Source organism: Roseibium sp. MB-4 (genome assembly GCF_053005265.1).
Genome location: NZ_JBRKQB010000004.1, coordinates 228,247 through 283,574 on the forward strand (window position 1 = coordinate 228,247; position 55,328 = coordinate 283,574).

General features: G+C 57.1%; 55 protein-coding genes and 1 tRNA gene (2 of these 56 only partly in view). 33 read left to right on the plus strand and 23 right to left on the minus strand.

The features are described 5' to 3' along the window. On the minus strand, positions 1–1,052 hold the 5' portion of the coding sequence (locus ACVDG4_RS20540) for a hypothetical protein (RefSeq protein WP_447236489.1). Its footprint begins 139 nt before the window's first position; 1,052 of the gene's 1,191 nt are visible here — the first part of the coding sequence; its start codon is at positions 1,050–1,052; its stop codon lies off the left edge, out of view. 172 nt (positions 1,053–1,224) lie between these two features. On the opposite strand from ACVDG4_RS20540, the gene ACVDG4_RS20545 reads away from it, so the two are divergent. The 8 genes from ACVDG4_RS20545 to ACVDG4_RS20580 all read left to right on the plus strand — a co-directional run bounded on the left by ACVDG4_RS20545 (position 1,225) and on the right by ACVDG4_RS20580 (position 8,860). Then, entirely contained in the window at positions 1,225–2,835 is a 1,611-nt protein-coding gene (locus tag ACVDG4_RS20545; RefSeq protein WP_447236490.1) for a GMC family oxidoreductase, read from the plus strand. Between the two features lie 66 nt (positions 2,836–2,901). Further along, positions 2,902–3,663, plus strand: coding sequence for a molybdate ABC transporter substrate-binding protein (gene modA / locus ACVDG4_RS20550; RefSeq protein ID WP_447236491.1), 762 nt, complete (start codon positions 2,902–2,904; stop codon positions 3,661–3,663). A gap of 43 nt (positions 3,664–3,706) precedes the next feature. Beyond that, a complete protein-coding gene (modB, locus tag ACVDG4_RS20555; RefSeq protein ID WP_409686581.1) occupies positions 3,707–4,414 on the plus strand; it encodes a molybdate ABC transporter permease subunit in 708 nt (235 codons plus the stop codon). After that, positions 4,407–5,498, plus strand: a complete 1,092-nt coding sequence (gene modC / locus ACVDG4_RS20560) for a molybdenum ABC transporter ATP-binding protein (RefSeq protein ID WP_447236492.1) — start codon at positions 4,407–4,409, stop codon at positions 5,496–5,498. Before modB ends, modC begins: the two co-directional genes overlap by 8 nt. 123 nt (positions 5,499–5,621) lie before the next feature. Further along, positions 5,622–6,056: a carboxymuconolactone decarboxylase family protein gene (locus ACVDG4_RS20565; RefSeq protein ID WP_055671903.1), complete on the plus strand. Its 435-nt coding sequence runs from the start codon at positions 5,622–5,624 to the stop codon at positions 6,054–6,056. A 1-nt stretch (position 6,057) separates the two neighbouring features. Continuing rightward, complete coding sequence (gene sigJ, locus ACVDG4_RS20570; protein WP_447236493.1) at positions 6,058–6,981, plus strand: RNA polymerase sigma factor SigJ; 924 nt, start codon at positions 6,058–6,060, stop codon at positions 6,979–6,981. A gap of 121 nt (positions 6,982–7,102) precedes the next feature. After that, the gene (locus tag ACVDG4_RS20575; RefSeq protein ID WP_447236494.1) at positions 7,103–8,110 is read left to right on the plus strand and encodes a DctP family TRAP transporter solute-binding subunit; all 1,008 of its coding nucleotides are present in this window, start codon (positions 7,103–7,105) and stop codon (positions 8,108–8,110) included. Positions 8,111–8,212: 102 nt separating this feature from the next. Beyond that, positions 8,213–8,860 (plus strand): MSMEG_1061 family FMN-dependent PPOX-type flavoprotein, encoded by a 648-nt coding sequence (locus ACVDG4_RS20580; protein ID WP_447236495.1) that lies wholly within the window; start codon positions 8,213–8,215, stop codon positions 8,858–8,860. Positions 8,861–8,960: 100 nt separating this feature from the next. On the opposite strand, the gene ACVDG4_RS20585 is transcribed toward ACVDG4_RS20580, so the two are convergent. Both ACVDG4_RS20585 and ACVDG4_RS20590 read right to left on the minus strand, forming a co-directional pair. Then, positions 8,961–9,242, minus strand: a complete 282-nt coding sequence (locus ACVDG4_RS20585) for an SCP2 sterol-binding domain-containing protein (protein WP_133952617.1) — start codon at positions 9,240–9,242, stop codon at positions 8,961–8,963. A 225-nt stretch (positions 9,243–9,467) separates the two neighbouring features. Continuing rightward, the gene (locus tag ACVDG4_RS20590) at positions 9,468–10,271 is read right to left on the minus strand and encodes a MipA/OmpV family protein (protein ID WP_166672834.1); all 804 of its coding nucleotides are present in this window, start codon (positions 10,269–10,271) and stop codon (positions 9,468–9,470) included. A gap of 227 nt (positions 10,272–10,498) precedes the next feature. Here ACVDG4_RS20590 and ACVDG4_RS20595 point away from each other — a divergent pair, with 227 nt between their 5' ends. After that, positions 10,499–10,795, plus strand: coding sequence for a YggT family protein (locus ACVDG4_RS20595; protein WP_133952616.1), 297 nt, complete (start codon positions 10,499–10,501; stop codon positions 10,793–10,795). A gap of 43 nt (positions 10,796–10,838) precedes the next feature. Here the strand turns inward: ACVDG4_RS20595 and ACVDG4_RS20600 are convergent, their stop codons facing one another. From ACVDG4_RS20600 to ACVDG4_RS20615, 4 genes are all read right to left on the minus strand, one after another. Beyond that, a complete protein-coding gene (locus tag ACVDG4_RS20600; protein ID WP_209176362.1) occupies positions 10,839–11,030 on the minus strand; it encodes a Trm112 family protein in 192 nt (63 codons plus the stop codon). Positions 11,031–11,054: 24 nt separating this feature from the next. Then, positions 11,055–11,732 (minus strand): LON peptidase substrate-binding domain-containing protein, encoded by a 678-nt coding sequence (locus ACVDG4_RS20605; RefSeq protein WP_133952614.1) that lies wholly within the window; start codon positions 11,730–11,732, stop codon positions 11,055–11,057. A gap of 88 nt (positions 11,733–11,820) precedes the next feature. After that, entirely contained in the window at positions 11,821–12,765 is a 945-nt protein-coding gene (gene trxA / locus ACVDG4_RS20610) for a thioredoxin (RefSeq protein ID WP_447236743.1), read from the minus strand. A gap of 161 nt (positions 12,766–12,926) precedes the next feature. Then, on the minus strand, positions 12,927–13,454 hold the full coding sequence (locus ACVDG4_RS20615) for a prolyl-tRNA synthetase associated domain-containing protein (RefSeq protein WP_409686594.1): 528 nt from the start codon (positions 13,452–13,454) through the stop codon (positions 12,927–12,929). 241 nt (positions 13,455–13,695) lie between these two features. Here ACVDG4_RS20615 and ACVDG4_RS20620 point away from each other — a divergent pair. The 4 genes from ACVDG4_RS20620 to ACVDG4_RS20635 all read left to right on the plus strand — a co-directional run bounded on the left by ACVDG4_RS20620 (position 13,696) and on the right by ACVDG4_RS20635 (position 15,689). Next, positions 13,696–13,770: transfer RNA gene (locus tag ACVDG4_RS20620), tRNA-Gly, on the plus strand. Between the two features lie 349 nt (positions 13,771–14,119). Continuing rightward, entirely contained in the window at positions 14,120–14,491 is a 372-nt protein-coding gene (locus ACVDG4_RS20625) for a hypothetical protein (RefSeq protein ID WP_409686596.1), read from the plus strand. After that, positions 14,488–15,048: a TetR/AcrR family transcriptional regulator gene (locus tag ACVDG4_RS20630; RefSeq protein ID WP_447236496.1), complete on the plus strand. Its 561-nt coding sequence runs from the start codon at positions 14,488–14,490 to the stop codon at positions 15,046–15,048. Before ACVDG4_RS20625 ends, ACVDG4_RS20630 begins: the two co-directional genes overlap by 4 nt. A 131-nt stretch (positions 15,049–15,179) precedes the next feature. Then, on the plus strand, positions 15,180–15,689 hold the full coding sequence (locus tag ACVDG4_RS20635; RefSeq protein ID WP_133952609.1) for a hypothetical protein: 510 nt from the start codon (positions 15,180–15,182) through the stop codon (positions 15,687–15,689). Between the two features lie 69 nt (positions 15,690–15,758). On the opposite strand, the gene ggt (ACVDG4_RS20640) is transcribed toward ACVDG4_RS20635, so the two are convergent. After that, entirely contained in the window at positions 15,759–17,507 is a 1,749-nt protein-coding gene (ggt, locus tag ACVDG4_RS20640) for a gamma-glutamyltransferase (protein WP_447236497.1), read from the minus strand. A 184-nt stretch (positions 17,508–17,691) separates the two neighbouring features. Between ggt (ACVDG4_RS20640) and ACVDG4_RS20645 the strand changes: the two genes are divergently transcribed. Next, complete coding sequence (locus ACVDG4_RS20645; RefSeq protein WP_447236498.1) at positions 17,692–18,039, plus strand: c-type cytochrome; 348 nt, start codon at positions 17,692–17,694, stop codon at positions 18,037–18,039. Between the two features lie 9 nt (positions 18,040–18,048). On the opposite strand, the gene ACVDG4_RS20650 is transcribed toward ACVDG4_RS20645, so the two are convergent. Then, positions 18,049–19,023, minus strand: coding sequence for an endonuclease/exonuclease/phosphatase family protein (locus ACVDG4_RS20650; RefSeq protein ID WP_447236499.1), 975 nt, complete (start codon positions 19,021–19,023; stop codon positions 18,049–18,051). A gap of 105 nt (positions 19,024–19,128) precedes the next feature. On the opposite strand from ACVDG4_RS20650, the gene ACVDG4_RS20655 reads away from it, so the two are divergent. Further along, positions 19,129–19,521: a YchJ family protein gene (locus ACVDG4_RS20655; protein WP_447236500.1), complete on the plus strand. Its 393-nt coding sequence runs from the start codon at positions 19,129–19,131 to the stop codon at positions 19,519–19,521. 47 nt (positions 19,522–19,568) lie between these two features. Here ACVDG4_RS20655 and ACVDG4_RS20660 read toward each other — a convergent pair whose 3' ends face one another. Next, entirely contained in the window at positions 19,569–20,336 is a 768-nt protein-coding gene (locus ACVDG4_RS20660; RefSeq protein WP_447236501.1) for an SDR family NAD(P)-dependent oxidoreductase, read from the minus strand. Between the two features lie 115 nt (positions 20,337–20,451). Here ACVDG4_RS20660 and ACVDG4_RS20665 point away from each other — a divergent pair, with 115 nt between their 5' ends. From ACVDG4_RS20665 to ACVDG4_RS20675, 3 genes are all read left to right on the plus strand, one after another. Next, a complete protein-coding gene (locus ACVDG4_RS20665; RefSeq protein WP_447236502.1) occupies positions 20,452–21,015 on the plus strand; it encodes a TetR/AcrR family transcriptional regulator in 564 nt (187 codons plus the stop codon). A gap of 125 nt (positions 21,016–21,140) precedes the next feature. After that, complete coding sequence (locus ACVDG4_RS20670; protein ID WP_447236503.1) at positions 21,141–22,235, plus strand: efflux RND transporter periplasmic adaptor subunit; 1,095 nt, start codon at positions 21,141–21,143, stop codon at positions 22,233–22,235. 14 nt (positions 22,236–22,249) lie between these two features. Then, positions 22,250–25,393: an efflux RND transporter permease subunit gene (locus ACVDG4_RS20675; protein WP_447236504.1), complete on the plus strand. Its 3,144-nt coding sequence runs from the start codon at positions 22,250–22,252 to the stop codon at positions 25,391–25,393. A gap of 1 nt (position 25,394) precedes the next feature. Here the strand turns inward: ACVDG4_RS20675 and ACVDG4_RS20680 are convergent, their stop codons facing one another. Genes ACVDG4_RS20680 through ACVDG4_RS20690 form a run of 3 tightly spaced genes read right to left on the minus strand, consistent with a single transcriptional unit; the run spans position 25,395 to position 31,361 of the window. After that, entirely contained in the window at positions 25,395–28,787 is a 3,393-nt protein-coding gene (locus ACVDG4_RS20680) for an error-prone DNA polymerase (RefSeq protein WP_447236505.1), read from the minus strand. Continuing rightward, positions 28,784–30,490 (minus strand): Y-family DNA polymerase, encoded by a 1,707-nt coding sequence (locus ACVDG4_RS20685; protein ID WP_447236506.1) that lies wholly within the window; start codon positions 30,488–30,490, stop codon positions 28,784–28,786. The genes ACVDG4_RS20680 and ACVDG4_RS20685 overlap by 4 nt, the downstream gene beginning before the upstream one ends. Beyond that, positions 30,372–31,361, minus strand: coding sequence for an ImuA family protein (locus ACVDG4_RS20690; protein ID WP_447236507.1), 990 nt, complete (start codon positions 31,359–31,361; stop codon positions 30,372–30,374). Before ACVDG4_RS20690 ends, ACVDG4_RS20685 begins: the two co-directional genes overlap by 119 nt. Positions 31,362–31,886: 525 nt before the next feature. On the opposite strand from ACVDG4_RS20690, the gene rplS reads away from it, so the two are divergent. The 5 genes from rplS to rimM all read left to right on the plus strand — a co-directional run bounded on the left by rplS (position 31,887) and on the right by rimM (position 35,651). Further along, a complete protein-coding gene (gene rplS / locus ACVDG4_RS20695; protein WP_306149296.1) occupies positions 31,887–32,363 on the plus strand; it encodes a 50S ribosomal protein L19 in 477 nt (158 codons plus the stop codon). Positions 32,364–32,775: 412 nt separating this feature from the next. Next, entirely contained in the window at positions 32,776–34,320 is a 1,545-nt protein-coding gene (ffh, locus tag ACVDG4_RS20700; protein ID WP_409686621.1) for a signal recognition particle protein, read from the plus strand. Continuing rightward, positions 34,317–34,640, plus strand: coding sequence for a chorismate mutase (locus ACVDG4_RS20705; RefSeq protein ID WP_166672833.1), 324 nt, complete (start codon positions 34,317–34,319; stop codon positions 34,638–34,640). Before ffh ends, ACVDG4_RS20705 begins: the two co-directional genes overlap by 4 nt. Positions 34,641–34,659: 19 nt before the next feature. After that, complete coding sequence (gene rpsP / locus ACVDG4_RS20710; protein ID WP_133952597.1) at positions 34,660–35,046, plus strand: 30S ribosomal protein S16; 387 nt, start codon at positions 34,660–34,662, stop codon at positions 35,044–35,046. A gap of 44 nt (positions 35,047–35,090) precedes the next feature. Beyond that, the gene (rimM, locus tag ACVDG4_RS20715; protein ID WP_209176348.1) at positions 35,091–35,651 is read left to right on the plus strand and encodes a ribosome maturation factor RimM; all 561 of its coding nucleotides are present in this window, start codon (positions 35,091–35,093) and stop codon (positions 35,649–35,651) included. Here rimM and ACVDG4_RS20720 read toward each other — a convergent pair. Continuing rightward, complete coding sequence (locus ACVDG4_RS20720) at positions 35,594–36,118, minus strand: VanZ family protein (RefSeq protein WP_133952595.1); 525 nt, start codon at positions 36,116–36,118, stop codon at positions 35,594–35,596. The genes rimM and ACVDG4_RS20720 overlap by 58 nt on opposite strands. Positions 36,119–36,292: 174 nt before the next feature. Between ACVDG4_RS20720 and trmD the strand changes: the two genes are divergently transcribed. Next, positions 36,293–37,003: a tRNA (guanosine(37)-N1)-methyltransferase TrmD gene (trmD, locus tag ACVDG4_RS20725; protein ID WP_409686626.1), complete on the plus strand. Its 711-nt coding sequence runs from the start codon at positions 36,293–36,295 to the stop codon at positions 37,001–37,003. Positions 37,004–37,397: 394 nt separating this feature from the next. Continuing rightward, a complete protein-coding gene (acnA, locus tag ACVDG4_RS20730) occupies positions 37,398–40,100 on the plus strand; it encodes an aconitate hydratase AcnA (protein WP_447236508.1) in 2,703 nt (900 codons plus the stop codon). Positions 40,101–40,220: 120 nt separating this feature from the next. On the opposite strand, the gene ACVDG4_RS20735 is transcribed toward acnA, so the two are convergent. Next, entirely contained in the window at positions 40,221–41,048 is an 828-nt protein-coding gene (locus ACVDG4_RS20735) for a lytic murein transglycosylase (RefSeq protein ID WP_306149300.1), read from the minus strand. Positions 41,049–41,593: 545 nt separating this feature from the next. Continuing rightward, complete coding sequence (locus ACVDG4_RS20740) at positions 41,594–42,262, minus strand: DJ-1/PfpI family protein (RefSeq protein WP_447236509.1); 669 nt, start codon at positions 42,260–42,262, stop codon at positions 41,594–41,596. Positions 42,263–42,341: 79 nt separating this feature from the next. Here ACVDG4_RS20740 and ACVDG4_RS20745 point away from each other — a divergent pair, with 79 nt between their 5' ends. The 3 genes from ACVDG4_RS20745 (at position 42,342) to ACVDG4_RS20755 (ending at position 44,485) form a co-directional block, all read left to right on the plus strand. Further along, a complete protein-coding gene (locus ACVDG4_RS20745) occupies positions 42,342–43,298 on the plus strand; it encodes a GlxA family transcriptional regulator (RefSeq protein WP_447236510.1) in 957 nt (318 codons plus the stop codon). 314 nt (positions 43,299–43,612) lie between these two features. After that, on the plus strand, positions 43,613–43,945 hold the full coding sequence (locus ACVDG4_RS20750; protein ID WP_409686634.1) for a hypothetical protein: 333 nt from the start codon (positions 43,613–43,615) through the stop codon (positions 43,943–43,945). Between the two features lie 225 nt (positions 43,946–44,170). Further along, entirely contained in the window at positions 44,171–44,485 is a 315-nt protein-coding gene (locus ACVDG4_RS20755; protein ID WP_447236511.1) for a hypothetical protein, read from the plus strand. A 12-nt stretch (positions 44,486–44,497) separates the two neighbouring features. Here the strand turns inward: ACVDG4_RS20755 and ACVDG4_RS20760 are convergent, their stop codons facing one another. Continuing rightward, positions 44,498–45,883, minus strand: coding sequence for a multicopper oxidase family protein (locus ACVDG4_RS20760; RefSeq protein WP_447236512.1), 1,386 nt, complete (start codon positions 45,881–45,883; stop codon positions 44,498–44,500). A gap of 108 nt (positions 45,884–45,991) precedes the next feature. After that, positions 45,992–47,587 carry a gamma-glutamyltransferase gene (ggt, locus tag ACVDG4_RS20765; RefSeq protein WP_447236513.1) on the minus strand — a complete coding sequence of 532 codons (1,596 nt, stop codon included), beginning with the start codon at positions 47,585–47,587 and terminating at the stop codon, positions 45,992–45,994. Positions 47,588–47,723: 136 nt separating this feature from the next. On the opposite strand from ggt (ACVDG4_RS20765), the gene ACVDG4_RS20770 reads away from it, so the two are divergent. Beyond that, positions 47,724–48,155: a GlcG/HbpS family heme-binding protein gene (locus ACVDG4_RS20770; protein ID WP_306149306.1), complete on the plus strand. Its 432-nt coding sequence runs from the start codon at positions 47,724–47,726 to the stop codon at positions 48,153–48,155. 63 nt (positions 48,156–48,218) lie between these two features. Here the strand turns inward: ACVDG4_RS20770 and phaR are convergent, their stop codons facing one another. After that, entirely contained in the window at positions 48,219–48,803 is a 585-nt protein-coding gene (gene phaR / locus ACVDG4_RS20775) for a polyhydroxyalkanoate synthesis repressor PhaR (protein ID WP_447236514.1), read from the minus strand. Positions 48,804–49,117: 314 nt separating this feature from the next. On the opposite strand from phaR, the gene ACVDG4_RS20780 reads away from it, so the two are divergent. Both ACVDG4_RS20780 and phbB read left to right on the plus strand, forming a co-directional pair. Next, complete coding sequence (locus ACVDG4_RS20780; RefSeq protein ID WP_447236515.1) at positions 49,118–50,299, plus strand: acetyl-CoA C-acetyltransferase; 1,182 nt, start codon at positions 49,118–49,120, stop codon at positions 50,297–50,299. A 157-nt stretch (positions 50,300–50,456) separates the two neighbouring features. Then, the gene (gene phbB, locus ACVDG4_RS20785) at positions 50,457–51,179 is read left to right on the plus strand and encodes an acetoacetyl-CoA reductase (protein ID WP_055671741.1); all 723 of its coding nucleotides are present in this window, start codon (positions 50,457–50,459) and stop codon (positions 51,177–51,179) included. 57 nt (positions 51,180–51,236) lie between these two features. Here the strand turns inward: phbB and ACVDG4_RS20790 are convergent, their stop codons facing one another. After that, the gene (locus tag ACVDG4_RS20790) at positions 51,237–51,980 is read right to left on the minus strand and encodes a DUF3299 domain-containing protein (RefSeq protein ID WP_447236516.1); all 744 of its coding nucleotides are present in this window, start codon (positions 51,978–51,980) and stop codon (positions 51,237–51,239) included. 75 nt (positions 51,981–52,055) lie between these two features. On the opposite strand from ACVDG4_RS20790, the gene ACVDG4_RS20795 reads away from it, so the two are divergent. Beyond that, the gene (locus ACVDG4_RS20795; protein WP_447236517.1) at positions 52,056–52,880 is read left to right on the plus strand and encodes a methyltransferase domain-containing protein; all 825 of its coding nucleotides are present in this window, start codon (positions 52,056–52,058) and stop codon (positions 52,878–52,880) included. 106 nt (positions 52,881–52,986) lie between these two features. Then, positions 52,987–53,628, plus strand: a complete 642-nt coding sequence (locus ACVDG4_RS20800; RefSeq protein WP_209180323.1) for a septation protein A — start codon at positions 52,987–52,989, stop codon at positions 53,626–53,628. A 36-nt stretch (positions 53,629–53,664) separates the two neighbouring features. On the opposite strand, the gene ACVDG4_RS20805 is transcribed toward ACVDG4_RS20800, so the two are convergent. From ACVDG4_RS20805 to mtgA, 3 genes are all read right to left on the minus strand, one after another. Further along, entirely contained in the window at positions 53,665–54,087 is a 423-nt protein-coding gene (locus ACVDG4_RS20805) for a hypothetical protein (protein WP_447236518.1), read from the minus strand. 221 nt (positions 54,088–54,308) lie between these two features. Next, positions 54,309–54,494 (minus strand): 50S ribosomal protein L32, encoded by a 186-nt coding sequence (gene rpmF / locus ACVDG4_RS20810; RefSeq protein ID WP_008193743.1) that lies wholly within the window; start codon positions 54,492–54,494, stop codon positions 54,309–54,311. 181 nt (positions 54,495–54,675) lie between these two features. Then, positions 54,676–55,328: the 3' portion of a monofunctional biosynthetic peptidoglycan transglycosylase gene (gene mtgA / locus ACVDG4_RS20815; RefSeq protein ID WP_447236519.1), read on the minus strand. Its footprint extends 79 nt past the window's final position; the window shows 653 of its 732 coding nt (coding positions 80–732); the start codon falls outside the window, past its right edge; its stop codon occupies positions 54,676–54,678.

A 55,328-nucleotide genomic window follows, 5' to 3' on the forward strand; every position in this document is an offset into this window, starting at 1 on the left:
ATTGATACGAAAACCGCATAGAGCAACACACGGGTCCGTTCTGCCGTCTCTGTGACCCGAATGAGTTTTGCAAAAAACAGGACCTGCGCGATCAGGACCGCAAGCCAGGTCTCACCCATCAGCGACCGCACTGTCGCGCGAACGAGCATCTGGACATAAGCGGTTATTGAAAACGGCGGATCAAAGCCTTCGAGGGTTGGAACGAATTCAATGTGCGAAAACCACATATGCACCCACCAGCCCGGGTGGTTTGCACCTTTTGTCAGCCAGACATAAAGACTGAAGCACACTGCAAAACAGCCGGTCATCCACCATCGTCCCGGGCCGTAGATCGCTGCGAATACGAAAAAGACGCCAATGAAGGCCAAATGATCGGGGCGGACCAGAAAGGCACACAAAAGACTAACAGCTGCCAACCAATCGAGCTTCTCCAGATAGCTCATGGCTGCAAGGAGCAGGAAGACGGTGCAAAAAAGGTCCGGTGTCACCAATTGTGCCGCCTCGGTGAAACCGGAGAGGGTCAGCAGCACCGCGACCGGCAAACCATACGCCAGCGCCTGATTGCGGGCCATCCAGACAAGCAAAAGCCCCCCGATGGCAAGTATCGACGCCTTGGAAATGAGCCGCAGCGCCTGAACTGGATCCATGAAGCCGGTCAGCAGTCTTGCTGCTTCGATGTAAAGGATCTTCAGACGATAAAAGCCCAGCATGGTCATGAAGGCATGGGGGTTTTCTGCCTGATGGATCCGGTAATCCCGGTCTTGAGTCAGGATCAGATATTCGCCAGGCGAAACATTTTTTTCAACGAAATCATAGCTTTGACGATGCAAGACAGTTGTGTTGTCAATGGACGGTTCCAGAACACTGGCCGTGTAAGCGAACATGTCCCAGTTGGAACCTGGAAAAACGTGCACAACAGCCGTGGTCATGGCGATAAAGAGCACAAAAATTAAAGCACCAATCCACTGCCGCAACGGTCGATAGAGCGTATTGGCTGTTTTGAAACATACCAGGAAGCTTTGTTCCATCAGGCGTTGAGCAGGATTAGACACGAAGGGCCCCTTCAGCTGAAAGCAGCCTGCAGCTTAGGTGAGACTTGTGAGAAATACGTAAACACGTGACGTTCGGCCTCTGCGCACTTAGGCCGCTTATGCCCTCTGGCTGACTTGACCAGTTGGTCGGACCGTGTCTCCATCATGCTCAAATGAAGGTGCGGGAGGAACGATGCGCGACCTGGGTGATTGGGATTATGTAATTGTTGGCGCGGGAACAGCCGGGTGTGTCCTGGCCAACCGTTTGTCAGAGGATCCAAGCGTCAAGGTTCTGCTTCTGGAAGCGGGAAAGCGTGACAATTACATCTGGGTCCACATTCCCGTTGGCTATCTCTATTGCATCGGCAATCCGCGCGTTGACTGGGGTTTCAAGACCGCACCCGACAAGGGGTTGAACGGCCGGTCACTGGTCTATCCGCGCGGCAAGGTGCTCGGCGGCAGTTCGTCCATCAACGGCATGATTTACATGCGCGGCCAGGCTTGGGATTATGACCATTGGCGCCAGCTCGGACTTGCCGGTTGGGGCTGGGATGATGTTCTGCCCTATTTCCGGAAATCGGAAGATCATTATGCGTGGAACGACGAGCTCCATGCTCAGGGCGGCAACTTGCGTGTCGAAGAGCAGCGCATTTCCTGGGAATTGCTTGATGCCTTCCGGGATGCCTGTGAAGAAAACGGCATTCCCAAGATCCGGGACTTCAACAAGGGTGACAATTTCGGATCTGCCTATTTTCAGGTGACCCAGAAATCAGGCATGCGCTGGAACGGGGTGAAGGCGTTTTTGAAACCGGCCCAGAACCGGCCGAACCTCAACATCGTTACGGATGCTCATGTGGCCCAGATCCGTTTCGAGAACGGCCGGGCCTCCGGTCTGGATCTGGAGATTGCGGGCGAATCGGCAACGGTAGCGATTTCCGGAGAGTTGCTGGTGGCTGCCGGCGCAATTGGATCACCGCAGCTTCTGGAGCTCTCAGGCATCGGCAATCCGGAGGTCCTGTCGAACGCAGGGATCGAAACACGGCATGCGCTGCCGTCCATTGGCGAAAACCTGCAGGATCATTTGCAGCTTCGTCCCGTTTTCAAGGTGAAGAACGCAAAATCCCTGAACAAGATGGCAAAGACCTGGACCGGTAAGGCGAAGATTGGTCTGGAATATCTCCTCAAACGATCCGGGCCCATGTCGTCCGCGCCGAGCCAGCTTGGTGTTTTCGCCAAGACCGATCCATCGTTCGAGACGGCGAACGTTGAATATCACGTCCAGCCGCTGTCGTTGCCCAAGTTTGGCGAACCGTTGCATGATTTCCCGGCGATGACGGCGAGTGTCTGCAACCTCCGCCCTGAAAGCCGGGGCCATGTACACATTACGTCACCGGATAAAGGCGCGCAGCCGGAAATCCAGCCGAACTATCTGTCTGCAGAAGCCGATCGCCGGGTCGCAGCCGACAGTATCCGGCTCACGCGCAAACTCATGGCATCGCCGGCAATGGCACGGTTCGAGCCGGAGGAATATCTGCCGGGTCCCGATCTCAGCAGCGAAGACGAGTTGATTAAAGCCGCGGGAGATATCGGCACAACCATTTTCCACCCCGTCAGCACGTGCCGTATGGGTGTCGATGAGAAGTCTGTGGTTGATGACCGCCTGCGTTTGCGTGGCTTCGAAAACATCCGGGTGATTGATGCATCTGTGATGCCAACCATCACCTCCGGCAACACAAATGCTCCGACTGTCATGATCGCGGAAAAGGGCGCGGACATGATCAAGGCCGACCGGCGGGCAGGATGATCTGTTTCTTGATCTGACCGGTTGGCAACGTACATAGCAAAGGCTGTAAAGCGAAAGGACGTTGCTGTGCGCTTGAGCCTCATTGTGGCTGCCGTTTTTGTGCTCGCTCAGACTACTGTTGCTGCTGCGGAAAGACCACTCACCGTCTTTGCAGCCTCGAGCATGAGCGAGGCGATGGGGGCGATCGGTGAGGCATTTGAAGCTGAAAGCGGTGTGCCGGTGACATTCTCATTTGCCGGCACTGGTACGCTTGCGCGTCAGATTGAGGCAGGCGCGCCCGCTGATGTCTTCGTTTCTGCCGACACGCTCTGGATGGAGTACTTGACGGACCGGGGTGCCGTTGAGACGGAAAGCGAAACGGTTATCGCTTCGAACCGGATAGTCTTGGCTGGCGCGCTGGACAGCGAACCATTGGATCTGTCCGCTGACGCAGTTGCTGCGCGGCTGGGCGACGGACGGCTGGCAATTGCCGACCCGGATACTGTTCCTGCAGGGCGCTATGGCAAGGCCGTGCTGACAACAATTGGGTTATGGCCTTCGGTGGAAAGCCGATTGGCGCCGATGGAAAACGTTCGCGTTGCGCTGGCCGCGGCGGCGCGCGGTGACACGCCTCTAGCGCTCGTCTATGCAACGGATGCTGCAATTGAGCCGAATGTTCGAGTGCTCGCGGAACTACCGGCGGAAAGTCATCCAAAAATCGAATATCCAGCCGCGCTGACGACGGGCGCCAATCACCCGCAGGCGGCGGCGTTTCTTAGTTTTCTGCTTGGTCCCGAAGCTGTGAAGATCTTGCGTTCCTTTGGCTTTGTGACCCATAAGGAAGAATAGCCTTCCTGGAGGAAGGTCCAACGGCAAACCGATCTGAGCGCGCGTGGATTTTCTCACCCTTCAGCCCGCCGAATGGCAGGCGCTTCTTCTCACCTTAAGGGTTGCAGCAGCAGCCTTGCTTGTGGCGCTGCCGCTTGCAGTGATGGTTGCGTATGGCCTGGCCCGGTACAGGTTTCCGGGTCATGGCGTTCTCAACGCACTGGTGCATTTGCCGCTGGTCCTGCCACCTGTCGTCACCGGTTATGTTCTATTGCTCGCCTTTGGCCGGAATGGGCCGATTGGGTCCGTGCTGCAAGACACCTTTGGCATCACGTTCGCCTTCAATTGGACCGGGGCCGCGCTGGCCGCCGGGGTCATGGCGTTTCCCCTGATGGTCCGTCCGATCCGCCTGTCTTTTGAAGCCGTGGATCCCAAACTGGAGGACGCGGCCCGGTCCTTGGGTGCGCGGCGGCTGGTCAGTTTTTTGACAGTCACTTTGCCGCTAGCGCTCCCGGGCATTCTTGGAGGTGCCATTCTCGGGTTTGCCAAGGCCATGGGTGAGTTCGGCGCGACCATCACTTTCGTCTCCAACATTCCGGGGGAGACACGAACGCTCGCCTTGGCGCTCTACACAGCAACCCAAAGCCCAAGCGGTGACTTGGCGGCCTTTCGCCTGACCATCATCGCAACCATTGTCGCCTTCGGCGCCTTGATAGCCTCTGAACTGCTCGCCCGTCGCCTCCGGAAACGTCTTGGAGGCGCGGATGCTTGACGTTGATATCAAGGGCCAGGTCGGTGCGCTGCCGCTGACTGCACGGTTCAAGAGCGAAGGTGGTGTGACCTCCCTGTTTGGCCAGTCAGGTGCCGGGAAAACAAGCCTTACGAATATGATTGCCGGTCTTATCCGCCCGGTATCCGGCCGGATTACCGTCAACGGCACAACGCTTTTTGATGCAGACCAGAACATTAATCTTGCGGTTCAGGCCCGGCGGATCGGGCATGTTTTCCAGGATGCGCGCCTGTTTCCTCATATGAGTGTGCGCTCCAATCTGACTTATGCGCGCTGGGCCGGTCGCCGGAAAACGACACGCTCGATGGACGAGGTGGTGCAGCTATTGGGGTTGCAGCCGCTCTTGGCCCGCAAACCCGCAACGCTGTCCGGCGGTGAGCGTCAGAGGGTCGCAATCGGACGGGCGCTGCTGTCGGATCCGCGGCTTTTGATCATGGACGAGCCCTTGGCCAATCTGGATCAGGCCCGGCGCAATGATATTCTTCCTTATTTGGATCGCCTTTGCGCGGAAGCCGGGATCCCGATCCTTTACGTCAGCCACTCGATCGAAGAGGTGGCTCGCCTGTCCCAGACCTTGGTGATCTTATCCGATGGCCAAACACCGGCCTTTGGACCGGTTGCCGAGATGCTCGCCAGAACGGATCTTGGCAAGGCAACCGGCCGGCATGAGGCCGGGGCGCTCCTGGAAGGCACTGTGAGTCACACGGATAGCGAATGGGGGCTGACGCATATCGACATTGGCGGTGCGACCATTCAGATCCCTGATCTTGGAGCTGCGCCAGGCGAGCCAATCCGGTTGCGTATTCGGGCACGAGATGTCGCGCTGGCGACCGAATTTCCCAAAGGGCTTTCGATCCGAAACAGGCTGAAGGGAACGATCCGCAGCATTTCGGAAGAAAGCGGACCTTATGCAGAAATTCTCTGCGGCGTCGGCGAGCAGACGATCCGTGCCCGGATCACGCGGGCATCGGTTGCCGATCTTGGTCTGGTAGTTGGGAAAACGGTGACGGTCCTCATCAAGAGTGTCGCCATCGACAAACGCCAGCGCGCGCCGGTGCCGGGGTAAGAGGCTGAAATCTCTGCGGTTTCATGTGAGGCGATGAAAAAAATTTAGAGCATGTCACAAGCGGCAAAGCTGGGTCGTCATTTGAGTATGGAACCAATTCAGGTTCTGAATGAGGAACTTCAAATGACTGCGACTACTGCACCTGTAAACCACCACCAGCAGATCCCTGGAATTGCACAGACCCTCGGCGGCGTTTCGGCGTCCTTTGCCAAGGAAGGACTGGATCCAAAGCTTCAACATCTGGTCGATCTGCGTGTTTCACAGATCAATCAATGCGCCTTTTGCGTGAAGATGCATATCAAGGAAGCACTGGCAGCCGGCGAATACAGTGAACGGCTGGAACGTCTGATCGTCTGGCGGCATGTGGATGATTTCAGCGAGAAAGAAAAGGCCGCGTTGGCGTATGCCGAAGCGCTGACTTACATGAAGTCGGAGCAAAGCTATGGACCGCTGCGGGCGGAACTCAGAAAACACTTTACCGAAGCAGAGATCAGCTTGTTGACCGCGGCGATCGGCATGATCAACCTCTGGAATCGGGTTCAAATCTCGAATTACTGATATGAGCGAGCAATCGAAACTCGAAGTGTTTGAGCAGGCCAGACCCCGTCTTTTGGGGCTGGCCTACCGCCTGCTCGGCTCTTGGGCCGATGCTGAAGATGCTGTGCAGGATACGTTTCTGCGGTGGCAGGGCACCGACGGTGCCGCGATCCTGAATCCGGATGGATGGTTGACAACCGCGTGCACCAACCGGTGTCTTGATTTGTTAAAATCCGCACACAACAAGCGCGTCGATTATATCGGCCCCTGGATCCCTGAGCCGCTTCACATTGAAGCCGGTGAAACACCGGAAGGCGATATTGAGCGGGCTGAATCCCTCACGATTGCATTCCTGCACATGATGGAACGTCTGTCGCCAAAAGAACGGGCTGCGTTCTTGCTACATTCGGTGTTCGGCCAATCGCACAGACAGGTCGCAGGTGTTCTCGGAACGAGTGAATCCGCCTCCCGTCAGCTCGTCTCCCGGGCAAGCCGTCATGTTCAGGGGCCAAGCGCGCGTTTTGTTCCGCCAGCGGAGCATCAGGAAAAGATGCTGACAGCCTTTCTTGATGCCGTGATGTCCGGTTCGACGGAACAGTTGGCCGGACTGTTGTCTGAAGGTGTGCAATATCAGTCAGATGGTGGTGGTAAGGCGACGGCCCTCGGCAGGATCCTTTCGGGCAGCGGAGATGTCTCCAAATACGTTGCAAAGATCATGTCGCGGCTCTGGGTTGGCTCAGGCGGAACTCTGGAGCGCAGGATCATAAATGGAATTGAAGGTCTGGCCCTTTATGAAGGTGGGAAACTGGTCTCAGTCGTTAATTTTGGGTACAGCGCGGACGGCTTGATTGATCAGATTTTCATTATGCGGAACCCGGATAAGCTGCGCGGGATGGCGCTGTCGATCCGGCACGACACCGGAAACGGGGCTCTTCAGCCGAACTGATCGCAGTCTCAACAAAGGGTTTTCCTTCCTGAGTGTTTAATGTTCGGCAAGAGGCATTGGGTTAGGGTCGACGCCGTTCGACACACGCAATGCTGTTCATGAAAGCCTGGGAGGAGCACATATGAGAAAGATCGCCGGCCTCACCGCTGCGGTTTTGTCCTCCTTCTTATTCGGTGTATCGCATGCCTTTGCTGCCTGCGATGAGGACGAAATCGTCATCAAGTTTAGTCACGTCGTCGCAGCGGAAGGCCATCCCAAAGGGGAAATGGCAAGCGCGCTAGCGGACCGGATCAATGCCGAGATGAACGGCACTGCCTGTATGCAGGTGTTTCCATCATCGCAGCTCTTCGACGACAATCAGGTGATGGAAGCGCTTTTGTTGGGGGACGTTCAGCTGGCGGCCCCATCGCTTTCCAAATTCGAAGCTTACACCTTGAAATACAGGGTGTTCGATCTGCCGTTTGTTTTCTCCAACATGGACGCTGTGACAGCTTTCACTGAAGGCAAAAAGGGACAAGAGCTGCTCGGTGCGATGTCCGATTACGGCTTTGTTGGCTTGGGATACCTATTCAACGGCCTCAAGCAGTTTTCGGCGAACCGGCCGTTGATCGTGCCTGACGACGCCAAGGGCTTGAGGTTCCGTGTGCAGCCCTCCGATGTAGCGGTTGCCATGGTTGAAGCCATGGGGGGCACTGCGCAAAAACTGGCCTTTAAGGATGTCTTTGAGGCTCTCCAGATGGGTGTTGTGGATGGACAGGAAAACACCTGGTCCAACATTTACACCCAGCGGTTCTTTGAGGTTCAGGACGGCGCAACGGAGACCAATCACCAGCTTCTGGCCTATCTCGCGGTAACATCTCAGGAATGGTTGAACAGCCTGGATGAAGACGTCCGCAACCAGTTTATGACAATCTTCACCGAGGTCTCTGATGACTTCAACGCACGGTCAAACGCGATCAATGAAGACAACAAGCAGAGCATCATTGAAAACGGTGGAGTGGTGCGGGCGTTGACCCCGGATCAGCGCGATGAGTGGGTCACCACCATGAAGCCAGTCTGGGATAGGTTCCGCGATGATATCGGGGCCGATGTCATCGATGCCGCGATTGCATCCAACAAGGCTCGCTGATCCTGTTCCGCGCATTTGTCCCGGCAGGGTGCCAAAAACCGTCGCAATTACATGGAAATCGGCGGATAGTGCGGTTGTTTGGTCTGGTTTGGTGAGTTGCTGATGCCGTCTGTTTCTGATCCATTTGAAGCTCTTTCTGGGTTCATTACCTCTGCAGAGGAGCTTGAAACCGTTTGCGGACATCCATTGCCGCAGATTGCAGCAAAGGAGTTGCCGGCGCTTGATGAGATCTGCCGGGATTTCATTTCAAAAGCGCCCTTTTGCTTTGTCGCATCTGCGAATCCTGACGGTCATGTCGATGTGTCACCGAAGGGCGATCCGGCTGGATTTGTGAAGGTTTTGTCCCCAAGCCTTCTGGCGATCCCCGACCGGCCCGGTAACCGCCGTCTCGATACATTCCATAACCTTTTGAAAGACCCGCGCATTGGTCTTTTGTTTCTGATCCCCGGGCGAGGAGAAACCTTGCGGATACGCGGGGAGGGCCGTCTTACCGCCGATCCAAAGCTGCTTGAGAGCCTGTCTGTTCAGGGCAAGTCTCCCAAGCTTGCTTTGGCCGTCCATGTTCAATCCGCTTTCATGCACTGTCCGAAATGTGTCTTCCGGTCCGGCCTGTGGCAGCCCGATGCCTGGCCGAATACCGAGGGCATGGCGGACATGAATGAAGCGATGGTCAAGCACGCCAAGATCGGGCTTAGTCCGGAAGAGTGGTTCGAAACTCTAAGGGAAAAAGGTGAGCTCGATCTTTGGTGACCAGTCGTCTTCAAATGTGAACCCGGGTTCTCGCCCACAAAAAAACCGGCCTTCGAAAAGGCCGGCTGCGAGGTATCTGCTTCTTTGGGAAGAGATGTGATTAGACGACGCTGCCAAGCTTCATGGCAACACTCATGTCGCCTTCAACTTGCATTTTGCCGCCCATAAACGCGGCCGTCGGGTTGAGATCGCCGGAGAGCATGTCTGCCAAGTCTTCGGCTGACATTTTGATGGTGCAGTCTGCGTCGCCATTGTCGTTGCTGACTTCAGAACCCTGCAAAAAGATCGTGCCGTCATCGCCAAGGTCAAACTTGACGCTTTCTTCGATGCCGCCGCCAGAAACCTTGTCACGGATATCGTTGGTGAGCTGTTCCAAGGACATTATGTTTTCTCCCATTGAATGAGGCCGAAGCCGTCTGTTGCCCCTTTGAAGCATGCCGTTTACGTAACCGTCAAGAAATAATCCGTTCCGTTATATCTTCTTCAGTCGATTTTTGCTCTCTCATACACCCCAACACCTTCCAACAGGCGTGCTTGCAGAATGACAAAAAACACGGGGCCCGATTGAGCCCCGTGTTGTGAAAACAGTTACAGCTTCTGGCGAACTTTATTTGAATACGTCGAACGCAAACCGATACGTGAAGCCAAGGCCGACATTGAACTGGTTCTCGCTGCCGACCTTTGCGATCGGGCTGTCAGCAGCGTCGCCCACGAGGCGGTCATATCCGCCCTGAAGGTGCAGGCGCACATCGTCATTGAGATCGTAGCTAACACGGGCTGCCAAGCCGACAGATTTGAAGCCGGCACTCGGGTTATACTCGCTAAGGCGACCACCACTCGCCGCAGCCTCAGTGGAGGTAACGCCGAAATAGGTATCCATGTAGCTACCAGAAGCAAAGTCTGCGCGAGGTCCGAAGCTTAGCTCCCACTTCTCGCCCGGATAAAGGATGCCATCAAAACCGAATTGTCCGACCTGACCATTGTGGCCGTTGATGCCCTGCCTTATTTCGCCGAATGCGCGCCAATGCTGGGTCCGGAAACCGCCGCCGAGACCAAGTTCTAAGGCCCAATCAATCTTGTCGGTGCCCGTGAGATCGGTTGTGTCACTCGCCTTGCGTTCTCCGACAAAGCCAAATGACGGATAGAAGAAAACACCCGTCCGTCCGCGGCCTTCAACGACCTGGCCGAGGCCGGGAACATAGAAACGTCCCATCTGGATCAGGGGGAAGGGATAAACAAGGTAGGAGTCGGAAGCCTCATAACGCGGCTTCACCATGGCCCCAACGCCGAGGTCGATCACGAATTGCCGCGTTGCATCCTCAGCGGACAGGCTCCCGCCCTGCGCTAGTGCTGTGCCTGGCAATGAACCGGCCAAAAGCGCAATTGCAGCGCGCAAAATGATTTTTCTCATGAGACCCACATACGTATGGAATTTTTCGATCGCGAAGATAGCACGAAGACCGGTAACGCAAAGGCTAAGAGAGTCGGGTTTTGGCGAACTGTTGCATTTTCGCATCTGCGTAACAGGGGACTAGAGTCTTCTTGTTTGCCAACCGCCTGCGCTCAGCGGGTTGCAGGCGGCGGTACAGAAAGCTACATGAAGAACAACACCTGCTTCAAAAGGCAACGGACCGCACAATGACAGCCCTTTTCACAGTGATCCTCATCGCACTGCAACTCTATACCTACGTGGTGATCGCGAGTGCGATTTTCTCCTGGCTCTATGCCTTTAATATCGTCAATCCGAGAAACCAGATTATCGGCATGATCGGGCAGGTCCTTTATAACCTCACTGAACCCGTGCTCCGACCCATCCGGCGTTTCATGCCGGATCTCGGCGGTGTCGACATCTCACCGGTTGTTTTGCTGCTGGGTATCATTTTCATTCAAATGATCATTCAGAACAACCTGATGCCTCTGTTCCGCGGCTTCTAGGCGCGCAAACAAAAACCCGGGTCTCAGCCCGGGTTTTTCAGTTTCAGTCTTCTAGTTTTCTTGCCTCATCCGGCAGCATGATGGGAATTCCGTTTCGGATCGGATATGCCAGTTTGGCTGTCCGGGAAATCAGCTCTTGCGCTTCTGCATCATATTCCAATGTTGCCTTTGTCACAGGGCACACCAGCAGTTCCAATAGCTTCCGGTCGATCGGCCGGTCGGTTGTTTCGGTCATTGTCCAGTTTCCGCCAGTTCTGGCTTATTGAAGAGTTGCGCCGCCGTCATTGTCGTTTCTAGCGAGGTCCATCTCGGTAATGGCAATCAAGGTCTCGGCGCGGGTCTTGAGGTCCTGCGCTTCCAACAGTGCCTGTTTTTCCTGCGGACCGTAGGGGCACATCATGCACAACGCGTTTACCAGAACTTCTGTCTCAGCCTCTTTGACACTGTCCCAATCTGCTTCCAGATTATTGGCGTCCAGATAAGCCCTCAAGGTTGTTAGAAGTCCGTTCCGATCGACGTCGTCTTCGCCTTGACCACATCTGAGATCGGCAGCGAACGGAGCAAAATCGACTTCTGCCTGCCGAAAGCGCGTCAATGCGGTCAGTTCCTGCGCGACACGGAACCGTGTCACACCTTGGAGTGTGATGAGGTACCGGCCGTCGCCGGTTTCTTGGAACCCGGTCAAACGACCCGCACAGCCAACTCCTTCCAGCAAGGGTTGATCCGGGTCTTTCGTGTTCTGCCGTCCCGACGGTTGCACCATCCCAATGAGACGGTTGCCCGCCAAGGCGCTATCAATCATGTCGATGTAGCGCGGCTCAAAAATGTTCAGCGGAAGCTGCGTTCTGGGAAGCAGCAACGCGCCGGACAAGGGGAACACAGGCAAGACCGGAGGAAGATCAGCAATCGTCTCGTAAATGGCGTTACCAGCCTGCATGAGTGGGCCTTTGTGTTGTTGTTCTCGACCAACCGCTTTGTGCGGTTGTACCGCATAAGTGGGTATGTGTGGCGCGAGTGGCCTATCGTCAAGAAAACAACACGGCAGACAGTTTACGGCGGCCATAGGCACTTGCTTCATCTTTGAAACCCCAGGCTTCAAAGAACTGCAGCAACTGTTTGCGGGCGCCGTCTTCGTTCCATTCGCGGTCGCGGCGGACGATCTCTATGAGCTGGTCAACTGCCGCTGTTTTGGCACCCTTTGAATTCAGCCCGAGCGCAAGATCAAAGCGGGCCTGATGATCGTCCGGGTTCTGGGCAATGCGCTCCTCAAAACCAGCCAAGTCTCCAAGGGATGCGGCTTGTTCGGCAAGGTCCACAGCAGCTTTGGCTGCCAAATAGGCTTCATCCGTGCGTTTTTCTTCCGATGCGAGTTCCAGTGCCTGTTTGGCGCGTTCCAGGTCGTCGGCCCCGAGGTAGCACTGGGTCAGTCCCGCAATGGCCTGAACATTGTCCGGTTCTGCCTGCATCAATGCCCCGAACAGCTGAGCGGCCTGCCCGTAATCCTTATCCGCCAACAAAGCGTTGGCTTGTTCCAGGTAGGCTTCGGCAGGGTTGGCAGGAGCCGGGCCGCCAAGCTTTTCGATGAACGCCTTGATCTGGCTTTCCGGCTGAGCGCCCATGAAGCCGTCGACCGGTTGACCGTCCTTAAAGGCTATCACGGCCGGGATAGATTGAATGCCCATCTGGCCGGCAATTTCCGGATGGTCGTCAATGTTCATCTTGGCAAGCTTCACCGTGCCGCCAGCTGCCTTCACAGCGGCCTCGATCAACGGTGTCAGCTGCTTGCAGGGGCCGCACCACGGCGCCCAGAAATCCACGAGTATCGGCTGCTGGCGGGAGGCCTCCATCACATCAGCCATAAATGTCTGTGTGGTGACGTCGAAAATCAGGTCGCCATCCGGCGCGCCGCCAGAGCCGTTGCCACCACCGCCGTCGAAACCGCCGCCTTGGCCACCATATCCGCCACCCATGCTGGCGCCGAAACCGCCACCGACTTGACCGCCAATGCTGTAGTCGCCGTTGCTCATTAATCTGCCTCTTGCTGTTCGGCTGCTGTGAACGTTGGCCTTGTTGGCCGTCTCGCTGGAAAAACCGCACCTAACATGGCGCGGCTACAATCGGATTACAATTCTCAACCCTGTACTTCGCTTGCCTGTGCCTGCGCACTGACTGCCAGCACTTGCGGATCATGACCGCAGGCCTTTGCGAACTTGAGCAAATCGCTGGAAGAAATCGCCGTCGTCGCGTCATTCTTCAGCGGGTGATAGTTCAGGACGTCATGTGCCATCATCGCTGCATCAAAAACGGGCGTGACACGTTGCGCTTCCCGGTCGTTGATCAAGGAAAACGGGGTGACGGACCCGGGCTCCACGCCAAGCACTTCCATCAGAAGGTCAGCATTGCCAAACGACACCCGTCCCTGAGCGCCAATCACCTGGTGCACTTTTTTCAGATCAATTTCGGCATCGTGCAGGGTTGTTATCAGAAACAACCGACCCTTCTTGTCTTTGACGAACAGGTTCTTGGTATGGCCACCTGGAATGCGGTCGTGCAGGTCGCCGGATTCGGCGACTGTGAACACCGGATCATGATCCACAGTGGTGACAGAGATCCCCAGATCCTGAAAGAAGCCCATGAGCTCGTCGCGGGTGACTGGCATGACTTTTCCTGAAAAAATTAGACTGTTTGCAGCTCTCTAGCGTGTTTTGATGCTGATCCGCAAGGCGAGTGTTGTCTACGAAGCGGCTATTTTCCGCCGTTTTTCTGGGTGTCGAAGCTGTGAAATCCACAAAAAGACAGCTAAAAAAATTTCTGCATTTTCGGTGTTGCATTCTGTTTCGGCTTAGTTCATATACTGCGCCACCAACGACGAGGCAGCCGCCACCGAGTTGGAACACTATGCGGGTGTAGCTCAGGGGTAGAGCACAACCTTGCCAAGGTTGGGGTCGTGGGTTCGAATCCCATCGCCCGCTCCAATTTCACCGAATGGTGCTAAAAGCCAGTTGCAGAAAAGCAACTGGCTTTTTTATTGCGCTGATCGTTTGCGACAATTTTCCCTATGATTGAAATAAATCAGCCTTGCAACTTTATATTAGCGTTATTGCCCGACGGCTAATCTACCTGTGCAAACTGCGGATGGCGAAATTGTCAGTATTTCGCCCCAAGACGCGATTGCGACTGCTTCAGTGACTTTTCCAGCGGGACCACCAGGTTCCGCTGTTTTTTTGTGACTTTGGGCTCCTTTGAAAGGCACACGAATTGTCACTTGCTATTTCAAATATCAGTACATACCATAAGGTATGGTATGTAAATTCGAGGGTCGAAATGAACGTTTATTTTGCGAGTGCTGGAGGACTGGCCGCCATTGTATGTCTGATCCATACCTTCTTGGGAGGCCGGGCGATCGCTGAGCCGCTTTTGAACGCGCCCGGGCTGCATCCCGTTCCCAAGCTCACGACCTACTACTGTTGGCACATCGTCACCATCACACTCGCAGTCATTGCCGGTATGTTCGGCTATGCGGCGCTCTATAACGGTGGAACGGATCTCGGGTGGGTGGCAACCATATTGACGTTTGGCTACTGCGTGCTCGGCCTAGCCGTTCCGGTCTTCAAGAACCAGGCATTTAAGGATATGCCGCAAGGGTGGTTGTTCCTGCCGATCGTCATCCTTGGTGTGTTGGGCGGCAGCCTATGACCGAGAAGAAACGGTTTGGCAAAGAGGATTGGATCACGCTCGGATTTGGGCAACTGGTCAAAGAGGGCACCGGGGGGCTGACCCTCGATGCGCTGTGCCAGACGGCGTCACGGACCAAAGGCTCATTTTATCATCACTTCAAGGATCATGAGGCATTCCTGACCGCTTTGGCTCATGCCTGGAAGAAACAAAACACACTTGATGTTGCCGAAGAAACGCTTGCGAGTGCGCCCGAAGATCAGGCGCGCACGCTGGCGCTGAAGGCGGCTCAACTCGATCATGACCTGGACCGTGCCATGCGCCAGTTTGCGCAGATCAACCAGACGGCCCGGCAAACCGTACGCGAGGTCGATGATCTCCGAACCCAGTTCATTGTTCAGTTGTATCTTGCGCAAGGGCTGGATGATGCCACTGCAAACAGCATTGCGAAAATTGAATATGCTGCCTTTGTTGGCGCTCAGGTCATCTGGCCGGAGATGACAGCCGAAGAGCGCCTCAAACTAGATCAGCAATTTGCAGACCTTGTCTCTCGCGGCACGAAACAGCCTCAGAAATAGAGCGGCTTGTCTTCAGCGATCTTTGATAAGTGGATTTACGGACCGGCTTTGCGCGTTGAGTGTAACCAGTTTTCAAGGACTCGCCCTGTATGAATTGACGATAGTTCCGACATTCAAGACAGAAGATAGATATGGCTATTTTGCGCCAACCCGTTACCGCCGTCGTGATCGCTTTTTGGTTTTGCTTTTGGCTGCTGAACGGCCTCGATAAATTTTTTGCCCGTCAGGACATTGGGTTTGTCCATTGGTGGGGCAATCACCGCGTCGAAAAGTTCACCATGTATTTTGATCGCCTGGACATCGATCCAGGTTTCGTAACGGCGACGCTCATATTCGCGGGCATTGTCGAGTTTTTTGCGGCTGCTTTGTTTTTGGTGGCCGGGATCCGGCTTGTCAAAAACCAGCCGGGTGTTGCCTACCGGACCGACCTCGCGATTGCAGTGTCGATCGCCGTTTTTCTCGGATTTGCAATCTTCGATGTGGTCGTTGGTGACAGGGCTGAGCTGTTGGAGCACTCGACTTATGTCGGTGTGTTGCTGGTTTCTTTCCTTGCGGTCGCAGCTGAAAGTTTCTTCCAGCACCTCAAGGATCTGGACGGCGACAGCACGATCAACCGCCGCTATCCACCAGAGCCGAATTAATTCTGCAGAAACAGCTTGGACCGGAGCGATGAGACCGATGAAATGTCATCGGTCTCCCTCAACCCTGTATCAGTGGCCAGCTGTCAGTGCGCCTTGCCGGCGTGGATCGGAAGCACCGGCCAGAAGACCGCCCACCTTCATGATTGATTGGGTTGAGCCCATAACATTCTTGACCTCGACCTTGTGGCCACGCGCTTCCAAAAGCCGGATCGTGTCCGGGGACAAACCTTCTTCAATTCGAATTTCATCCGGAAACCATTGATGGTGGACGCGTGGTGCGGCCGTTGCCTCGGCGATGTTCATCTGGTGGTCGATCACATTCAGGATGACCTGCAACGTTGTCGTGATAATCCGGCTGCCGCCTGGTGAGCCGGTGACAAGGAACAGCTTGCCGTCCTTGAACACCAGTGTCGGGCTCATGGAAGATAGGGGCCGTTTGCCACCTTCGACCGCGTTCGCTGTTCCGCCAATCAACCCATAGGCATTCGGTGCGCCAGGTTTTGCGGAGAAATCATCCAGCTCGTTGTTCAAAAGAACGCCGGTGCCGTCGGCGGTGAGACCAACGCCAAAGGAAAAGTTCAGCGTGTAGGTGTTCGAAACTGCATTGCCGTCCTTGTCGATGACGGAGTAATGGGTCGTTTCATTGCTTTCGTAAGGAATGGGGTTGCCGGGAGCAACGTCCTTTGAATCGGTTGCGGTCTCCATGTTGATGGTCTCTGCAAGACTTGCCGCATAGGCCGGATCGGTCAGGCCTTTGACAGGAATATCCGCAAAATCCGGATCTCCAAGGTATTTTGACCGGTCGGCATAGGCGCGGCGCTTGGCTTCAGCCATGACATGGATTGCGTCGGCAGAATTTGGGCCGAACTCGGCCATCGGATAGGCCTCAAGCATGTTCAGGATCTGCACAATATGAACGCCGCCGGAGGACGGAGGCGGCATGGAGGCGATCTCATATCCCCGATAGCTGCCGGTCACCGGATCCCGCCAAACGGGTTTGTAGTCGGCGAGGTCGGCAGCTGTCATGCTTCCACCGGCCGCTTGAACCTTTGCTGCGATTTTCTCGGCAACATCACCCAGATAAAAACCGGCCGCGCCCTTGTCGGCGATCAGCCGGAGCGTCGCCGCCAAATCGGCCTGTTTCAGCGTTTCGCCCGGGACATACGGGATCAGGCCAGCCTTGAAGAAGATAGCTGCCGTTGCAGGGTCTTTGCCGAGCCTCTTGATGCGGGCGGCAAGGGACGCCGACAAGTCTGGTGTCACTTCAATGCCGTCTTCTGCAAGCGCAATTGCGGGTGCAACAAGGTCTTCCCATGTCACATTTCCGCTGCCGTGCTTTTCAAACGCTGCCGCAAATCCGGCAACCGTGCCTGGAACCCCGATTGCCAAACCCGAATAACGGGACTTGTCATTGTCCGGTTCGCCGTCCGCTCCCAAGAACATGTCGCGTGTTGCGCCGGCTGGTGCCTTTTCGCGGTAATCCAGCGCTTCGGTTTCGCCGGTATCTGCCTTGTGGATCATCATGAAGCCGCCGCCACCGAGGTTGCCGGCACGCGGCAAGGTCACTGCCAGTGCAAAACCGGTCGCGATCGCTGCTTCTATGGCGTTGCCGCCTTTTTCAAGAATGCTGACGCCTACCCGGGTGGCGACGGCTTCCTGGCTGGCCACCATGCCGTTGACGGCGGTCACAGGATGAAACCGGTCTTTTCCGGAGTAGATCGGCGTTTCTTGAGCAAGTGTCGGCGCGCCTGCGCCAATGGCCAGCGCAAAGCTCAGGCTCACTGCCGTTGCCGCGCGGATCAGGCTTTGGTGAATCATCCGGATCTCCGATTGTTTTTATGTTTCCTCAACTCCAGACTGTGGACGAGGATGCCGGACGCGGCAATGGGGTTTTCTGAAAAGTTGCAGACAGGCTCATGAGCATGATTTGATGCAAGACAAGGAAGAGGCCGGTTCGGTCAGACAGACTGAGAACCGTGATTGAGATGTGGAGAGAGCAAAAATGGTAGAGCAGTCCAAAATGCGGCGGAGTGGATTTCAAGCGCTCGTTTTGGGCTTCAGCCTAGCGGCCGTAGCTCCTCTGTCATCGGCGTTTGCGGCCGATGTCGCTGCAGGAAAAGACCTGGCGCTTCAATGGTGTGCGTCGTGCCATCTCGTTTCCAACGATCAGGCGACGGCGTCCAGTGTGTCGTTGCCGAGTTTTTATGATATGGCCAAGGATCAGAGTTGGGATGCATCGAAACTGGCGACCTTTCTCGCCAATCCCCATCCGCAAATGCCAAACATGACACTCGGCAACATCGAGATTGCCAATCTCGCCGGGTATATCCAGTCGCTGGCAAACGAGTAATCGAGCCGATTACGACATGTCGAAGTCCACGCACATTGCGGCGTGGTAGGAGCCGGCATAATCGGGATTGTCGCCTTCAAGAATCTCATCCGGCAAAGCCGCATTAAACACCTTGATGTGCGCAACCCGGTCCGTCATGGAGCGGCTCGCGAGCACGTGATCCAGGGTCTGGGCCCGGCCCTTGTGAAGCACGGTTTTTCGTTGTTCCAAAGGAAGAGCCGCATCCAGTTGATAAAGCTGCCGGTAGCCAAGGTCCGGAACGCCGGTATCGTGTGGGTCCGCGCGTAATAGCCGCAGCGCCCGGGTTTCGCCGGTCGCGTTGAAATCTCCGGTCAGGATGATCTGAGCATCCGGATCCTCATCGAACAGAGCCTCCGCCCCAAGCCGGAGTTCAAGTGCTTGCGCTGTCTGTTTCAGGACCGACAAATGATACCCCTCTGCCCAGGCAGAGACAGAGGCCCAATTGTGCTCCGCGTCTTTCCCGCCCCGGATTTGGGCCGCGATCGGGGCGCGCAGATGCACGTTGAACACGTGTAAGGGTTGTCCTGTGCCAATATCGATTTGAAGCTGCTGAACCGGCCGGTCGAAAGCGGTTGCCTGCGGCTCGTCATATCCTGGATCGGCGGTTCCAGGCCGCCACAATGGGGGCTCTGCATGACGATGGTAAAGGCTTTCTCCCGAAAGAACCGGATACCGCGAGAGCACAACAAGATTGTGCCGGTCGCCAGGCCCTTTGCCGGATGGGCGCAAGCTGCCGGACATGAAAAAGTCCTGATAAGGCGTGCCTTCAATCAGTCGTTCAAGATCATGAAATTGCCGGCTGGAGTTGCCCTTGATTTTCTGGGCGTTGACCTCCTGAAGGCATAGGATGTCAGCCTCAAGCTCCAGAAGCTTTGGCCTCAGAGCGTCGATCCGCCGGGCCAGCAGATCTTCATCGATCCTGTCCGTGCCAAAAGATTCCAGGTTAAAGGTAGCAAGTTTCATGCTGCCGTCGCAGTCGATCTGATCAAGTTGGGAGCAGCATAGCGTCCTGTCACAGGTGGTGATAGAGACTGCGATCTATAGAGTGAATTGGAACGGAACTTGGATATGGCGGATACGGATTGCCCCTGTGGATCTGGCGCAGCATTTTCGGCCTGTTGTGGTCCTTATCTGGAGGGACGCCAAACGCCAAAGACCGCAGAGGCTTTGATGCGGTCGCGTTACTCAGCATATGTGCGTGAGAACATTGCGTATCTTAAAGAGACACTTTGGCCGAAGTATCAGGCAGGGTTCGATTTTGCGGCGACAGCCAGGTGGGCGGCGGAAAACCACTGGACGGGCTTGAGCGTTCTTGAGACCGGTAAAGGAAGCGAAGTTGATCGCGACGGGACGGTGCTCTTTGAGGCAAAGTATCTATCCGGCGGCACGCTGCACACCCACCGGGAAAACAGCCGGTTCCGGAAAAAATCCGGCCGCTGGTATTATTTGGAAGCGATCTGAAAACAGGGCCACCCGATTTGGGCGGCCCTTTGTGTTTCAGTTGACGCTTAGCACCGGCCGGCCATGACACCGCCGTCAACGTCCCAGATTGCTCCGGTCACCCAACCGGCCTGATCGGAGAGAAGGAAGTCCACGGCTGCGGCAACATCGTCCGCCGTTCCGATCCGTCCGATCGGATGGAATGCGTCGAAGCCGTCCTTCAGAGTTTGCGTGATCTGGTCCTCCGGGATAAACGCGCCATAAATCGGCGTTTCGACAACAGCCGGGGCAACGGCATTAACCCGGACCCCATGATCTCCAAGCTCCATGGCCAAATGCTGTGTGAGAGCGTGCAAGCCGGCCTTTGCCATGGAGTAGGCGGAAGAAGGTGTCGCCTTCACAGCCTGGTGCGCCCACATCGAGCCAAGATTGACGATAGATCCGGCTGCACGCTCCACCATTTTCCGCGCCACGGCCTGAGTGATCTGAAACGTGCCGCGGTTGAAGGCGTGATAGAGGTCGTAGTCCTCCGGTGTGTGGTTGAGGAACGGTTTTGGGCTGAAGGCACCGGCCGCATTGACCAGATATCCGATCGGTGTTTGCAGATCTTCAATACGCTCAACAAGCTCAGCAACGTCCTTTTGATCGGTCACATCAGCTTGCCATGTTTGAACATTGATCTCGTATGCAGCTTCAATCTCTACCTTTGCGGTTGAGAGTTTGTCAGCGTTCCGACCGATAAGAACAAGGGGCACGTTTCTCGCGGCCAGCCGTTTCGCAGTGGCAAGGCCCATGCCGGACGTTCCGCCTTGTATGATTGCTACGGTCTCAGTCATTTCAGCTTCTCCAAGTTATCTATCTATTGATAGGTAGATTGTGATGACCGGGATATTGGGATTGCAGAAGTTGGTGTCAAGGCCTATCTACTGATTGATAGGTAATGAGGGTGCCATGAGCCGGAATGCTGCGGAAACAGAAGGAAAAATATTGGACCTCGCCGAGAGCCTCATTCGCAAGAACGGCTATAACGGTGTGAGTTTCCGAGACCTGGCGTCCGGTGTCGGGGTGAAAAGCTCAAGTGTCCATTATTATTTCCCGACGAAAGAGGATCTCGGCACAAAGGTGGCGCGCCGTTATACGGACCGTTTCTTAAACGCGCTCGGTGATCCTGAAGACGGGCCAGTGACCGCGTCTGAAATTGTGAAAAAACTTCACGGTCTGTTTGTCTCGGCGCTTGGTTCAGATGGGCAAATGTGTCTCTGCGGAATTCTGGCAGCAGAATCTGCGGGTCTCCCGGACAGCGTTGTCACCGAGGCCAAGTCGTTTTTTGATCGGGTTTCAGAGTGGATGACTGAGAGCCTGAGCAGAACCGAGTGGGCTGAAAACCGGTCAGAGGAAGAGATCAAGGCGCAGGCCTTGTCAGCCCTGGCGCTTCTGGAAGGAGGGATGATCATTGCGCGGGTGCAAAATGACCCGGCTCTCCTGACTACGTTGAGACCGCAACTCGCAACGTGATCCGGCGCGAAAGTTGGTAAACACGCCCGGCTATTTCCGCGGTGGTTCCAAAACGGTTCATTTGACCGGTCTGCAATAGGGTGCAAGTCTAGGCTCAAGCCGCGCAACGGCAGGAGCCTGACTTCATGAAGTTTTTTTTCGGTATTTTCGTTTTTTTGATTTCAACTATTGGTTTGTTACCGGCACACGCCAATGACCCAGCGCCAGCGGTCCTGGTGGAACGGGCATCCAACACAAAGCCTGGAATGGCGGATGTTTATGTTGGTCGCGTCGCAGCCGTGAGCACCGTCAAAGTGGAAGCGCGGGTCGAAGGTGTTCTGGAAAGCCAGAAATTCACTGATGGGGGTCTCGTCAAAAAGGGCGATGTGCTCTTCCAGATCGAAAAGGATCTCTATCAGGCAAGTGCCGACAAGGCACAGGCGACCTTGGACGGGGCGAAGGCCACGGCCCTGAACGGTAAAATCAACCTCGACCGGCAAAAACAGCTGCTGGATCGGGGCGATGTTTCGCAGGCGGTTTACGATTCGGCCGAAGCGGATTACAAGGCTGATCAAGCTGCAGTGGGGCAGGCACAGGCAGATCTCGATACAGCAAAAATAAATCTGGGCTTCACGACCATCACCAGTTCGATCGATGGCCGGATTTCTGACTCGCCCGTCGATGTGGGCAACCTCATAACGTCGAACACCGGTGTTCTCGCGACGATCACCAGCATAGACCCGATCCATGTGAAGTTTTTTATCAGTGAACGGGACTTGATCCTGAAGCGTCAGGAAGGGCTCGTCTCTGAGAACTCTTCGACACTTGATGTGAAACTGCAGCTCTCAGATGGCGCCAGTTACCCGGTTGCCGGGAAGATCGACTACATCAGCAACGAAGTCGAAACATCCACCGACACGGTTGAAATGCGCGCCGCATTTAACAACAAGGATGCGCTTCTGGTGCCCGGTCAAGTGGTTACCGTGACATTTGAGGACCCGAATGCAAGCGAAGTTGTCGTTGTTCCGCAAACGGCAATTCAGCTCGATGCAAAGGGGCACTTTGTGTTTGTCGTTGGAAAGGACAATATCGTTGAACGGCGGGAAGTAACCCTCGGCAATCAGATCGGGCGGGATTGGGTCGTCAGCAAAGGCCTGCAGGCCGGAGATCCGGTGGTCATCCAGGGGCTGCAGAAGATCCATGAGGGCGTCAAAGTCAGCCCGACTGAAACGCAATCCTGAACCGGGGCGGTCCGATGCTTGCAAGATTCTTTATCGATCGGCCCAACTTTGCCATCGTCATCGCGGTCCTCACGGTCCTGGTTGGCGCACTCGCCATCCGGTTTGTGCCAATCGCCCAGTTTCCGAACATTGCGCCACCGCAAATTCAGGTGACTGCGAGTTTCCCGGGCGCCAACGCAGCCCTCATTCAAAATGCCGTCGCAACACCGATCGAGGAACAGGTGAATGGTGTCGACGGGATGATTTACATGTCGTCCCAATCGTCCAGTGAAGGCACTTATCAGCTGACGGTCACGTTCGAAATCGGCACGGATCCTGATATTGCCGCGGTCAATGTACAGAACCGGGTGGCGCTCGCCACGCCTCTGCTGCCCGAAGCCGTCACAAAGCTTGGCATTTCCACGTCGAAGCAGAACAGCGACATGCTGCAGGTGATCAATCTGCTGTCACCGAACAAGACGTTCAGTCAGCTCTATTTGAGCAACTATGCCGCTGATTTCATTCAGGATCCGCTCAGCCGGATTGATGGTGTCGGGCTGGTCAATCAGTTTGGGCCGTTGAACTACAGCATGCGGGTGTGGCTGAATCCGGAAAAAATGGCGGCGCTGAACCTGTCCGCGTCGGATGTCTCCTCGGCCATTGAGGCGCAAAATGTCGAAGCTGCCGCAGGTCAGATTGGCGCCCCACCTTTCAGCAACGCGCAGACGTCTTTTCAATTCACATTAGACGCTCAAGGGCTGCTGGAGACTGCAGAGCAGTTTGAGCAAATCATCCTCGGAGCGCAGGATGATGGTTCTTTCATCCGACTAAAAGACATCGCGCGGGTGGAGCTGGGCGCTGAGAGTTATGCGGCGACATCATTTTATAACGGCGAACCGTCTGCGATCATTGCGATTTTCGAGGAAAGCGGAGCAAATGCCCTAGACGTTGCGGACGCCGTCCGCTCCCAGATGGAGGAGCTCTCAAAACAGTTCCCCGAGGACATGGAATATGTCCTTGCCTATGACGTGACCACGGCGGTTCGCAAATCAATCGAAGAGATCGCATCGACCCTGGCGATAACGGCGGCCCTGGTCATCTCGGTCACCTTTTTCTTTCTCCTCAGTATCCGGGCAACCTTGATCCCGGCGATCGCAATTCCTGTCTCCCTCCTTGGGACCATGGCGCTCATCTATGTGATCGGGTTCAGCGCCAACATGATCACGCTCTTTGCCATCGTGCTTGCGATCACGCTGGTGGTCGATGATGCGATTGTCATCATCGAAAACACCGAACGGATTATGGAAGAGGATGGACTTGAGCCGCGCGAAGCCACGTTGAAGGCGATGAGCCAGGTGACGCGGCCGATCATCGCGACGACATTCGTTCTGGCGGCGGTGTTTGTCCCGGTGTGCTTCTTTCCCGGGATCACGGGCGAGATCTACCTCCAGTTCGCTTTGACAATCACATTTGCCTTCGCGCTGTCAGCCATCAATGCACTGACGCTTGGCCCGGTGCTGTGTTCGTTGTTCCTGTCGCGCCGGACCAGGCATCCGAAAGGTCTTTTCCGCCTGATACCAAAGTTGATCGACAAACTGCGGGATGGCTACGTTGCCATTGTCAGGCTCATGCTCCGGTTCATTCCGGTCTCTTTGGCTGTGTTTGCGGGAGTTGTCGCTGCTACGATCTACATGTTTGAAACCACGCCGACCGGCTTCATTCCGCCGGAAGACAATGGCGTGTTGTTTGTCAGTATCGAGCTGCCGGATGGTGCCTCGCTCCAGCGGACCCAAGAGGTGGTGCAAAACATCAGCGCAGAGGTTCAAAAGCACCCGGGCGTCGGAGCCATTACGTCTGTGGCCGGGTTCAGTTTGCTCGCTGGCAACAGGTCGAACGTTGGAATTCTGGTGTTGTTGCTGGACCCTTGGGATCAACGCAAGACGCGCGACACCCAATGGTGGGCCATCATGATGTCGTTGAACCGGTCCCTGGCCGCGATCCCGGAAGCAACGTCCTTTGTGTTCCCATTGCCGACGATCCAGGGCGTTGGGTCAAGCGGCGGCTTGTCGGCGCAGCTCTTGGACTACAAGGCCAACAACATTGAGGATTTCGACGCCGTTAAGACAGCATTTCTGTCGGCGCTGATGAAAGAACCTGAATTCCAGTCGGCTTTCAGCAGCTTTTCGGCCACGGCTCCGCAATACAGTCTGACGATCGACCGCGACCGCGCCGAAGCCCTGCAGGTCAAGGTCAGCGACATCTTTACGGCGCTGCAGGCGAGCTTTGGTTCTCTCTATGTGAACAATTTCGTCAAGGACGGCCGCGTCTACTGGGTGGTGATGTCGGCTGATGCGCAGTTCCGGCAGACGACCAGCCAGGTCCGGGGCATTTACGTGAAGAATGCGGCCGGTGAAGCGTTGCCGCTGCGGACCTTTATCACGGCGGAACCGGTGTTGGGCGCCCAGACGATCTACCGATACAATCTTTTTACGTCGGCTTCGATCAACGCCCAGCTCCAACCGGGCTTCAGTTCCGGCACTGGCATTCAGAAATTCGCAGAGGTCGCCCAAACATCCTTGCCGGAAGGTTACGGCTTTGACTGGACGGACATCACGCTTCAGGAGGTCGATGCCGGTGGTTTGGTCACCTACATCCTTATCCTGGCGGTGATTTTCGCCTATCTCTGCCTGGTGGCCCAATATGAAAGCTGGGTACTGCCTCTGTCGGTCATGGCATCGACCGTGTTTGCAGTGTTCGGCGCATTGATCCCGCTGCAGTTCATCCCGAACCTGAACAACAACATCTACGCCCAGATCGGCATGGTGTTGCTGATCGGGCTGGCCGCGAAGAAGGCAATCATGGTGGTTGAGTTCGCCAAGAACCTTCGGGAAGAGGGGCATAGCATTCAAGAGGCTGCGATTCAGGCAGCTCACATGCGGTTCCGGCCTGTGACCATGACAGGGTTGTGTTTCATTCTTGGTGTTCTCCCGCTCGTACTGGCAAGCGGCGCGGGAGCCGCCGGACGGGTGTCGATCGGCTTTCCCGTGTTCGTGGGTATGATCATCGACAGCACTCTCGGGCTTTTGATGATCCCGGTTCTTTATGTTGTCTTCCAGTCGATCAGTGAGCGGATCGCAGGATTTCGCGGCAAACCGTCGATCAAAAAGGAACCAGCCTGATCTAGTGAAAATTCCGCCCGCCGGGCAGAGCTGTCACTGTTTGCCGCTCAAGGGCGGCGGCCTTGTGCGGTTTGATCTGTGCGACATCCTTTCGAAGTTCCGGAACATCGCGGATCAGCTGGACCAGGCGGCTGGCTGGCTTGATCTTTTCGGTCAATTCAATCACCGGCCGTTTAACCTCATCTGCACGGGCAAGGCCGGCATCATCCAGGGACTTGTCGGACAGATCGGACAGCAGCGCGGTGACGTCCTCGACATGATCAGCCACCACGTGAATGACCCCGGCTTCATTCTGGACGCGCCCTGAAACCTTCAAGAAGCGGGCTCCCATCACCAGTGGCCGGTATTTTTCAAACACCTTCGGCCAAACAATAATGTTGGCGATGCCGCCTTCATCCTCCAGCGTGAGAAAAATGACGCCCTTGGCTGAGCCGGGCCGTTGGCGGACCAGCACCAGTCCGGCCACGGAGATCTGGCGGCCCTGGCGGACATCCGGCAGGTTCATGCACGGAACAACGCGCTGACCAGCGAGCGCAGGCCGGGCAAAAGCAACCGGATGGGCTTTCAAGGACAGGCTCAGGCTTTGGTAGTCGGCCATGACATGGGCGCCCGGCAACATCGGCGGCAGGTCTGCGTCCGGTTCTGGCCGCAAGTCTCCAAAATCGGCAACATCAAACAGCGGCAGCCGGTCGCGCTGATTGCCAGCTTCCAGACCTTGCGCCGCCCAGACCGCCGCGCGCCGGTCAAGGCCGAGTGAGCGAAACGCATCGGCCTCGGCAAGGCGCAGGATCACCGGGCGGCTGAGGCCGGATCTCAGCCAAAGATCCCGGATGCTGTCATAACCGTCGCCGCGGTGTTCGATCAGCTTGTCCATATCGTCCTGCTTGAGGCCTTTCACGGTCCGGAAACCGAGCCGAACCGCATGATCGGTACGCACGATCTCTCTCATCTCCCGGTGGCGGGGGTGGAGATGCCGGGCTGCCTGCCAGCCAGGTTCCAGTTTTGCGTCCCAATCGGACAAATTGATATCAACCTCGCGCACATCCACACCATGTTCGCGCGCATCGCGGACCAGTTGTCCGGGGGCGTAAAATCCCATGGGCTGGGAATTCAAAAGCGCGGTGCAAAAGACATCCGGGTAATAGGCCTTGATCCAGGACGAGGCATAAACGAGAAGCGCAAAACTTGCGGCATGGCTTTCGGGAAATCCGTATTCGCCAAAGCCCTCGATCTGGCGGAAACAGCGCTCGGCAAAGTCACGGTCGTAGCCGTTTTTTGCCATACCCTCGATCATCTTGGTCTGGAACGTGCCGATCGTGCCGACCCTTCGGAAGGTCGCCATGGCGCGGCGCAGCTTGTCGGCTTCGCCGGGTGTGAACCCGGCGGCCACAATGGCGATCTTCATGGCCTGTTCCTGAAACAGCGGCACACCCATGGTCTTGCCGAGCACGGCTTCCAGCTCCTTGCTCGGGTAACTGACACGTTCCTTGCCCTGACGGCGGCGCAGGTAAGGGTGCACCATATCACCCTGGATTGGGCCGGGCCGGACGATGGCAACTTCGATGACGAGATCGTAGAACGCCCGTGGTCTGAGCCTGGGCAGCATGGTCATCTGGGCCCGGCTTTCCACTTGGAAAACACCGACAGAATCGGCCCGGCACAACATGTCATAGACCGGTGCCTCCTCAGCCGGGATGGTGGAGATGGTGAGATCCTGGCCATAGTTTTCCGACAGCATGGTGAGGGCCTTACGGATTGCGGTCAGCATGCCAAGTGCAAGGATGTCGATTTTCAGGATCCCGAGGGCATCCAGATCGTCCTTGTCCCATTCCACCACAGTGCGGTCTTCCATGGCCGCGTTCTGGATTGGAATGACCTCGTCGAGCCGGCCGCGGGTGATGACAAAACCGCCAACATGCTGGGAGAGGTGCCGGGGAAAACCGATCAGCGTGCGGGCCAGTTCCAGCATTTGTGTGATTAAGGGATCTGACGGATCCAGCCCGGCCTCGCGCACTTGGGCCTCTTCGGTTCCGGCCGACGCGCGCCCCCAGACCGTCCCGGCAAGGGACGCTATCGCGTCTTCGGAAAGGCCGAACACCTTGCCGACTTCCCGAAGGGCGGAGCGGGACCTATAGGTGATTACAGTGGCCGCAAGCCCGGCGCGTTCGCGGCCGTATTTGGCATAAATGTACTGGATGACCTCTTCCCGCCGCTCGTGTTCGAAGTCGACATCAATGTCCGGCGGCTCGCGCCGTTCGGGTGAGATGAAACGCTCAAACAGGAGATCTGCCCTGGTTGGGTCAACCTCGGTGATGCCAAGGCAGAAGCAGACTACGGAGTTGGCGGCTGATCCCCGGCCCTGGCACAGGATGCCGCGTGTGCGGGCAAACCGGACAATGTCGTAAACGGTCAAAAAATACGGCGCGTAGTCGAGGTCCGCGACCAGTTTCAGTTCATGATCAATAGTTGCTCGGATCTTGTCCGGAACGCCTTCCGGGTAGCGCCGTTTGGCACCTTCCAAGGTCAGCCGCTCCAGTTCGGCCTGCGGGCAGGCACTCTCCCCGGCCGGTTCTTCCGGGTACTCATAGCGAAGGTCATCCAGCGAGAACTGAACCTCTTGAAGGATCTTCAGGCTTTCATGCAAAGGCGCCGGATCGTTTTCAAAAAGCCGCAGGATTTCTTCTGCTGGCTTCAAATGACGTTCGGCATTTTGCTGCAGTTGGCGGCCGGCACTCTCCAGCCGCTCATGCAGGCGGATGCAGGTTAGAACATCCTGTAAGGGGCGCCGGTCCGGCGCATGATAGAGCGTGTCGTTGATGGCGAGCATCGGCACACCCGCCGTCTGCGTTATGTTGCGGGCAAGGGCGAGCCGCCGCCGGTCTTCCGCCTTCCGGTGGAGGGCGACGGCAAGCCGGAGCGTACCTTCAAAGTGGCCTTTCAGCTGTTCCAAAACCTGCAGGACCGGGGCTGGATCCGGCAATCCCGGCGGCAAGATCAGGGCGGCTGGAGAACCCGGGGAAAGCAGGCTCACGTCATCCAGGGTCAGATGACAGACGCCCTTTTCCGCCCGCCGGTTGCCGATGGTCAAAAGCCGGGTCAACGTGCCATAGGCCTCACGGTCTTTCGGCCAGTAAAGAAGATCCGGCGTGCCGTCGAGAAACGCCAGACGGCAACCGGGCACGAACTTCAATCCGGTCTCTTTTGCTGCCATATGCGCCCGAACCACACCGGCCATGGAATTGCGGTCACAAATGCCAAGGGCGGCCAGTTGCAAGTGCGCGCCTTGAAGTGCCAGCTCTTCTGGATGTGAGGCACCATGAAGAAAGGAGAAATTGGTCGCAGCGCACAGCTCCGCATAAGCGGGCGGCTCCGTGATTAAAGGGCGCCATGTCATGCGAACAGACCCTGCAGATACCAGCGCGGGCGGCTGGTCTCGCGCTCATAAAGACCTTCCCGGTAGAGCCAAAACCGCCGGCCTTCGGTGTCTTCAATGCGGAAATAATCCCGGGTCACGCCCTCCTTGGCCCCTGAGGGCCGGTCGTTCGCGCCAATCCACCAGGGCGGGGCAATGCGTTCCGGACCTTCAGAGCGGACGACCTGGTAGATGCCGCGGCGCCAGCGGAACCTTAGCGGCGGTCCGTCCGGCACCATGGCCAGAGCCTCGACTTCTTCTGCCGGTTCGATCAGCCGCAAGGGACGTGTCACCAGACCTTCCTGCCAGCTGGAGGTCTCTATCCCGCCAGCCGGACGGGTGTCTTCAGCAAACCCGAGTTGAGGACTGGATGAGGGGTGCGCGCGGTGAAGATCGGGAGCGGCCGCGCCTTTTGAAAATCCGGACCAGACGAGCGCGTCTTGTTGGGCGAAGGCTGCCGGTACATACCCGGTCTGGCTTTCCGGCAGATGCCGGTCGACCGGCAAAAGCCGGGTAACACGCTCAGGGCCCAAGCGGGCACCCAACCGGTCCACCAGATCGTCCAGGCTCGCATCGGCTTCCGCTGCACCGTGTGCTGTCAACGCCGATTGAACGGCTGGGGCCTTGTCGGCGACCAGAACATCCAGGCGGACAAGGTCGTAGCCAAAGCCGGCATCAATTGCCCCTTCATCGGCCTTCAGTTTTTCGGCAAATAGCCGGAGAACGCGTTTGGGGTCGCGCAACGGGCTGCTGGTGCCGACGCGGAATTTTTGAACCGCGCCATCGACCCGAAACAGGCTCAATTCGAAGACGCGGCCGCCTTCGACCCGGCGTTCCAGCGCCTTGGCGGCCTGACCGGCCAGAGAAAGCGCGACCGCCTTGACGTCCTCCAGCTGTGAGATGGGATCGAAGAACCGTCGCTCTGCGGAAATCAGCGGAGCTTCGAACCGGGGAGAAATCGCTTCTCCTTGAAGTCCCAACGCCTGATCAAGCCGGAGGATGAGGTCTGCACCAAAACGGTTGGTGAGCGGCGCGCGCGGCCGGTCATACAGCTGACCAATGGTTTTCAAGCCAACCTGGTTCAGGCCGGAGACAGCTTCAGGAGGCACCCGAAGAGCTGCAAGCGGCAAGGGGGCGAGGGCTTGCCATTCTTGGCTGTCCGCCAAAACACCGCCGGAACCGAAGCGGGCGAGCGCCCAAGCCGTCCCTGCGGTTCCGGCGATCGCACCGGCAACGCAAAACCCCTGCCGGTGAAGCCTTTCCAAGGCATCTTTCAAAAGAGTTTCCTCTCCTTTGAAGAGATGTGCGCAGCCCGTGATGTCGAGAAACAGCCCGTCCTTGCCGTCGAGCGCCACCAAAGGCGTGTAGCGGGCGCACCAATCCGCGACAGCGCCCAGCAAGGCAGCGTCCTTTTCCGGATCGGCGTCTTCACACAAAAGATGCGGGATCCGGGCCCGCGCATCGGCTTCCGCCTCGCCGAGACGCAAGCCGCAGGCCCTTGCGGTTTCATTCAAGGAGACAATCCGGCGGGCACCCCGGATTTTTTCCAAAACGGCGAGCGGCGGTTCAACCTGCCGGGCGGAGGGTGTGGAGCTGACCCGCAGCCGGCGCAGGATCCGGTCGCAGGGAAGATCCGCGATCCAGAGCGAGAGGATGCGCTGGTGCGGCAAATGTTTGTCTCGCATGGTCCCACTCCACGGTCAGGCGGCCGGGACGGCCCTCCCGGTTCCGCGTCAGGTCGATGTGCCATGCTGGCGCTCCAAGGCCCGCATGGGGTGCTTTTTCCAAGAACTCCGGAGCCTTTGAGGCGGCCGGAGAAATCTGCCAGCGGGTGACGGCTGCGGTCGGTTCATGTATTGCCCCATGACGGAGCAAGATGACCGGGACCGTGCTGCGGCTGGCCCGCAGGGAAATACGGCGACTTGCCGTGAGATCCACGAGACGTTCCCCGCCCTGGATTTCGCCGGCAACGGCGGCAAGGGCACTGCAGGACGCGCCTTCCTCAAGGCACCACAGAACGTCTTCCAGCTTTCTCGCCCGCACCACGATCAGCCGGGCCGGATCAATGCCGAAGTCCAGCAGCCCGGCGCCATGAAGCCGACCGGATTCCTGAGTGGCCCGGATATCCTGGACCACCAGAACCGGCCCGGACCTTATGGCCAGAAGCCGTGCAAGAAGCGCAAGGCCGAAGCCACTGAGTGCCCCGGCATTGCGGCTTTCGGAGCTGACCACCTCATGCAAGGCCCCCAATTTCAGTCCGCTGCCCGATAAGCTGTTGCCGGGCTGAAACAGCCGGTCGAGAGTCTCCAGTCCCAAGGGGCACCGTACGGCGAGATCGTCTGGTCCGCCCTTTCCGGGCGGCTCAGTTTCGAAACCCTCAGCCTGCGTCTTGCCGTCCGCCGGACGGTCTTTCAAAAAACTGTCCGGCCCCTGCGGGTTGGCGGCGGTCGCAGGGGCCGGACCAAACTGCGTCTTAAAGGGGAGGCGACCCTCAAGATCCGCAATGCGGCGACGCAGCTCGGCAAGAGATGTGCTATGTTCGGATGCGGCGGACATTGTGCACGTTGATTCCAATCACACTGGTTTTGTTCTCTATTTGTTCTTATTGATTCCGGAGAACAGGGAGAGAGTCAAGCGGCTTTTTGAAAAGCTGCGCGAGTCCTTTGACCTTGCGTTAGTTTTCAGCGCCTTGTGTTGTCCTGAAGGTCCGGAAACACGCAAGTTAGTGACGCAGCATTGTCGAGTGGTGAGTGATCCTGAAATGCGGTCACCAAAGAACGCGTATTCCGGACAGATGGTTCCTTTGGGGTACAATGCGCAGACCTCTGCGGGCTTCTTCCGAGATAAACGGCAAGAATCCGCATGACAACGGCCTGAAAATCCTGTATACGCCCGCCCAAGTTGGATGAATGCGTGTCTTCCGGCAGGAAGCCTTGTGTTCTGGGCGATGCTTTTACCGGGCACCGAACTCCATAAAATCCGGCGGATATGCAACATGGCCCAAAGCTGGTGAACCCGTTCTTGGCACCTTTGATCCCAAGGACGCTCTGACCGCTTTGTAATTGAAAAGGGAAACATGCCATGAATATCATCGAGCAGCTGAACGCTGAAGAAATGGCGAAAATCGAAGCTCAGCGTAAGCTTCCTGAATTTTCTCCGGGCGACACCGTCCGCGTTCTGGTGAAGGTCACCGAAGGCAACCGGACCCGTACACAGGCTTATGAAGGCGTATGCATTGCGCGTTCCGGCGGCGGCATCAACGAAAGCTTCACCGTCCGCAAGATTTCCTACGGCGAAGGCGTTGAGCGTGTGTTCCCGATTTACTCTCCGATGCTGGAAGGCGTAGAGGTTGTCCGCCGCGGTAAAGTCCGCCGTGCGAAGCTCTACTACCTGCGCGACCGCCGCGGTAAGTCTGCTCGTATCACAGAGAACACCAACGCCCGCTCCAAGCGCCTCAATGAAGACGCCCGCGCGGAAGCAGCTGCTGCAAAGGCAGCCAAGGCTGAAGCCAAAAAGGCCGAAGCAGAAGCAGCTGCTGCAGAGACCGCTGCCGAATAAGCAGCTCTCAATATCGGTTTCGCAAGACGGCTTCTGGAGTGATCCAGGAGCCGTTTTGTTGTTTTGGAGCCATGGGGCGCTTTGTTGCGTGGTGTTTCTTTGTCCAGAGCAGCTTGATGCCGGAAAGGCAGACAGTGTCTGGCGCTGATAAAGACCAGAAATCCGCAGCCTTCCTTGACTCTCTTTCCTCTTTCCGGCATAAGCCCGCGAACTCCATATGAGTGACTGACATTTCAATCCGCCGACCGGGACCCGCAAAGGTATAAAGAGCGCCCGGAGGTTCCCACCCGACAGCGCGATGCGCCCTCGGGTGCAAAACTGCTTTGCGCCCTCGCATTCGGTTGGATTTCAATGATGGTTCCCCATATGGTTCGGGAGATTTCCCGAAACGAATTGAGCCAAGGACCCTTTGATGTTTGAAAGCCTGTCCGATCGACTAAGCGGTATTTTCGACAAGCTCACCGGCCGCGGTGCGCTGTCGGAAAACGACGTCAACGAAGCGTTGCGCGAAATCCGCCGCGCGCTGATCGAGGCCGACGTCGCCCTGCCGATCGTTCGTTCTTTCACGGACAAGGTCCGTCACCGTGCCGTTGGCGCAGAGGTCGTCAAATCCGTCACCCCAGGCCAGATGGTGGTGAAGATTGTTCACGACCAGCTTGTCGAAATGCTCGGTGAAGAAGGTCAACCGATCGACCTGAACGCACCGGCGCCGGTCGCGATCATGATGGTCGGCCTTCAAGGTTCCGGTAAGACCACCACCACGGCCAAGATCGCCCGCCGTTTCACCCAGCGCGACAAGCGAAAGGTGCTGATGGCCTCGCTCGACACCCGCCGTCCGGCCGCGCAAGAGCAGCTGAAAATCCTGGGTGAGCAAAACGACGTCGACACCCTGCCGATCATCGAAGGCCAGGGCCCGGTCGAGATTGCCAACCGGGCCATGTCCGCAGCCAAGCTCGGCGGCTATGACGTGGTTCTCCTCGACACCGCCGGCCGGATCCACATCGACGAGCCGCTGATGGTGGAAATGGCCGAGGTCAAGGCCGCCGCCAATCCGCATGAAATCATTCTTGTTGCTGACAGTTTGACCGGTCAGGACGCCGTCAATCTGGCCCAAAACTTTGACGAGCGCGTTGGAATCACCGGTATTGCTCTGACCCGTATGGACGGTGACGGGCGCGGCGGTGCGGCCCTGTCCATGCAGGCGGTCACCGGCAAGCCGGTCAAACTGATCGGTACGGGTGAAAAGTCCGACGCACTGGAAGACTTTCACCCAAAACGGATCGCCGACCGGATCCTCGGCATGGGCGACATTGTTTCGCTCGTCGAGAAAGCAGCCGAAGCCATTGATGCGGAACAAGCCGCAAAAATGGCGAAGAAGATGCAGAAGGGTCATTTCGACCTGGAAGATCTCGCCGAGCAGCTCAAGCAGATGGAAAAGCTGGGCGGAATGTCCGGCATGATGGGCATGTTGCCGGGCGTCGGCAAAATGAAAAAGCAGATCGACGCCGCCGGTCTCGACGACAAGATGTTCAAGCGCCAGATCGCGATCATCCAATCGATGACCCCGACCGAGCGCAAGAAGCCTGATCTCCTCAAGGCCAGCCGGAAAAAGCGCATCGCCAGTGGTTCCGGGGTTGAGGTGGCCGAGGTCAACAAGCTTTTGAAAATGCACCGCCAGATGGCGGACATGATGAAAAAGATGGGCAAGGGCAAAGGCATGCTCGGCAAGCTGATGGGCGGCATGGGCGGTGGTATGCCGGATGTCGATCCGAAGCAGCTGGAAGAGATGGCCAAGTCCGGCCAGATGCCAAGTGGCATGGACCTGCCAAAGGGACTGCCGGGCGGAATGCCGGGTCTCGGTGGTCCGGGCCTTCCGCCAGGAATGCCGGGCCTGCCAGGCCTTGGCGGTCCGAAGATGCCGGGCCTTCCCGGCATGGGGAAGGGTAAGAAACGATGAGCCAGGCTGAAACCCAACTGGGACAAAGCGCGGCTCTCGATGAGCTGAAGTCCTTGCGCGGTTCGATCGACAACATCGATGCAGCGCTTATTCACATGCTCGCAGAGCGTTTCAAGTGTACCCAGAAGGTGGGTGTCTTGAAAGCCACAAACGACCTGCCGCCGGCTGATCCGGCGCGGGAAAAAATTCAGATCGAGCGGCTGCGGAAACTCGCAGCCGACGCCAATCTCGATCCTGACTTTGCCGAGAAATTTCTGAACTTCATCGTTCGCGAAGTGATCCGGCACCATGAAGCCATTGCCGCTGAAGCCGGCAACTGAAACACACTGGAGAAATAAAATGGCTACGAAAATTCGCCTTGCACGTGGCGGTTCCAAGAAGCGCCCGTACTACCGCATCGTTGTTGCTGACATCCGCGCTCCGCGTGATGGCCGCTTTATCGAAAAAGTCGGTTCCTACAACCCGATGCTGCCGAAGGATTCCGAAGAGCGCGTTCAGCTGAACGTTGAGCGGATCCAGTACTGGCTCGGCAACGGCGCACAGCCGACCGATCGTGTACACCGTTTCCTCGATGCTGCCGGTCTCCTGAAGCGCGAACCGCGCAACAACCCGAAAAAGGCCCAGCTCGGCCGCAAGGCGCAAGAGCGTCTCGACGAGAAGAAGGCAGCTGAAGAAGAAGCTGCTGCCGCTGCTGCCGAGGCTACAGAAGAAGCAGCTGCGGAATAAGACTGCATACGCCGCATAGATATCCGGCTTGAGGGCCTTTTGAGATGAGCTCCAAAGAGACACAAAAGGTGCTGATGGCCAAAATCGGCGCGGCGCATGGCGTTCGCGGGGAAGTGCGGGTCAAGCCGTTCGGCGATGACCCGCTTTCCTTCACCGACTATGGTGTGCTGACCACAAAGGACGGCAAGCAGTCCTTTGAAGTGGTGAGTGCGCGAGTGCAAAAGACGGTTGTCGTCACGAAATTCAAGGAAGTGACCGACCGCAACAGGGCAGAAGAACTCAACGGTACCGAGCTTTACATCGACCGGGACCAGCTGCCTGAAACAGATGAAGACGAGTTCTACTATTCCGACCTGAACGGGCTGGATGTGAAGGACCCGCAAGGTGAGCCGCTCGGTAAGATCGTGGCGGTGCAGGATTTTGGCGCAGGCGATCTCCTGGAGATCCGGCCGAAACGCGGTAAGACCTTCTATATTCCCTTCACCAAGGACTTTGTTCCGGAGATCAATCTAGACAGCGGATTTGTGGTTGCCGATCTTCCGGAAGATTATTTGTCGGATGAAAAGCCGGATCCGGAATCATCGACCGATTCGCCGGACAGATAACGGGTCGGCACGGGTTTCAAACCCATTTCCCCAAGATCAATGTCATCGGTTTCGTCACTCAACGCCTGTCGGGTTTCTGAGCGTATTAGCGCGATCAGAGCAACCACGAGCGACACGCCGATCGCGTTTGCGACAATATCCGGCACCGACATTTGGTGATGCGGCAGCATGCCCTGTACGATTTCGCCCAGGATGCCGAGGCTCATCGCGATAAAAGCGGAGATCCGCAGCCGGCAGCAAAACAGGGCATGAATCGATAGGGTCAAAAGCGCGAAAAACGCGATGTGGAGAACCTTATCGTACGGGTGACTGACGCCGGTCTCAAAAACGAGGCCGACCAGAACACCAAAAGCGATCAGGGCTGCAAGCGGGAGAACCCGGCCGACAGACAGCTCAATAAAATGTGGGTCTTCCCGAAGAAGAAAGATGTCTGGAAGCTTGAATTTTATCCTCGGGAAACGGCGCACGACAGACCACCTGATTGTTATCTCCTTGTCACTTAGCACAAGGACGATTAATCAGAGCTTTCAAACTCCTAAAGCGGGCAAACAGCAACAGAATTACCAATTTACTTGGTAAATGGATCGTTAAGGCTGACCCGGTGTAATCTTGACCCAATGCGGCAAACACACGGTGCTTCCATGACCTTCAAGGCAACCATTCTCACGCTCTACCCTGACATGTTTCCAGGGCCACTTGGACAAAGCCTGTCCGGCCGTGCGTTGGAGAAAGGTCTGTGGGACATTGAGACCAGCCAGATCCGGGATTTTGCGACCGATAAACACCGGTCCGTCGATGACACCCCTGCAGGTGGTGGTGCCGGCATGGTGCTGCGGGCCGACATTCTGGCGAAAGCCATTGATGCCGCGGCTCCGGCTGAAGATCCGCGCCCCCGCATTCTGATGAGCCCCCGCGGAAAACCGTTTACGCAAGCAAAAGCACATGAGCTGGCAGAAGGGGCTGGTGCCATCATCGTGTGCGGCCGGTTTGAGGGTATTGATCAGCGTGTCATCGATACGCGGAACCTGGAGGAAATCTCCATCGGGGATTACATCCTGTCGGGCGGAGAGATCGGTGCCATTACCATGCTGGATGCGATCGTTCGCCTGATCCCGGGTGTGATGGGTAACATGGAAAGCGCGGATACGGAAAGCTTCGAAACTGGTCTTCTGGAGCATCCCCACTACACACGCCCGGCGGAGTTCGAAGGGCTGACCATCCCGGATGTCCTGACCTCTGGCAATCACAAGAAAATCCACGAATGGCGTCTCGCTGAAGCTGAACGCTTGACCCGCGAACGGCGACCGGATCTTTGGGATGCTTACATGTCTGACGATGACGACGTGGATTGAGTGGTGCTTCCGGAAGCTAAGTCACTGGTGTCTGCCGATAGATACCACAAATGCCTTTGCGGTGTAGAAGCCCTTGTAATTCCATAATGAATATACATCTCCATCGGAAATGAGGTCCTGTTTCCTAAAAGGGTCTGCCGGGCGGAGGCAATGCATTTTTGAAGCCGTCTATTGCCCTGGGTGTTGCGCCTGTTCTGGTGAAACCGCTCGGAATTTTGTATAGGACTCTCGCGAGTTTCTTAGGGACAAGAATGGGGGAGAGGCTCTGTTCGCGTCCATTGCGGAACCTTTTGGGATGAAATGGCTTTTCTTCTCAAGGCGCCTGCAAAATGTGTAGACCGGCGGCCGGCAAGACGCGGCGAGGCTGCCATGGATGCGAAGGAGACCACACGTCGTGACCCAGTCCCTCGACAGTTTCAACTGTAAGAAAACCCTCACCGCCGGTGGCAAGACCTACACCTATTTTTCCATTCCCGAGGCTGAGAAAAACGGTCTTGAGGGTGTTTCCAAGTTGCCGTTTTCATTGAAGGTCGTCTTGGAGAACCTGCTGCGTTTCGAAGATGGGCGCACGGTGACGAAAGACGACATTCTGGCCTGCGCCGAGTGGCTTAAGACGCGCAAATCCACGCACGAAATCTCCTACCGGCCAGCGCGCGTCCTGATGCAGGACTTTACCGGTGTTCCGGCCGTCGTTGACCTTGCCGCCATGCGCGATGCGGCAGTAAAGCTTGGCGGGGATCCGCAGAAGGTCAATCCGCAGGTGCCGGTGGATCTCGTGATCGACCACTCGGTCATGGTTGACTATTTCGGCACCGGCGACGCGTTTCAGAAAAACGTGGAACTGGAATACGAGCGCAACGGCGAACGCTACGAGTTCCTGCGTTGGGGCCAATCCGCGTTTGATAACTTCCGCGCCGTGCCACCGGGTACCGGTATCTGCCACCAGGTGAACCTGGAATATCTCGCCCAGACCGTCTGGACGAAACAGGAAAACGGCGAGGAAATCGCCTATCCGGACACACTGGTCGGCACAGACAGCCACACCACCATGGTTAACGGCCTTGCCGTGCTCGGCTGGGGCGTTGGTGGTATCGAGGCGGAAGCTGCCATGCTCGGCCAGCCGATCTCCATGCTGATCCCGGAAGTCATTGGCTTCAAGCTGACCGGAAGGTTGAACGAGGGCATTACCGCCACCGATCTGGTTCTGACCGTAGTACAGATGCTGCGCGCCAAGGGCGTGGTCGGTAAATTCGTGGAATTCTATGGTCCAGGCCTCGACAACTTGTCCCTGGAAGATGCAGCGACCATCGCCAACATGGCGCCGGAATACGGCGCGACCTGCGGCTTCTTCCCCGTGGACAGTGACACGCTGAAATATCTGGAAGCAACCGGCCGAGACAAGGATCGCGTCGCGCTGGTGGAAGAATACGCCAAAGCCCAGGGCATGTTCCGGGAAGGTTCGGAAGAACCGGCCTTCACGGACACCCTGGAGCTCGATATCTCCACCGTTGTGCCCTCGCTCGCCGGCCCGAAGCGCCCACAGGACCGTGTGACTTTGTCCGAGGCCGCGCCGGAGTTTGCCAAGGCGCTGAAAGACATCAAGAGCGCGACAGCAACTGCCGGTGATGTGGCCGTGCTCGACAAGCCGGGTCAGCGCTATTCAGTTGAGGGGAAGGATTTCGATCTCGGTGAGGGCGACGTGGTGATTGCCGCGATCACTTCTTGCACCAACACCTCCAACCCGTCTGTTCTCATCGGTGCCGGGCTGGTTGCCAGAAAGGCGCTGGAAAAAGGTCTCAAGGTGAAGCCGTGGGTAAAAACCTCGCTGGCCCCGGGCTCGCAAGTGGTCACCGACTATCTGGAAAAGGCCGATGTCCAGAAGGACCTGGATGCGCTCGGCTTCAACCTGACCGGCTATGGCTGCACCACCTGTATTGGCAATTCCGGCCCACTCGATCCGGCGATTTCCAAGACCATCAACGACAATGACCTGGTCGCCTGTTCTGTTCTGTCCGGCAACCGCAACTTCGAGGGCCGGGTGAACCCGGATGTGCGCGCCAACTATTTGGCCTCGCCGCCGCTGGTGGTCGCTTACGCACTGGCCGGATCCATGCACATCAATGTGGCAGAGGACCCGCTCGGTGAAGACCGCGACGGCAACCCGGTCTATCTCAAGGACCTGTGGCCGACCACGGAAGAGATCACCGCGCTAATCCGCTCTTCGATCACCGAAGAGATGTTCCGCGAACGCTACTCCGACGTCTTCAAGGGGGACGAGCACTGGCAGGCGATTAAGGTCGAAGGCGGCATGACTTATGGCTGGCCGGCCGGGTCCACCTATGTGCAGAACCCGCCTTATTTTGAAGGCATGACCATGGAGCCGAAGCCGCTTGAGGACATCGAGAACGCGGCGGTCATGGGGCTGTTCCTGGATTCGATTACAACCGACCACATCTCACCGGCCGGTGCTATCAAGGAAAACAGCCCGGCAGGTCAGTACCTTTCCGAGCATCAGGTCGCCCGCAAGGACTTTAACTCCTACGGCTCACGCCGAGGCAACCACCAGGTCATGATGCGTGGCACCTTCGCCAATATTCGCATCAAGAACCAGATGGTTCCGGGCGTCGAAGGCGGCGTCACCATGAAGGACGGTCAGCAAAAGTGGATTTACGACGCCTGCATGGAATACCAGGAAGCGGGCCGTCCGCTGGTGGTGTTCGCCGGCAAGGAATACGGCACCGGTTCATCCCGCGACTGGGCCGCGAAAGGCACCAAACTGTTGGGTGTGCGTGCCGTCATCGCCCAGTCCTTTGAGCGCATTCACCGTTCCAACCTTGTCGGCATGGGCGTCATCCCGCTGACCTTCAAGGACGGGGAAAGCTGGCAGTCGCACAACATCACCGGCAAGGAAAGCGTGACCATCAAGGGCATAGCGGACATCCAGCCGCGTCAGATGATGGATGTGGAAGTGACCTATGAGGACGGCACCACCAAAACCATTGAGTGCCTGTGCCGCGTCGATACCGAAGACGAGCTGGAATACATCAAGGCCGGCGGCATCCTGCACTATGTCTTGCGGAACCTGGTAACAAACTGAGATATCTGCATCCGGAGCGATCTCAGGGTCGCTCCGGTTCTCATAAATCGGACATGAAAAAAACGGGCGCTTTGAAGCGCCCGTTTTTATTTGTTGAGGGTTTATGCGTCAGAACCAGGCTTATTGGTCGATCAAGCCAGCCGCATAGGCGATGGCGCGTTGATAGTTGCCGCTGTCGTTCCAGGTTGAGAGAACCCGGAAATTGGCAGACCCGTCCGCAAAAGACCGTCCGGCCCGCCACCCATTGCGGCGAAGCATGTTTGCTGCCGTTGCAAGCGCGTCGGCTGCATTGTTGGGATCTGCACGGCCGTCGCGATTTCCGTCGACGGCAAAACGCACCCAGTTGCCCGCCAGAAACTGCATGTGCCCGAGTTCACCTGACGGCCCGCCGCGGCTGTTGCCGGTGATCAGGCCCCGATCAACCAGTTGGAGCGCAGCGATGGCATCGTCCTCAAAGCGCGGATGACGGCGGCAATAGGAGGCGAGGGTAACAGCACCGCTGACAATGGGCGTGTTGCCGGTATACCCGCCCCAATTCGTTTCATATCCCCAGATTGCAACGAGGATAGATCCCGGGACCCCGTAACGTTGCTCAATAGACTTAAACAGTCTGGCGTTCTGCTGGAGTTTGCGTTTGGCGCCGGAAACAAACGTGTTCACACTTGAGAAGCGGCTCTTCAGGAACTGTTCAGGACTGCGATAGCGCATGCTGGATTGTGACGCCGGGTTTGATTCAAACCGCCATGTGATGCCGGACAGCTTTGCCTGTTGCAGCGCTTGCAGACCGCGTTTCTTGACACCTGACGCTGCGGCTTGTTGGGCGAGTTGCTGTTTGTAGGCGCCAAATTGACCCTTGCTGGTAATACAAGATGCGGCCAAGGCCGGTGTTGCCATCATCGCACCGGCAACAATCGCCACCATTCGCAGTGCGGCCCGTTTTGGTGTCATATCAATCTCCATCAATCCGAATGATCCAAGGTCAAACTGCCAAACACGCTTACGTCATCGCATAAATATCACTGATACCATACTTGAAGCTGACTTACCCAAGTCTGACAGGAGACAATTGGCGATCGATTATTTGCGATGTTCCTCGATCGTCGGAGAGCCGACGTATTTTTTCGGACTGCCGAGTACGGAAACACACCGATCTGTTCATTGGATACAGATACTTAGGTGTCTTTCGCAACGTCGGGATGACGTTGGTTAAAATCGGCAGGAGCTGTCCGGTGCCTGCCGGTTTTTGACCAGATCAGGGGATACATACCGCTGTTCACTCCGAGCAATACTCAAAAAGTTACGCGAATCAGATCGCATTCTTCCAATCAGGCGGATGCAGGAGCGGCTCGCAGGAGCGATTATGGTTGGTTGATCGTTATGGTCGTGCCGTTGCTGTCTGGACCTCGAGCCGGGACCAATTTAGGGGGCTGATCCCCGATCGGGTCCGGGACGGCAAAGCACAGATCGGATGTGTTTAAAGGCCAAAACAACCGTCAGGCTGGTTCGCCAAGAAGGTCCAGCCGCTCCTGTCGGGAGTGCGCCATGCGTTTTCGTGCCTCGGCAATGATATTGGGTGCTGCTTCGTCCGGAGTGCCGGATGAAAAGGGCGGGGCCGGAGCGTATTCAATCGCGAGCTGGACGGTGCGTGCCTCTTCTTCTCCGAGCAGCTCGGCAAGGATTTCCAGTCCGAAATCAATTCCAGAGGTGATACCGCCGGCCGTATAGAGGTTGCCGTCTTTCACCACCCGTTCCCGGACCGGGACGGCGCCCAGTTGTGGCAGGAAGTCGACGGCGTTCCAATGGCTTGTCGCGCGTTTGCCTTTCAAAAGCCCGGCCCGGCCAAGAACCAGCGATCCGGTGCAAACGGAGGTGATGTATTGCGCGTTTGCCGCCGCGCGTCGTACGAATTCGAGCACTTCTTCGTCCTGCAGCAACGGATTGACGCCGCCGCCACCCGGGATGCACAGGACATCAAGGTTCGGGCATTCTGAAAACGTTGTATTTGCCTGGATTTCCATACCGCTGGTCGTTGTGATCGGGTCACAGTTTTTCCAGATCAGATGAACCTTCGCGCCCGGCACGGCAGCAAACGCATCGTTTGGTCCCGCAACATCCAGCAACTGAACATTTGGAAAGATGAGAATTCCGAAAGACAGGGTCATGAGAGCCTCCATGTTGACAGGCCCGTGATAGCAGCCCACCATCTGGCGATCTGGACAATTACCCCAAGGATTACGCCAAATGACACGCCGCATTGAAATCCTTGCTTATGACGCGGTCCAGGTGCTGGACATCACCGGGCCGATGCAGGTGTTTGCCTCGGCCAATGAACAGCTGGTAGCGGCCGGAAAACCCGCAGCCTATGAAATTGAAACGGTGTCGGCGACTTCTCCGGTGAAGAGTTCCAGCGGTCTTGCCCTTCTCGCAAATCCGTTGCCGGACGACGTCAGCGCCATCGATACGCTTCTGGTTCCAGGCGGATACGGGATCGACCGCCTGTGTGAAGACGCGGATATTATCGGCTGGCTGACCGCTCGGGCCGCGAATGCCCGGAGGATTGCTTCCGTGTGCAGTGGTGCGTTTCTGCTGGCGACAGCCGGATTTCTGGATGGCAAACAGGCCGCAACGCATTGGCAGCGGTGTGCCGAGTTCAAACGTAGGTTTCCGGAAGTCCGGTTGAAAGCCGATCCGATCTATGTTCGGGACGGCATCATTTGGACGTCTGCGGGCGTGACGGCCGGAATAGATCTTGCCCTTGCTCTGGTTCAAGAAGATCTCGGCCGGGAACTGGCGTTACAAGTTGCCCGGCAGTTGGTCGTGTTTTTGAAACGTCCCGGCGGGCAATCCCAATTCAGTGCCGCGTTAACACTTCAAAACGACAGTGGCCGCTTTGATCAGCTGCATTCCTGGATGATCGAGAACCTCCAGAACCCCATTACCCTGAATGACATGGCCGAACAGGCGGTCATGAGCCCGCGCACACTATCCCGTCACTACAAGAAGGAAACCGGCCGCAGCCCGATGCGCACACTGGAAGAGTTGCGGCTCGATCAGGCCCGTCAGCTGCTTGAGCAGGATCGCCCGGTTGCGCAAGCTGCAAGCCGCAGCGGTTTCGGCACGGAAGAAACCTTACGGCAGGCGTTCCAGCGCCGGTTTGGTGTCAGTCCCCAGGCCTACCGGGAGCGTTTTTCGGGCTAAACAACTGAGGCGCTTTGGCCACAATCTTGGAAACATGACCGGGTGAATTCGGGAAACACATGGCTTTCCAACTTGGGAATCACTACCGGAAAATCGAAACACAAAGTTTCAAGACGGGATTGATGTTTCCACCACAATCCCCGTTTTTCGCCTGAAATGTCCTAAATTTGATCAATCTGTTAACTTTTTGAAGGCGGAAATGGCCGATTTCTGCGGACAAAAGGTTAACGCCTCGTTAAACTGGCACATGAGTTGCGAGGTCAGAGGGAGAGCCGCGGTAAGCGTGCCATTCTGACACAATGAGGCGTCAAAACGTGCGAGTGAACCCTGTTACATCAACCGGCCGTGCCAATGTGAGGCGCAAGCGTCCATCTGTCGGTGAGACGGAAAGCGAACGCAGAACGGCCTTTTCTGCGCATGTGCCGGTTCCGCTCGAGCCGGTTCTTGAACGCAAGCAGGATGCTTTTGCGGGTCGGTATCGCCCGAATTCTATTTTCCTCGCTCACTTGATCGCCACCCGCGATGGTGAGCTTCAGGCAAGGTCCGGCAGGCAGACAGAACCCCTCACCGGGGTCAACACCTACCGGGCGACCGCTGCCCTTCCCCGCCAGCGGGGGGCCGGTCACGTCCTGAAGACGGAGCGGTGAGGTTTGACGTTTCCAGACGTACCACTGGACACCTTGGCCCGGAGCTGTTGCTCCGGGCCTTTTTCGTTTTTGGAGCGCGTGCGTGCGGATCTCAGCAGAACGGTAAACTGTGACTGAAAACACAGTTTCATTTCGGGACAGGGTCTATTGTGACCTTGGTTCCGGACAGAGCCCGGACCTCCGAACAGATTGGCCATGGACTGGCCCAAACCGGAGAAGATGCAAATGCAAGTTCAACCGATCATCGCCATTCGGCCACCGAAAATCCGCCAGCGTCCGGCGGCGGATGTTCCCTCAGCTGGCGATAGCGAAACACGCGCACAGCCGGAATTTGTTCCAACCAGCACAGAAGCCACGCAAGCGGCTGTTGCCACTCCGGTCGAAACCAGGCCCCATGCTTATTCCGAGCGCACCGCGCATCTGCTGATTACCCATCAGGCATACGCGCAAACTGCGCTTGACCGGTCGAACCAGATGGAAAGCTATGCATCCGCCAACCGCTCCGCGCGTTCGGTGCCAAGCGTCTCTTTTTCTGTCTGATCTTTCAGTGACCTAGTCTTCAATTCTCAAGAAGCCGGCAAGCCCGGTTTTCTGGTGTTCGATCACGTGGCAATGAAAGGCCCAGTCGCCGGGATTGTCCGCGACAAGCGCGACCTCCATCGTTTCTTCCTCAAGCAACAGAGCTGTGTCTGTGACGAGCGGCGGGAGTTTGCGTTTGTTGGATCGAAGCAGCTGAAACGAGACGCCGTGCAGGTGGATCGGATGCGCATTGGGCGATTCATTGCGCAACCGCAAGACATAGGATTTGCCGAGTTTCATCCGGGCCAACGGGTCTAGCGGCCCCGGCACATCGCCTGGCCAGGCCTCGCGGTTGATTGACCAGAACGTATAGCCGAGAGATCCGCAAATACTCGCTTGAGGGGCATCCCCTTCTGGCGACCAACCAAAAACAAAATCGATCACCTCTGCATTGGCAAGGTCCGGTTTCGGGACCGGATTGGAAGGAAGGGCTTTGAGATCTATCAGTTGGCGGTTGGCGCTTGTGCCCGTCGCCCTGAAACGCGCCAGTACCTTGTCACCATTCGGCCGGCGCAAGAAGAGCGTTACGTCTTGGCCCTCCTCATCGGGAACCCTTAAGGCGACGTCAGCCCGCTGACCTGGAGCCAGAAGAATATTTTCTGCCGACATTGGTCCGGGGAGCGTATTGGAATCAAGCACGATCACGTGAGCCGCACCGCCTTTAACTCCGAACGTTCCGACCCGCGTGACATCGGTTACGGCTAACCTTAGCCGGACCAGACCACCCGCTGGTACCTCATAAACCGGATCGATCTGCCAATTGACCGTGGAGACAGTGCCGTATGTGCCGCCGCGAGCGGCATTGCGGGCCTTGAACATTTCAATAAATTGACCATCACCGCCAAGACGGAAATCCCGGATATTGAGCGGAAGATCCAGATCAAATCCCGGGTCTTCGTCTTCTTCAACGATCAGGACACCGGTGAGGCCCCGGCCCATTTGCTCCAATGTGTTGCAATGCGGGTGGTACCAGAACGTGCCTGCATCCGGCGGGGTAAAGGCATATCGAAAGGACTGACCCGCTTCGATCGGATGCTGAGTCAGATATGGCACACCGTCCATCGCGTTGGCGATCCTGAGGCCGTGCCAGTGCACGATGCTTGCCTCATCCAGAGTGTTCTGAACGTCAATAACGGTCGTCTCGCCCCGTCGCATCCGCAAGACCGGCGGCGGACCATCCGGAGCAAAACTCATCATGTCACAGGTGACGGTTCCCGGCAGAAGGCTGTGTTCATAGGGAGAGATGGTCAGCGTGTGATCTGGGCTACTGGAAGCGCGCGCTGCCAGTCCGCCAGCTGCAAAGGCCGCACCTGTCGCCGCTGATCCAAGCAGCAGCTCGCGCCGGGAAAGTCCCAACATCTTTAAATCTCCAAAAGTCATCGGCGCGTCCAAGCGCAGTTCTGCACCCGGACCGTGTTTTGCTCAAGGAGATTTACTGACGCAGGCCGCCCAGAGACATGCTCTGGATCAATACCCTGCCGCGTGACCGTCTTTCCGCGGATCGGATCCTGCGGTGAGAACATGGCGCGCCTTGTCGATCATGATCGCCTGACTGCCGCCAATCGCGCCCTGCGCTGGCACAACCGTATGTCCAAGCGCCTTCAGACCCTCAATGGTGGACGGTGGAACAAGGCGTTCCGCCTGCAAGGCATGGGTTTCCAGATCGAAGAACATGCGTGGGAAGTCGATCGCCGCCTGCACATCCATACCGTAATCGATAATGTTGGTCAGCAAATGCGCATGACCGCAGGCTTGATAATGACCGCCCATGACGCCGAACGAGAGCCATGGAGCGCCGTTTTTCAAGGCCACGGCTGGAATGATCGTGTGCATCGGACGCTTGCCGCCAGCGATGGAGTTGGCAAAGCCTGGTTGCGCTTTGAACGAGCGGCCTCGGCAATGCAGCAGCACGCCGCTTTCCGGTGCGACGATGCCGCTGCCGAAATCGCTGAACAGGGAATTGATGAAGGAGACCGACAATCCGTCCTTGTCGACGATGCTGAGGTAGATCGTGTCGGTCTGCGGCGCGAGGCTGGTCTCGGCAATGTCGGTCTGCCGTTTGTCGATGGAAATACGCTGCGCAAGCTGATCGATGTAGTCTTCACCGATCAACCGGGTATGGCAGATGTCCATGTAGCCCGGGTCGGTGACATAGTGATCACGGACCGCATAGGCGAGGCGGGCGGCTTCCATTTCCAGGTGGAAGCGCTCGGTCCCGAACGGGTCGAGATTTTCAAGATGAAAGCGCTCCAGAATGCCCAGCATGATGAGCGCGATGACGCCTTGACCGTTGGGCGGCAGCTCTGCAATCGCGTGGCCCTTGTACTCGCGGACAACCGGAGAAACGGCCGTTGTGTGGCAGGCGGCAAGGTCATCGGTTGTCATGATGCCACCCTTGGCGGCCAGCGCACCAACGATGTCTTCTGCAATCGCGCCGGAATAGAAAGCGTCTGCCCCTTCATCGCCAATGGCTTCGAGTGTTGCCGCGAGATGCGGGTATTTCAGAACCTGGCCAATTTCGGGCGCGGCGCCCTTGACCAGATACCGGGCTGCGGAGACCGGATCAGCGGCCAGTTTGTCAACGTTCTTTAGCCAGTCGCTTGCAACGCGCGGTGCGACGGGGAAGCCATCCCGCGCATAGTCGATCGCCCGCTTGAACAGGGATTTGAACTGGCGGGTGCCGTGGGCTTTCAGGAGCGTTTCCCAAGCCCGGATTGCTCCCGGTACCGTGACTGCATGCGGCGAGGTGTCGGTGATTTCAGAAACGCCCAGCTCTGCAAGTTTTTCAGGGCTGGCTGCGCGCGGCGCCGCGCCAGAACCGTTGAAGCCGGTGAGCCGGCCGTCCGGCTCGGTGACGAGTGCAAAGCAATCACCGCCAATACCGGTCATATGTGGTTCAACAACAGCTTGTACGGCCGCAGCCGCAATGGCTGCATCAACGGCATTGCCACCATCTTGCAGTACTTCGATCGCGGCGCTAGTCGCCAGCGGATGGGAGGTCGCAACAGCAGCTTCTCGTGCAAATACCGGTGATCTGCCTGGTGCTTGAAAGTCCCGCTTCACTGAATTCCCCCCATGGCGGCTGGCGATTGTTTCCTATTGGCCGCAAATGCTTGTTGAATAAACACTCTATTCCATGCCGGGCTGCTCTGTTAGCAAGCTGGCAATCTTGGCCCGCACCTTAAGGAGAACGAGCTCAATGCGCAAACTCACACTTTCAACCGCAGAGACCATCATTTCTGCCGCATTCGAAAAAGCAGCAGAACTTAGCCTGAAGCCATTGACGGTGGTGGTTCTGGATGCGGGCGGTCATGCGATTGCGCTGAAACGCCAGGATGGGTCTTCCATCATGCGTCCGCAGATCGCAACCGGCAAAGCGGTTGGTGCACTGGCGGTGGGCACAGGCACACGCTGGCTCAACGCCAACGCAGAAACCCGTCCGCATTTTGTGAATGCCCTGAACGGAGCTTCCGGCGGAGCGATCATTCCGGTGCCGGGTGGCGTGCTGGTGAAAAACGAAGACGGTGAAACCCTCGGCGCCGTCGGCATCACCGGTGATACGTCCGAAAACGATGAAGCCTGTGCGGTCGCCGGCATTGAGGCCGTCAAACTTGTCGCAGACTGCGGCTGATCAAATAAGCAAAAGCGGCAGTTCAGATGGACCGCCGCTTTTTCGTTTCAGAAAGAGATCCGATCAGGGCTTGTCAGTCAGTTTGCTGATCGTCTTCTGCATTTCTTCCAGCTGCCGTTTCATGTCGTCCAGGTCGCTGGATTCCGGCTGCGCAGGTTTCTTGGCTGAACCCGCCGCTGCAGCTGCCGAACCTTCACCAGTCGGAAACGGCATGAACATTTTCATCGCCCGCTCAAACATTTCCGTGTTGCGCTTTACCTGATCTTCAATGGCGTCGAAGGCAGTCGCGCCGAAAGCTTCACTCATCTGGGCGCGCAGTTTTTCCTGTTCCTTGGTCAGCGAAGTCATGGAGTATTCCAGATAGCTGGGCACGAGGCCCTGCATGCTGTCTCCATAAAAGCCGATCAGCTGGCGAAGGAAGGACACGGGCAAAAGGTTCGTTCCTTTTGCTTCTTGCTCAAAAATGATCTGGGTCAGAACAGACCGGGTGATGTCGTCCCCGGACTTGGCATCATAAACGACAAAATCTTCCTCCCCCTTCACCATCACCGCGAGATCCTCAAGGGTCACATAGGTGCTGGTGCCGGTATTGTAGAGCCGCCGGTTGGCGTATTTCTTGATGATTGTCGGCTCGCTGGTCTTGGCCATCGGATGGTTCCGCCTTTCATTCCGCAGCTGCGCGCCTGCAGTGGCTGTTTATCTATTGACGACAATGTCTTCGCAGACCTGTCATCTCCTCCGACTATGAGACTAAGCCAATCGTATTGTCTCGTGCCAGCCTTTTTATGTGCAGTGACGAAAGGATAATGCCGCAACAGCGAAAACAACACCGTCATAGGGGTTGTCACGGTTGACACACTACCCGCTGCAAGTTCTAGTCCCTTCATCGTCACGGTTCAGGGAGGCCGTGAAAGAGGTCACCCATCCAAGGCCAACAGACGGCCAGAAGTTTGGAGAGTAATATGAGCGCTTCCACCGACGTTGTTATTGTCAGTGCGACCCGCACCCCGGTTGGGTCTTTCAATGGATCTTTCGCAAACACGCCAGCACATGAGCTTGGAGCGCATGTCATCAAGGCTGCTCTGGAGCAGGCCAAGGTCGATGGCGCGGATGTGGATGAGGTTGTGTTCGGACAGGTTCTGACCGCCGGACAGGGCCAAAACCCGGCGCGGCAGGCTGCGATTGCCGCTGGCATTCCCGACGGCGCAACAGCGTGGGGCCTCAATCAGGTGTGCGGTTCAGGTCTTCGCACCGTTGCGATTGCAGCGCAGCAAATCCAGACCGGTGATGCGACCGTCATGATCGCAGGTGGTCAGGAAAACATGACTATGTCGCCGCACTGCGCTCCGATGCGTGCCGGCTACAAAATGGGCGACTACAAGATGGTCGACACCATGATCAAGGACGGCTTGTGGGACGCGTTCAACGGCTACCATATGGGCCAGACCGCAGAGAACGTTGCCGAGAAATGGCAGATCACGCGTGAGCAGCAGGACGAGTTCGCTGTTGCCTCCCAGAACAAGGCGGAAGCTGCCCAGAAGGCCGGCAAGTTCAAGGACGAGATCACCCCGTTCACGGTGAAGACCCGCAAGGGCGACATCGTTGTCGAGGATGACGAGTACATCCGCCATGGGGCGACAATCGACGCCATGCAAAAGCTTCGCCCGGCCTTTAACAAGGAAGGCACCGTGACCGCTGCGAACGCGTCGGGCATCAATGACGGCGCCGCAGCCCTTGTTGTCATGAGCGCTGCGGAAGCTGAAAAGCGCGGCCTCACCCCGCTTGCCAAGATCGCCTCTTGGGCCACAGCCGGTGTTGACCCGACCATCATGGGCTCCGGTCCGATCCCGGCCTCGCGCAAAGCGCTGGAAAAAGCCGGCTGGTCCGTGGAAGAGCTGGATCTGGTGGAAGCCAATGAAGCGTTCGCTGCTCAGGCATGTGCGGTCAACAAGGACATGGGCTGGAACCCGGACATCGTCAACGTCAACGGCGGTGCCATCGCGATCGGTCACCCGATCGGAGCGTCCGGTGCCCGCATTCTCTGCACCTTGCTGCACGAGATGGTACGCCGCGACGCCAAGAAAGGCCTTGCCACGCTCTGCATCGGCGGCGGCATGGGCGTTGCCATGTGCCTGGAGCGCTAAGACGGCTTACCCGAAAGTCTGAAACTATAGAGAGGTTTCTTTGACATTGGTCATGGTTGGGCAGGAGGCGCCCTGCCATGACTACATCCCGGAATAGACTTGTAATGAACTCAAACGTGCCGGAAAGGCCGTAGAGGGGAAACCAGGAGGGGAATACATGAGCAAGGTGGCATTGGTTACCGGAGGCACCCGCGGTATTGGCGAGGCAATCTCACGCGGATTGAAGGAAGCGGGTTACACCGTGGCGGCCACTTACGCCGGCAACACCGAGAAGGCTGAAGCCTTCAAGGCAGAGACCGGCATTCATGTTTACAAGTGGGACGTTTCCGATCCGGACGCTTGCGCTGCCGGCATTGCCCAGGTGGAAAGCGATCTCGGTCCAGTTGAAGTTCTGGTCAACAACGCCGGCATCACGCGTGACGGCATGTTCCACAAGATGGACTTCGATCAATGGCGGGCCGTAATGTCCACCAACCTTGATTCCATGTTCACCATGACGCACCCGGTGATCAACGGCATGCGCAGCCGCGGCTCCGGACGTATCATCAACATCTCGTCCATTAATGGCCAAAAGGGCCAGATGGGCCAGACCAACTACTCCGCCGCAAAAGCCGGCGTGATCGGCTTTACAAAGGCGCTGGCTCAGGAAAACGCCTTCAAAGGCATCACCGTCAACTGCGTGTGCCCGGGCTACATCGGCACCGACATGGTTGCTGCCATGCCGGAGAAGGTCCTGGAATCCATCGTCGGCGGTATCCCGGTCGGCCGGCTGGGCAAACCGGAAGAAATTGCAGAGACAGTCGTCTACCTGGCTTCTGACAAGGCCGGGTTCATGACCGGTGCGGTTATGACCATCAACGGTGGCCAGTACATGGCTTAAAGCCTGACGGTTCGATCTCACGAAAAGGCGCCTGCAGGCGCCTTTTTGCTGTTAAGGCTACCGTGTGAAGGAGCGAAAGCCGCGGTCCCCGACATCCCTTTTTTGCGGCTCCAGCGCCCGGATATCGGTGACGTCCATGTCGAAGGATGCGGTGATTGTCACATCGCCATCCAGAAGATTGATGGTCTGTCTTGAGACACTCAGATCCAGGCGGCCCTGCAGAAGAACGGGTTTGTATAGTTCGGCCTCCGCCCAGTCTTCTTCGAGCCTGTAGAAGATGATCTGGTTGGGCGCAGGTGCCGGGACATGACTGCACATGCCATAGCCAGAGACGAGATAGCCGTATTTCGCAGCGCCCGTTTCATCCAGGACCGGGATCACGTAGCCGGTGATTGCAACATCTTTGCCTGCGAGATCCGAATTGCCCTGCAAACGCGCTTCGGCTCTTCTTCTCGCGACCTCATCGCGCTGGGCGAGAAGCTGATCGGTCTGGATCCCTGCGGCGGCAAGTTTGGCCTCCTCATCCTTTAGGCGGCGCTCCAGCTTGGCGCGCTCCTCAAGGGTCAGCCCACCGCTCTTCAGCCCATTTCGGATCCTGTAAACTGCGGCAAGTGACCTGAGTTCGGAAAGGTAGAGGTTTTCGAAAGGATCCTCATACCGGGCGGCAGCCGGGTCCTTGAGATCAGGCCAGTCAATCGGTGTGACGGCCGCTGCCGGACCGACCGCAATCGCAAAAGTCAGCGCCGCGTAGACAAAGGCAGTTGCAGCGCGGCGCAAACCTGTTGGCGTGCTCCGAGCCATAAGAACATAATCCCTTGCGCGTGCAACTCTCACTTGCAATGATCGCCTTATACGTTTTATGGGCGGCGGTGATTTATGAAGTTCCTTGCGCAAGCTTACCAGAATGCAGACGCGTTTTCCGGTTCGGAGTTGGAAAATCTGGAAGGCCTCTTACACCTGATGGCTGCGCATCCAGGTTTTCAGGCCTACAAAGAGGTCTCTTATGGACTTCTGGAGCTGTCGCCCGAGAGCCACGTTGCAGATGTTGCCTGTGGCCTTGGTTTCGACCTGCCGCACCTGAAAGCGCTGGTTCCAAGAGGGGCTGTGACAGGCTTTGACCTGAGCGCCAAGTTTCTTGCCTCGGCAAGGGCGCACATTCAGGCCGCAGCAGGCGGCATCGATGCCTCCATCCACTTCCAGCAAAGCGACATCAAGGCCTTGGCCGCTGACACAGGTGCTTTCGATGCCGTTCGCATTGACCGGTCTCTGCAGCATATCCCGGAGCCCGAGGTGGCGATTGCCGAGATGCTCCGGATCGTCAGACCCGGCGGCATCCTCTGCGCGGCCGAGCCGGATTGGGGGAGTTTTGTGATTGCCTCGAGCGCCCCGGAGATCGCAACAAAGATTGCCGCAGTTTATGCCTGTGCCCTGGTCAATCCGCGAATTGGCCGAGACCTTGTGGATTTGATCGGAACGCAAACGGAGTTGACCCACCACAGTGTACATTCCCTGTTGTTCGAGAGTTTGGCCGACCTCAACCGCATGTGCGTCCTTGGCGATATTACGGCCCGCAGCGTCGAAGCAGGCGTCATTACGTCATCGGAAAACGCAAGGTTCTGGCAGGATCTTGAAGAGCGGGACCGTGCTGGCCGGTGTTTTGCCAACTTGAATATCCATTTGGTTTCGGGGCGAAAACCTTGACCATGGTGTCTTTCAGGACGGTTTGAGCGCTTTATCGCGCGCCAAGCCTTGACCGGCCGCCCCGGTTATCCCTATTTCCGGGACAGCTCAGCACCGGAGAGACTTTATGGAATTGGAACGCGCCCCGAATGACCCGTCCCGCAAGGAACTGTCGCCGCTCTTGAAGCTGGCCTTGGAGTTGGGACCGCTCGGCGTTTTCTTTCTCTTCAATTCCAGAGGTGAGCAAATTGCGGAGAGTTTTCCGGTTCTCAAAGCGGTGGGTGAACCGATCTTTCTGGCAACGGCCGCATTCATGGTGGCGATCACTATCTCGCTGGTTGTGTCCCTCTCTCTGACGAAGCGTTTGCCGATCATGCCGCTGGTCTCCGGCGTGGTCGTGATCGTGTTTGGCGCACTGACCTTGTGGCTTCATGATGAGCTTTTCATCAAGTTGAAGCCGACCATCGTCAACAGCCTGTTCGGCGCCATCCTGCTTGGCGGTCTGTTCTTCGGCAAGGCCCTGCTCGGGTATGTGTTCGACAGTGCGTTCAAATTGACCGACGAAGGCTGGCGCAAGCTGACCTTCCGCTGGGGGGTCTTTTTCTTTGTCCTGGCGGCGATCAACGAGATTGTCTGGCGCAGTTTCTCGACCGATTTCTGGGTCAGCTTCAAGGTATTCGGGGTCATGCCGATTACCCTGATTTTTACCCTCACCCAGCTTCCCCTGATTCAGAAACATGCGATTGTCGAGGACGAAGAAGAGGCTTGATCAAGCCTTCGATAAACCCTGCTGTTTCTAGTTGAATTAATGCATCTCACCGTGGCCGAAGGCGACGTCGCGGCGGGCGCCGGTGATGGAGATTGAAAAGCCTGCGATGACGTCGATCAGGGCAATCACCATCAAGATAAAGAACACGGACGTTGCCGCCTGCGGAATGATTAGGAACTCCACCAGGAAGGCAACGAACACCAGCACGGACAGCATGTGATCGACGACGGCGGCTTTGCCGATCCGTGTGGCTTTCAGGATTTCGATAAACAAGAAGAACAGGCCCGCCGTGATCAGGAGATCGCTGGCGAGCAGCTGAAAGTCGGCACCGGAGACCATTGTGATTGAGAGGACCGGTGTTGACCAGAAACTCGGGTCCGCCGCGCCTGCGGTGAACGCAAAGCCGTTGTAGATCAAAAGAGCGAACAGTGTGAACGGAAGAGCGGATAACAGGCGCATCAGGCGGCTCCGGTGTGAAACAAGAAAATCCTCGCAGAAGGTCTAGCAACTTCGGCCCGGAAAGTCTCTCTGGAAGTCTGCAGCCAGCCTAGCCACTTATTCGACCCCGAAAAGAAAAAGGCCGACCTGTCGGAACAAGGTCAGCCTCAATCTTGTTTTGCCATACGGCGATCCAGCCTGATCACGGCTGCTTTCAGGACCAGCCCGAAAGCATGTCCGTCTTAGGCGTCGTCCTTAGCGGACAGGATCTGACGGCCCCGGTACATGCCAGTCTTCAGATCAACGTGATGCGGGCGACGCAGTTCGCCCGAATCCTTGTCTTCGACATAGGTCGGCTGTTTCAGGGCGTCCGAAGAACGGCGAAAACCGCGCTTCATGCGCGAGGTTTTTCTCTTTGGAACGGCCATTTTGTTTTTCTCCGTGGTCCATACCCATGCGGCCCGGACCGGGAAAGCCCGGGGCGTGGCTGCACGCAGGTGTTCGAATGCGCGGCGTTATACAGGCAACGCCGGCGTTTTGCCACCCCATTGATGAAATTTTCTTTTGACCTGATAGGCGGGATACCGGCCAGCGGATAGAGGCTCGTGATTATTTCCCCAGAACACATTCGAAAATGGGCCCGGCACTGCGGACCCGGGCGACGTTCTTGGACGCAAGACGCTCGTGTCCGGCCGACGGTTTTGCCGGGTTGCGGCCAAGCGGATTGGGCAGAGCTGTGGCCAGCCGCGCTGCTTCCCGGCTGCTCAAGTCTTTGGCAGGTTTGCCAAACCAGGCGTAGGCAGCGGCTTCGGCGCCAAATATCCCCTCACCCCATTCGGCGACATTTAAATAGATTTCCAGGACCCGTTTTTTGGTCAGGATCGCGTCCAGCATGAGCGCGAGCGGAATTTCCATGCCTTTGCGGATGTAGGACCGGTCATTCCATAAAAAGAGGTTCTTGGCGGTCTGCATGGTGATGGTGCTTGCCCCGCGCGGACGCTCACCCTCACTCAGGGCTTCGACCTGTTCCCGCAAGGCGCCCCAGTCCACCCCGTGACTGATGCAAAACCTGCCGTCTTCCGACGCAATAACCGAGCGGATCAGATTGGGCGATATGTCTTCCAGCGGAACCCATTGCCTGTCCACCCAGAGAAATTGCACATAACGGGCGAACATCAAGGTGCTGACCGGTGGCACAACAGAGTAGATCACGGTCAGGATCGGCGGCACCAATAAGAGAACCACGAGAAGCTGCACCAGCC

Excerpts from the sequence above, each read along its gene's own strand:
- ACVDG4_RS20545 (WP_447236490.1), top strand. The coding sequence starts at position 1,225 with ATGCGCGACCTGGGTGATTGGGATTATGTAATTGTTGGCGCGGGAACA.
- modC (WP_447236492.1), top strand. The coding sequence starts at position 4,407 with ATGCTTGACGTTGATATCAAGGGCCAGGTCGGTGCGCTGCCGCTGACT.
- ACVDG4_RS20565 (WP_055671903.1), top strand. The coding sequence starts at position 5,622 with ATGACTGCGACTACTGCACCTGTAAACCACCACCAGCAGATCCCTGGA.
- sigJ (WP_447236493.1), top strand. The coding sequence starts at position 6,058 with ATGAGCGAGCAATCGAAACTCGAAGTGTTTGAGCAGGCCAGACCCCGT.
- ACVDG4_RS20575 (WP_447236494.1), top strand. The coding sequence starts at position 7,103 with ATGAGAAAGATCGCCGGCCTCACCGCTGCGGTTTTGTCCTCCTTCTTA.
- ACVDG4_RS20580 (WP_447236495.1), top strand. The coding sequence starts at position 8,213 with ATGCCGTCTGTTTCTGATCCATTTGAAGCTCTTTCTGGGTTCATTACC.
- ACVDG4_RS20585 (WP_133952617.1), bottom strand. The coding sequence starts at position 9,242 with ATGTCCTTGGAACAGCTCACCAACGATATCCGTGACAAGGTTTCTGGC.
- ACVDG4_RS20590 (WP_166672834.1), bottom strand. The coding sequence starts at position 10,271 with ATGAGAAAAATCATTTTGCGCGCTGCAATTGCGCTTTTGGCCGGTTCA.
- ACVDG4_RS20595 (WP_133952616.1), top strand. The coding sequence starts at position 10,499 with ATGACAGCCCTTTTCACAGTGATCCTCATCGCACTGCAACTCTATACC.
- ACVDG4_RS20600 (WP_209176362.1), bottom strand. The coding sequence starts at position 11,030 with ATGACCGAAACAACCGACCGGCCGATCGACCGGAAGCTATTGGAACTG.
- ACVDG4_RS20605 (WP_133952614.1), bottom strand. The coding sequence starts at position 11,732 with ATGCAGGCTGGTAACGCCATTTACGAGACGATTGCTGATCTTCCTCCG.
- trxA (WP_447236743.1), bottom strand. The coding sequence starts at position 12,765 with ATGGGTGGCGGATATGGTGGCCAAGGCGGCGGTTTCGACGGCGGTGGT.
- ACVDG4_RS20615 (WP_409686594.1), bottom strand. The coding sequence starts at position 13,454 with ATGCCAGTCACCCGCGACGAGCTCATGGGCTTCTTTCAGGATCTGGGG.
- ACVDG4_RS20625 (WP_409686596.1), top strand. The coding sequence starts at position 14,120 with ATGAACGTTTATTTTGCGAGTGCTGGAGGACTGGCCGCCATTGTATGT.
- ACVDG4_RS20630 (WP_447236496.1), top strand. The coding sequence starts at position 14,488 with ATGACCGAGAAGAAACGGTTTGGCAAAGAGGATTGGATCACGCTCGGA.
- ACVDG4_RS20635 (WP_133952609.1), top strand. The coding sequence starts at position 15,180 with ATGGCTATTTTGCGCCAACCCGTTACCGCCGTCGTGATCGCTTTTTGG.
- ggt (WP_447236497.1), bottom strand. The coding sequence starts at position 17,507 with ATGATTCACCAAAGCCTGATCCGCGCGGCAACGGCAGTGAGCCTGAGC.
- ACVDG4_RS20645 (WP_447236498.1), top strand. The coding sequence starts at position 17,692 with ATGGTAGAGCAGTCCAAAATGCGGCGGAGTGGATTTCAAGCGCTCGTT.
- ACVDG4_RS20650 (WP_447236499.1), bottom strand. The coding sequence starts at position 19,023 with ATGAAACTTGCTACCTTTAACCTGGAATCTTTTGGCACGGACAGGATC.
- ACVDG4_RS20655 (WP_447236500.1), top strand. The coding sequence starts at position 19,129 with ATGGCGGATACGGATTGCCCCTGTGGATCTGGCGCAGCATTTTCGGCC.
- ACVDG4_RS20660 (WP_447236501.1), bottom strand. The coding sequence starts at position 20,336 with ATGACTGAGACCGTAGCAATCATACAAGGCGGAACGTCCGGCATGGGC.
- ACVDG4_RS20665 (WP_447236502.1), top strand. The coding sequence starts at position 20,452 with ATGAGCCGGAATGCTGCGGAAACAGAAGGAAAAATATTGGACCTCGCC.
- ACVDG4_RS20670 (WP_447236503.1), top strand. The coding sequence starts at position 21,141 with ATGAAGTTTTTTTTCGGTATTTTCGTTTTTTTGATTTCAACTATTGGT.
- ACVDG4_RS20675 (WP_447236504.1), top strand. The coding sequence starts at position 22,250 with ATGCTTGCAAGATTCTTTATCGATCGGCCCAACTTTGCCATCGTCATC.
- ACVDG4_RS20680 (WP_447236505.1), bottom strand. The coding sequence starts at position 28,787 with ATGACATGGCGCCCTTTAATCACGGAGCCGCCCGCTTATGCGGAGCTG.
- ACVDG4_RS20685 (WP_447236506.1), bottom strand. The coding sequence starts at position 30,490 with ATGCGAGACAAACATTTGCCGCACCAGCGCATCCTCTCGCTCTGGATC.
- ACVDG4_RS20690 (WP_447236507.1), bottom strand. The coding sequence starts at position 31,361 with ATGTCCGCCGCATCCGAACATAGCACATCTCTTGCCGAGCTGCGTCGC.
- rplS (WP_306149296.1), top strand. The coding sequence starts at position 31,887 with ATGAATATCATCGAGCAGCTGAACGCTGAAGAAATGGCGAAAATCGAA.
- ffh (WP_409686621.1), top strand. The coding sequence starts at position 32,776 with ATGTTTGAAAGCCTGTCCGATCGACTAAGCGGTATTTTCGACAAGCTC.
- ACVDG4_RS20705 (WP_166672833.1), top strand. The coding sequence starts at position 34,317 with ATGAGCCAGGCTGAAACCCAACTGGGACAAAGCGCGGCTCTCGATGAG.
- rpsP (WP_133952597.1), top strand. The coding sequence starts at position 34,660 with ATGGCTACGAAAATTCGCCTTGCACGTGGCGGTTCCAAGAAGCGCCCG.
- rimM (WP_209176348.1), top strand. The coding sequence starts at position 35,091 with ATGAGCTCCAAAGAGACACAAAAGGTGCTGATGGCCAAAATCGGCGCG.
- trmD (WP_409686626.1), top strand. The coding sequence starts at position 36,293 with ATGACCTTCAAGGCAACCATTCTCACGCTCTACCCTGACATGTTTCCA.
- ACVDG4_RS20735 (WP_306149300.1), bottom strand. The coding sequence starts at position 41,048 with ATGACACCAAAACGGGCCGCACTGCGAATGGTGGCGATTGTTGCCGGT.
- ACVDG4_RS20740 (WP_447236509.1), bottom strand. The coding sequence starts at position 42,262 with ATGACCCTGTCTTTCGGAATTCTCATCTTTCCAAATGTTCAGTTGCTG.
- ACVDG4_RS20745 (WP_447236510.1), top strand. The coding sequence starts at position 42,342 with ATGACACGCCGCATTGAAATCCTTGCTTATGACGCGGTCCAGGTGCTG.
- ACVDG4_RS20755 (WP_447236511.1), top strand. The coding sequence starts at position 44,171 with ATGCAAGTTCAACCGATCATCGCCATTCGGCCACCGAAAATCCGCCAG.
- ACVDG4_RS20760 (WP_447236512.1), bottom strand. The coding sequence starts at position 45,883 with ATGTTGGGACTTTCCCGGCGCGAGCTGCTGCTTGGATCAGCGGCGACA.
- ACVDG4_RS20770 (WP_306149306.1), top strand. The coding sequence starts at position 47,724 with ATGCGCAAACTCACACTTTCAACCGCAGAGACCATCATTTCTGCCGCA.
- phaR (WP_447236514.1), bottom strand. The coding sequence starts at position 48,803 with ATGGCCAAGACCAGCGAGCCGACAATCATCAAGAAATACGCCAACCGG.
- ACVDG4_RS20780 (WP_447236515.1), top strand. The coding sequence starts at position 49,118 with ATGAGCGCTTCCACCGACGTTGTTATTGTCAGTGCGACCCGCACCCCG.
- phbB (WP_055671741.1), top strand. The coding sequence starts at position 50,457 with ATGAGCAAGGTGGCATTGGTTACCGGAGGCACCCGCGGTATTGGCGAG.
- ACVDG4_RS20790 (WP_447236516.1), bottom strand. The coding sequence starts at position 51,980 with ATGGCTCGGAGCACGCCAACAGGTTTGCGCCGCGCTGCAACTGCCTTT.
- ACVDG4_RS20795 (WP_447236517.1), top strand. The coding sequence starts at position 52,056 with ATGAAGTTCCTTGCGCAAGCTTACCAGAATGCAGACGCGTTTTCCGGT.
- ACVDG4_RS20800 (WP_209180323.1), top strand. The coding sequence starts at position 52,987 with ATGGAATTGGAACGCGCCCCGAATGACCCGTCCCGCAAGGAACTGTCG.
- ACVDG4_RS20805 (WP_447236518.1), bottom strand. The coding sequence starts at position 54,087 with ATGCGCCTGTTATCCGCTCTTCCGTTCACACTGTTCGCTCTTTTGATC.
- rpmF (WP_008193743.1), bottom strand. The coding sequence starts at position 54,494 with ATGGCCGTTCCAAAGAGAAAAACCTCGCGCATGAAGCGCGGTTTTCGC.